Annotated in this window: 58 protein-coding genes (1 of these 58 cut by a window edge); 18 read left to right on the top strand and 40 right to left on the bottom strand. The window is 67.3% G+C overall.

The features are described 5' to 3' along the window. Positions 1-693, top strand: the final stretch of a protein-coding gene (locus DDE23_RS10815) for a methyl-accepting chemotaxis protein (RefSeq protein ID WP_107753609.1). 1,377 nt of this gene lie to the left of the window's left edge; 693 of the gene's 2,070 nt are visible here — the last part of the coding sequence; the start codon falls outside the window, past its left edge; it ends in the stop codon at positions 691-693. Positions 694-829: 136 nt separating this feature from the next. On the opposite strand, the gene DDE23_RS10810 is transcribed toward DDE23_RS10815, so the two are convergent. Continuing rightward, positions 830-1,156: a hypothetical protein gene (locus DDE23_RS10810; protein WP_107753607.1), complete on the bottom strand. Its 327-nt coding sequence runs from the start codon at positions 1,154-1,156 to the stop codon at positions 830-832. Between the two features lie 66 nt (positions 1,157-1,222). After that, positions 1,223-1,921, bottom strand: a complete 699-nt coding sequence (locus tag DDE23_RS10805) for an SGNH/GDSL hydrolase family protein (RefSeq protein WP_107753605.1) — start codon at positions 1,919-1,921, stop codon at positions 1,223-1,225. A 137-nt stretch (positions 1,922-2,058) separates the two neighbouring features. On the opposite strand from DDE23_RS10805, the gene DDE23_RS10800 reads away from it, so the two are divergent. Further along, on the top strand, positions 2,059-2,451 hold the full coding sequence (locus DDE23_RS10800) for a rhodanese-like domain-containing protein (protein ID WP_107753603.1): 393 nt from the start codon (positions 2,059-2,061) through the stop codon (positions 2,449-2,451). Here the strand turns inward: DDE23_RS10800 and DDE23_RS10795 are convergent, their stop codons facing one another. From DDE23_RS10795 to DDE23_RS10770, 6 genes are all read right to left on the bottom strand, one after another. After that, positions 2,452-2,868, bottom strand: a complete 417-nt coding sequence (locus DDE23_RS10795) for a glyoxalase superfamily protein (RefSeq protein ID WP_107753602.1) — start codon at positions 2,866-2,868, stop codon at positions 2,452-2,454. It lies immediately after the preceding gene. Further along, positions 2,865-4,220 carry an MATE family efflux transporter gene (locus DDE23_RS10790; protein ID WP_107753600.1) on the bottom strand — a complete coding sequence of 452 codons (1,356 nt, stop codon included), beginning with the start codon at positions 4,218-4,220 and terminating at the stop codon, positions 2,865-2,867. Before DDE23_RS10790 ends, DDE23_RS10795 begins: the two co-directional genes overlap by 4 nt. 268 nt (positions 4,221-4,488) lie before the next feature. After that, positions 4,489-4,743, bottom strand: a complete 255-nt coding sequence (locus DDE23_RS10785; RefSeq protein ID WP_107753598.1) for a GlsB/YeaQ/YmgE family stress response membrane protein — start codon at positions 4,741-4,743, stop codon at positions 4,489-4,491. Between the two features lie 126 nt (positions 4,744-4,869). Next, a complete protein-coding gene (gene dapD / locus DDE23_RS10780; RefSeq protein WP_107753596.1) occupies positions 4,870-5,697 on the bottom strand; it encodes a 2,3,4,5-tetrahydropyridine-2,6-dicarboxylate N-succinyltransferase in 828 nt (275 codons plus the stop codon). A 275-nt stretch (positions 5,698-5,972) separates the two neighbouring features. Further along, the gene (locus DDE23_RS10775; protein WP_107753594.1) at positions 5,973-6,398 is read right to left on the bottom strand and encodes a hypothetical protein; all 426 of its coding nucleotides are present in this window, start codon (positions 6,396-6,398) and stop codon (positions 5,973-5,975) included. Beyond that, on the bottom strand, positions 6,395-7,324 hold the full coding sequence (locus DDE23_RS10770; RefSeq protein WP_107753592.1) for a serine/threonine dehydratase: 930 nt from the start codon (positions 7,322-7,324) through the stop codon (positions 6,395-6,397). Before DDE23_RS10770 ends, DDE23_RS10775 begins: the two co-directional genes overlap by 4 nt. 73 nt (positions 7,325-7,397) lie before the next feature. Here DDE23_RS10770 and DDE23_RS10765 point away from each other — a divergent pair, with 73 nt between their 5' ends. Then, positions 7,398-8,216 carry an LOG family protein gene (locus tag DDE23_RS10765; RefSeq protein WP_107753590.1) on the top strand — a complete coding sequence of 273 codons (819 nt, stop codon included), beginning with the start codon at positions 7,398-7,400 and terminating at the stop codon, positions 8,214-8,216. Here the strand turns inward: DDE23_RS10765 and dapE are convergent. Then, complete coding sequence (dapE, locus tag DDE23_RS10760; RefSeq protein WP_107753588.1) at positions 8,204-9,352, bottom strand: succinyl-diaminopimelate desuccinylase; 1,149 nt, start codon at positions 9,350-9,352, stop codon at positions 8,204-8,206. The genes DDE23_RS10765 and dapE overlap by 13 nt on opposite strands. Before the next feature lie 236 nt (positions 9,353-9,588). On the opposite strand from dapE, the gene DDE23_RS10755 reads away from it, so the two are divergent. Further along, on the top strand, positions 9,589-11,793 hold the full coding sequence (locus tag DDE23_RS10755; protein WP_107753586.1) for an ATP-binding protein: 2,205 nt from the start codon (positions 9,589-9,591) through the stop codon (positions 11,791-11,793). Between the two features lie 276 nt (positions 11,794-12,069). Here DDE23_RS10755 and DDE23_RS10750 read toward each other — a convergent pair whose 3' ends face one another. From DDE23_RS10750 to DDE23_RS10725, 6 genes are read right to left on the bottom strand one after another with little or no spacing between them, the layout of a single operon-like run. Further along, positions 12,070-12,342, bottom strand: coding sequence for an HPr family phosphocarrier protein (locus tag DDE23_RS10750; protein ID WP_107753585.1), 273 nt, complete (start codon positions 12,340-12,342; stop codon positions 12,070-12,072). After that, on the bottom strand, positions 12,339-12,740 hold the full coding sequence (locus DDE23_RS10745) for a PTS sugar transporter subunit IIA (protein WP_107753583.1): 402 nt from the start codon (positions 12,738-12,740) through the stop codon (positions 12,339-12,341). The genes DDE23_RS10750 and DDE23_RS10745 overlap by 4 nt, the downstream gene beginning before the upstream one ends. A 4-nt stretch (positions 12,741-12,744) precedes the next feature. Next, on the bottom strand, positions 12,745-13,644 hold the full coding sequence (gene rapZ, locus DDE23_RS10740; protein ID WP_107753581.1) for an RNase adapter RapZ: 900 nt from the start codon (positions 13,642-13,644) through the stop codon (positions 12,745-12,747). Positions 13,645-13,656: 12 nt separating this feature from the next. Continuing rightward, entirely contained in the window at positions 13,657-14,016 is a 360-nt protein-coding gene (locus DDE23_RS10735; RefSeq protein ID WP_238149960.1) for an HPr kinase/phosphorylase, read from the bottom strand. 56 nt (positions 14,017-14,072) lie between these two features. Next, a complete protein-coding gene (locus tag DDE23_RS10730) occupies positions 14,073-15,794 on the bottom strand; it encodes a sensor histidine kinase (protein ID WP_107753579.1) in 1,722 nt (573 codons plus the stop codon). A gap of 51 nt (positions 15,795-15,845) precedes the next feature. Continuing rightward, the gene (locus tag DDE23_RS10725) at positions 15,846-16,547 is read right to left on the bottom strand and encodes a response regulator transcription factor (RefSeq protein WP_107753577.1); all 702 of its coding nucleotides are present in this window, start codon (positions 16,545-16,547) and stop codon (positions 15,846-15,848) included. A gap of 355 nt (positions 16,548-16,902) precedes the next feature. Between DDE23_RS10725 and DDE23_RS10720 the strand changes: the two genes are divergently transcribed. Both DDE23_RS10720 and DDE23_RS10715 read left to right on the top strand, forming a co-directional pair. After that, positions 16,903-18,498 carry a phosphoenolpyruvate carboxykinase gene (locus DDE23_RS10720; protein WP_107753575.1) on the top strand — a complete coding sequence of 532 codons (1,596 nt, stop codon included), beginning with the start codon at positions 16,903-16,905 and terminating at the stop codon, positions 18,496-18,498. A gap of 145 nt (positions 18,499-18,643) precedes the next feature. Next, positions 18,644-19,213: a DUF3859 domain-containing protein gene (locus DDE23_RS10715; protein WP_157958008.1), complete on the top strand. Its 570-nt coding sequence runs from the start codon at positions 18,644-18,646 to the stop codon at positions 19,211-19,213. On the opposite strand, the gene DDE23_RS10710 is transcribed toward DDE23_RS10715, so the two are convergent. Then, entirely contained in the window at positions 19,182-19,952 is a 771-nt protein-coding gene (locus DDE23_RS10710; RefSeq protein WP_107753571.1) for a sulfite exporter TauE/SafE family protein, read from the bottom strand. The genes DDE23_RS10715 and DDE23_RS10710 overlap by 32 nt on opposite strands. A 175-nt stretch (positions 19,953-20,127) precedes the next feature. Between DDE23_RS10710 and DDE23_RS10705 the strand changes: the two genes are divergently transcribed. Then, the gene (locus tag DDE23_RS10705; RefSeq protein ID WP_107753569.1) at positions 20,128-21,801 is read left to right on the top strand and encodes an acyl-CoA dehydrogenase family protein; all 1,674 of its coding nucleotides are present in this window, start codon (positions 20,128-20,130) and stop codon (positions 21,799-21,801) included. Between the two features lie 146 nt (positions 21,802-21,947). Here DDE23_RS10705 and DDE23_RS10700 read toward each other — a convergent pair whose 3' ends face one another. Next, complete coding sequence (locus DDE23_RS10700) at positions 21,948-23,180, bottom strand: MFS transporter (protein ID WP_107753567.1); 1,233 nt, start codon at positions 23,178-23,180, stop codon at positions 21,948-21,950. 131 nt (positions 23,181-23,311) lie between these two features. Further along, positions 23,312-24,049 carry an SDR family oxidoreductase gene (locus DDE23_RS10695; RefSeq protein ID WP_107753565.1) on the bottom strand — a complete coding sequence of 246 codons (738 nt, stop codon included), beginning with the start codon at positions 24,047-24,049 and terminating at the stop codon, positions 23,312-23,314. Positions 24,050-24,146: 97 nt separating this feature from the next. On the opposite strand from DDE23_RS10695, the gene DDE23_RS10690 reads away from it, so the two are divergent. Beyond that, positions 24,147-24,638 (top strand): 2-thiouracil desulfurase family protein, encoded by a 492-nt coding sequence (locus DDE23_RS10690; protein ID WP_107753563.1) that lies wholly within the window; start codon positions 24,147-24,149, stop codon positions 24,636-24,638. A gap of 110 nt (positions 24,639-24,748) precedes the next feature. Next, entirely contained in the window at positions 24,749-25,006 is a 258-nt protein-coding gene (gene yidD / locus DDE23_RS10685) for a membrane protein insertion efficiency factor YidD (protein ID WP_192883726.1), read from the top strand. 3 nt (positions 25,007-25,009) lie between these two features. Here yidD and DDE23_RS10680 read toward each other — a convergent pair whose 3' ends face one another. Further along, a complete protein-coding gene (locus DDE23_RS10680) occupies positions 25,010-25,477 on the bottom strand; it encodes a hypothetical protein (RefSeq protein WP_107753558.1) in 468 nt (155 codons plus the stop codon). 125 nt (positions 25,478-25,602) lie between these two features. Between DDE23_RS10680 and ttcA the strand changes: the two genes are divergently transcribed. The 8 genes from ttcA (at position 25,603) to DDE23_RS10640 (ending at position 33,683) form a co-directional block, all read left to right on the top strand. Further along, positions 25,603-26,499: a tRNA 2-thiocytidine(32) synthetase TtcA gene (ttcA, locus tag DDE23_RS10675; RefSeq protein ID WP_107753556.1), complete on the top strand. Its 897-nt coding sequence runs from the start codon at positions 25,603-25,605 to the stop codon at positions 26,497-26,499. Between the two features lie 83 nt (positions 26,500-26,582). Continuing rightward, positions 26,583-28,133 (top strand): GGDEF domain-containing phosphodiesterase, encoded by a 1,551-nt coding sequence (locus DDE23_RS10670; protein WP_133239546.1) that lies wholly within the window; start codon positions 26,583-26,585, stop codon positions 28,131-28,133. A 280-nt stretch (positions 28,134-28,413) separates the two neighbouring features. Next, entirely contained in the window at positions 28,414-30,234 is a 1,821-nt protein-coding gene (yidC, locus tag DDE23_RS10665; RefSeq protein ID WP_107753551.1) for a membrane protein insertase YidC, read from the top strand. Further along, positions 30,231-30,992, top strand: coding sequence for an MOSC domain-containing protein (locus DDE23_RS10660; protein ID WP_238149959.1), 762 nt, complete (start codon positions 30,231-30,233; stop codon positions 30,990-30,992). The genes yidC and DDE23_RS10660 overlap by 4 nt, the downstream gene beginning before the upstream one ends. Next, positions 30,989-31,642 carry a ribosome biogenesis GTP-binding protein YihA/YsxC gene (yihA, locus tag DDE23_RS10655; protein WP_107753549.1) on the top strand — a complete coding sequence of 218 codons (654 nt, stop codon included), beginning with the start codon at positions 30,989-30,991 and terminating at the stop codon, positions 31,640-31,642. The genes DDE23_RS10660 and yihA overlap by 4 nt, the downstream gene beginning before the upstream one ends. A gap of 4 nt (positions 31,643-31,646) precedes the next feature. After that, complete coding sequence (argB, locus tag DDE23_RS10650; RefSeq protein WP_107753547.1) at positions 31,647-32,546, top strand: acetylglutamate kinase; 900 nt, start codon at positions 31,647-31,649, stop codon at positions 32,544-32,546. Beyond that, a complete protein-coding gene (locus DDE23_RS10645; RefSeq protein WP_133239545.1) occupies positions 32,530-33,180 on the top strand; it encodes a 4Fe-4S dicluster domain-containing protein in 651 nt (216 codons plus the stop codon). The genes argB and DDE23_RS10645 overlap by 17 nt, the downstream gene beginning before the upstream one ends. Beyond that, complete coding sequence (locus DDE23_RS10640) at positions 33,177-33,683, top strand: SixA phosphatase family protein (protein WP_107753543.1); 507 nt, start codon at positions 33,177-33,179, stop codon at positions 33,681-33,683. Before DDE23_RS10645 ends, DDE23_RS10640 begins: the two co-directional genes overlap by 4 nt. Before the next feature lie 181 nt (positions 33,684-33,864). On the opposite strand, the gene DDE23_RS10635 is transcribed toward DDE23_RS10640, so the two are convergent. From DDE23_RS10635 to rplO, 19 genes are all read right to left on the bottom strand, one after another. Next, on the bottom strand, positions 33,865-34,653 hold the full coding sequence (locus DDE23_RS10635; RefSeq protein ID WP_107753541.1) for an amino acid ABC transporter ATP-binding protein: 789 nt from the start codon (positions 34,651-34,653) through the stop codon (positions 33,865-33,867). Positions 34,654-34,665: 12 nt separating this feature from the next. Further along, the gene (locus DDE23_RS10630) at positions 34,666-36,006 is read right to left on the bottom strand and encodes an amino acid ABC transporter permease (RefSeq protein WP_107753539.1); all 1,341 of its coding nucleotides are present in this window, start codon (positions 36,004-36,006) and stop codon (positions 34,666-34,668) included. Position 36,007: 1 nt separating this feature from the next. Continuing rightward, positions 36,008-37,264: an amino acid ABC transporter permease gene (locus DDE23_RS10625; RefSeq protein WP_107753537.1), complete on the bottom strand. Its 1,257-nt coding sequence runs from the start codon at positions 37,262-37,264 to the stop codon at positions 36,008-36,010. Positions 37,265-37,390: 126 nt separating this feature from the next. After that, a complete protein-coding gene (locus DDE23_RS10620) occupies positions 37,391-38,407 on the bottom strand; it encodes an amino acid ABC transporter substrate-binding protein (RefSeq protein ID WP_107753535.1) in 1,017 nt (338 codons plus the stop codon). 270 nt (positions 38,408-38,677) lie between these two features. Continuing rightward, the gene (locus tag DDE23_RS10615; RefSeq protein ID WP_107753533.1) at positions 38,678-39,388 is read right to left on the bottom strand and encodes an ATP12 family chaperone protein; all 711 of its coding nucleotides are present in this window, start codon (positions 39,386-39,388) and stop codon (positions 38,678-38,680) included. Further along, the gene (locus tag DDE23_RS10610) at positions 39,385-40,050 is read right to left on the bottom strand and encodes an HAD-IA family hydrolase (RefSeq protein ID WP_107753531.1); all 666 of its coding nucleotides are present in this window, start codon (positions 40,048-40,050) and stop codon (positions 39,385-39,387) included. The genes DDE23_RS10615 and DDE23_RS10610 overlap by 4 nt, the downstream gene beginning before the upstream one ends. Then, positions 40,047-41,081 (bottom strand): RluA family pseudouridine synthase, encoded by a 1,035-nt coding sequence (locus tag DDE23_RS10605; RefSeq protein ID WP_107753529.1) that lies wholly within the window; start codon positions 41,079-41,081, stop codon positions 40,047-40,049. Before DDE23_RS10605 ends, DDE23_RS10610 begins: the two co-directional genes overlap by 4 nt. After that, positions 41,078-41,455 (bottom strand): fluoride efflux transporter CrcB, encoded by a 378-nt coding sequence (gene crcB / locus DDE23_RS10600; protein WP_107753527.1) that lies wholly within the window; start codon positions 41,453-41,455, stop codon positions 41,078-41,080. Before crcB ends, DDE23_RS10605 begins: the two co-directional genes overlap by 4 nt. Before the next feature lie 31 nt (positions 41,456-41,486). Next, positions 41,487-42,809, bottom strand: a complete 1,323-nt coding sequence (locus tag DDE23_RS10595) for a replication-associated recombination protein A (protein ID WP_107753525.1) — start codon at positions 42,807-42,809, stop codon at positions 41,487-41,489. A 225-nt stretch (positions 42,810-43,034) separates the two neighbouring features. Continuing rightward, positions 43,035-44,369 (bottom strand): Do family serine endopeptidase, encoded by a 1,335-nt coding sequence (locus DDE23_RS10590; RefSeq protein ID WP_107753798.1) that lies wholly within the window; start codon positions 44,367-44,369, stop codon positions 43,035-43,037. Between the two features lie 252 nt (positions 44,370-44,621). Beyond that, the gene (locus tag DDE23_RS10585) at positions 44,622-44,984 is read right to left on the bottom strand and encodes a DUF1304 domain-containing protein (RefSeq protein WP_107753523.1); all 363 of its coding nucleotides are present in this window, start codon (positions 44,982-44,984) and stop codon (positions 44,622-44,624) included. A 134-nt stretch (positions 44,985-45,118) separates the two neighbouring features. Further along, complete coding sequence (gene rplQ, locus DDE23_RS10580) at positions 45,119-45,538, bottom strand: 50S ribosomal protein L17 (protein ID WP_107753521.1); 420 nt, start codon at positions 45,536-45,538, stop codon at positions 45,119-45,121. Positions 45,539-45,721: 183 nt separating this feature from the next. Continuing rightward, the gene (locus DDE23_RS10575) at positions 45,722-46,738 is read right to left on the bottom strand and encodes a DNA-directed RNA polymerase subunit alpha (RefSeq protein ID WP_107753519.1); all 1,017 of its coding nucleotides are present in this window, start codon (positions 46,736-46,738) and stop codon (positions 45,722-45,724) included. A 115-nt stretch (positions 46,739-46,853) separates the two neighbouring features. Then, the gene (rpsK, locus tag DDE23_RS10570) at positions 46,854-47,252 is read right to left on the bottom strand and encodes a 30S ribosomal protein S11 (RefSeq protein ID WP_107753517.1); all 399 of its coding nucleotides are present in this window, start codon (positions 47,250-47,252) and stop codon (positions 46,854-46,856) included. A 15-nt stretch (positions 47,253-47,267) separates the two neighbouring features. Next, positions 47,268-47,636: a 30S ribosomal protein S13 gene (gene rpsM / locus DDE23_RS10565; protein WP_107753515.1), complete on the bottom strand. Its 369-nt coding sequence runs from the start codon at positions 47,634-47,636 to the stop codon at positions 47,268-47,270. A 226-nt stretch (positions 47,637-47,862) separates the two neighbouring features. Beyond that, complete coding sequence (locus tag DDE23_RS10560) at positions 47,863-48,246, bottom strand: hypothetical protein (protein WP_107753513.1); 384 nt, start codon at positions 48,244-48,246, stop codon at positions 47,863-47,865. A 59-nt stretch (positions 48,247-48,305) separates the two neighbouring features. Next, positions 48,306-48,950, bottom strand: coding sequence for an adenylate kinase (locus DDE23_RS10555; RefSeq protein ID WP_107753511.1), 645 nt, complete (start codon positions 48,948-48,950; stop codon positions 48,306-48,308). Beyond that, complete coding sequence (gene secY / locus DDE23_RS10550; protein ID WP_107753509.1) at positions 48,947-50,323, bottom strand: preprotein translocase subunit SecY; 1,377 nt, start codon at positions 50,321-50,323, stop codon at positions 48,947-48,949. Before secY ends, DDE23_RS10555 begins: the two co-directional genes overlap by 4 nt. Positions 50,324-50,427: 104 nt before the next feature. Continuing rightward, entirely contained in the window at positions 50,428-50,907 is a 480-nt protein-coding gene (gene rplO / locus DDE23_RS10545) for a 50S ribosomal protein L15 (protein ID WP_107753507.1), read from the bottom strand. Between the two features lie 247 nt (positions 50,908-51,154). Between rplO and DDE23_RS24860 the strand changes: the two genes are divergently transcribed. Continuing rightward, positions 51,155-52,063 carry a hypothetical protein gene (locus tag DDE23_RS24860; RefSeq protein WP_133239544.1) on the top strand — a complete coding sequence of 303 codons (909 nt, stop codon included), beginning with the start codon at positions 51,155-51,157 and terminating at the stop codon, positions 52,061-52,063. A 315-nt stretch (positions 52,064-52,378) separates the two neighbouring features. Here DDE23_RS24860 and DDE23_RS10540 read toward each other — a convergent pair whose 3' ends face one another. After that, entirely contained in the window at positions 52,379-53,584 is a 1,206-nt protein-coding gene (locus DDE23_RS10540) for a cytochrome P450 (protein WP_107753505.1), read from the bottom strand. Positions 53,585-53,650: 66 nt separating this feature from the next. After that, positions 53,651-54,274: a hypothetical protein gene (locus tag DDE23_RS10535; protein ID WP_107753503.1), complete on the bottom strand. Its 624-nt coding sequence runs from the start codon at positions 54,272-54,274 to the stop codon at positions 53,651-53,653. Positions 54,275-54,808 lie beyond the last annotated feature (534 nt).

Here is a 54,808-nt window from a genome sequence, read left to right as displayed (position 1 = left end):
CAGACCACCGCTGCCCTGTCGCAGCTGTCGGATCTGGTGGCGGGAACCGCGCGCGCCTCGAAAAGCGCGGGCGAGGCCGCGATCGGCCTGCGCAACAACGCGGCCGAGGGCCAGGGCCGTGTCGACGAGGCGATCGCCGTCATGCAGCGCATCGCCAAATCCTCGGAAGAGATGACGCGCATGGTGGCGCTGATCGACGACATCGCCTTCCAGACCAATCTGCTGGCGCTCAACGCCGGGGTCGAGGCAGCGCGGGCGGGCGAATCCGGGCGTGGTTTTGCCGTCGTGGCCAGCGAGGTGCGCGCGCTGGCCGTGCGCTCGGCCGATACCACCAACGAGATCCGCAACCAGATCAAGCGCTCGACCGAGATCGTGCAGCAGGGCGTCTCTCTGGTCGAGGTCGCGGCGCATTCCTTCCGGCAGATCGGCGACGGGATCGCCGGCGCGAGTTCCGCCATGGAACAGATCGCCGACGAAGCGGTGTCGCAGGCCTCGAGCATCGCCGAAATCAAGGCGGCGATGCTGTCGCTTGACCAGGTAACCCAGCAGAACGCGGCCATGGTGCAGGAGAATTCGGACCTGATCGGGACGCTGAACGGTCAATCCGCCGACGTCAGCAGCCTGCTCGCCGCCTTCCGGACCGAAACCGCGCCCTCCAGACCGGCGGCCCCCCTGCGTTCCCGCGCCGCCTGAGGCCGCTCATGCCCGCGCACCCGGCCAGCCGTCGCGGCCAATGGCAGGAGAGCCGCCGACAGGACCGGGCCAGCCCTGGCTGCCACGCCCGCCCCCCGGCGCCATGGAAGCCACGGCGTGCAGCGGCGGCAGGGGGTCAGGCGCCGAAGGGCGTCATCTGCGCGACGATCACGGCGTTCTCATCGAGCGCGCGTTGCATCAGGGCGCGTTCCTCGGGGTCGATCTCGTCGCCCTGCTCCAGCCGCTCTTCCAGCGTGCCGTAGCCGGTCACGTCGAGCGGCGCGAGGTCGGCCTGTTTCAGGATCGCCACCGTCTCGCGCACTGCTTCGGCTTCGTCCACGCCCGAGGCATAGCACAGAAGCCCCGCCCCGCTGCTGCCCGGCGGCAGGCCGTCGTCCTTGCTGCGGCCGACCTCGACCAAGAGGGTGTAAACCTTCTGCGGGCGTTTCGATTTCTCGGCCATGATCCCTCGCACCTTTGCCTGCCGCCTCATAGCGCGAAGCGGCGCCCGGCGGAAGCGTCGGACCACTCAGGCCCGCAGCCGGATCTCCCGCGCGAGCTTGCGGGCCCATTCCGCATAGATCGCGGGCCCCGGGTGGAAGCCGTCGCGGGCCAGAAGGGCCGGGTCCAGATGCGCGGGATCGAAGGGCAGACGGTGCAGGGGAACGATCGACTCCGCCTCGAGCACGCGGTCGAGCTTGCGGGCCTGCGCGCCCAGCACGTTGCGCAGGGGGCGGGGCAGCAGCGGGAACCGCTCCATCGGCGGCAGGCCGGTACGCCAGACCTGCTGCGCACCGTGGCGCAGCAGATAGGCGGCGATGGCGCGCTGCTGGTCGCGGAACCGCGCGGGCGAGACCTGATGCGTCACGTCATTCACGCCCAGCGCCGTCACCGCCACGTCGATACGGCCGAGGTCGAGCTGCAAAAGCCGCTCCAGCGACTGGGCCGAGGTGGCGCCGGTGCGCGCCTCCAGCCGCCAATGCACGGTGAAATCCCGGGCGAGATCGGCGACCAGCCGCCCTGCCAGCGCCTCGTCCTGCGCGCCGACCCCGACCCCGGCGGCCGAGGAATCGCCCAGCACCAGCAGCCGCAGCACCGGCCCCTGTCCCGTCACCCCCTGTCGCGGCCCCGAGGGTTCCGGCAGCGCGAGGGCACGCAGCCGCACCGCGACGGCCTGCGGCAGCAGGACGGGCGAGAGGGCAAGGCGAACGGGAAACGAGGTCAGCATGACAAAACACCACCATGACCGGATATGTCGCCCCAGCATAAGCGCCAGAAAGGCTAACAGCCGGTTTACGGCGATAGCAGACGGGTTGCCTCGCCGCATCCCGCGTGATTGGCTGCGCCGAACTGAGGAGGAATGCCATGAAACGCGTCAAGGACATGGTGGCCGAGGCCAATGCGGTGATCGACCACGCCCCGGCGGCCGACCTGCTGGCGCTGCACGGGACCGAGGGTGTCACCTTCGTCGATCTGCGCGACCCGCGCGAACTGGAACGCGAGGGGATGATCCCCGGGGCCTTTCACTGCCCGCGCGGCATGCTGGAATTCTGGATCGACCCGGAAAGCCCCTATGCCAAGCCGCAGTTCCAGACCGGCAACCGGATCGTGTTCTATTGTGCCTCGGGCTGGCGCTCGGCGCTCTCGGCCAAGGTCGCGCAGGAGATGGGGCTGGCCCATGTCATGCACATCACCGACGGCTTCGGCGGCTGGAAGGCGGCGGGCGGCCCGGTGGGCCAGAAACCCGCCAAGGGCTGATCAGCCCGGCCGCAGGACCAACTGCGGCGCCCCGTCCGAGGTGCGCCGGGGCGAAAGCCCCTGCCCGTCGATCACCCCGTGCAGGACCCGGCGCAGGTTCGAGAAACTCTCGAACCGCACGGTGTCGATGGGATGGTCCAGCCGGATTGTCACGGCATGGCCCCTGCCTCGCCGGGCCATGGCCGTCAGCTGGCCGGTGAAGCGCTGGCCCAGATAGCGGCCGCTGACCCGCTGGCCGAGGGACCAGGGCGGCGGCGCGGCCCCGGCCAGCCGGGCGTGCAGCGTGTTCCAGTCGCGGGCCCCCTCCTGGCGGGCGACCAGCTCCAGCGCCTGGGCGTGGCTGATCGCCCGGCCCTGGTCGGCCAGCGCCCGACGCAGGGCCCTGGCCTGCGCCTTGGCTTCGGCGAGCGCGGTCATGCCGGGGCCTCCACCCGGGCCCGCCACCAGAGCATCAGCGCCAGCGTGCCAAGGCAGAGGTCGGCGAGCGGGAAGGCGTACCAGATCGCCCCCGCCCCCAGCGTCAGGCCCAGCCCGGGGATCAGCACCGGCATCAGCAGATAGGGCCGCGCCAGAGTCAGCAGCGCCGTGCGACCGGCCAGCCCCAGCGCCTGGAAATACATCGCCAGCACCAGAACCGGCCCCTGCACGATGTAAAGCGCCATGGTCGGCCGCAGGATGCCCGCGACACGGCCGGTGACCGCGGGATCGGTGACGAAAAGCCCGCCCGGCACCGCGCCGCCGCCGATCATCAGCGCCGCGACCGCGCCGCAATAGAGGGCCGAGGCCGCCAGCGCCAGCCGCAGCGCCGCGCCCGCCCGGTCCATCCGCCCGGCGCCTGCGTTGTTGCCGGCGATGCTCTGGGTGGCGAGGCCCAGCGCCATGATCGGCAGGAAGGTGAAGCCCAGCAGCCGGGTGACGATGCCATAGGCGGCAACCAGCGCCGGGTAATCCGCGCCCGAGGTGGCGCGCAGCGTGCTGATGACCAGCGCCGAGACCAGCGCGATCCCGGTGAAGCCAAGGCTCATCGGCGCGCCCAGCGTCAGGATGCCTCCCCAACCGCCCCACCACGGGAAGCGCCTCAGCGCCGCGAGCGGCAGCAGCGCGCCGCGCAGGCGCACCGCGACCAGCGCCGCCAGTCCCAGCGCCTGCGCGCCGATCGTGCCCCAGGCCGAACCCGCGACGCCACCTTCCAGTTCCACGATCAGCAGATAGTTCAGCGCGATATTGGCCAGCGTCACGCCTACCGACAGCAGCGCCATCAACCCGGCCCGCCCCTCGTTGCGCATCGCATCGCCGTGCAGGCCCAGCCAGAATTGCACCGGCGTCCCGCCCAGGGTGATCGCCAGATAGGTCCAGGCCATCCCGGCAATCGCCGGATCGCCCCCGGCCAGCCGCGCCGTGACCCAGCCGCCCGCCAGCGCGAAAGCGGCGATGAGGCCCAGCGCCAGCAGCAGCGCCAGCCCATGGGCGCGGGCAAAGACCGCGCCTGCGGCCCGGGCCTCGGCCGCGCCCAGATCGCGGGCCAGCAGGCTGGACATCCCGCCGCTGACCAGCGTGGCAAAGGCGATGGTCAGCATGGTGACCGGAAAGACGACGCTGACCGCGGTCAGCGCCCCGGTGCCGACGAAGCGGCCGAGGAACAGCGCATCGACCAGCGACAACAGGCCGCTCATCATCATGATGAGGATCATCGGCAGGGCATTGGCCCAGAACAGCCGAGTGATCGGCTGCGACAGAAACCGGTTCTCGGGTGCAAGACGGGACGGCATCGGCCCTTCCTCCGCTGAGGCCTGTCAACCGTGATGGGCGCCTGCATTGCCCACCGTCGACAGGCATCGAGGGTGAGGATCATCCGTCTTTCGGGCTTCACCGTGACTTGCGTCCGCAGGCGGCCGGTGCCCGACACCGTGCCGCCCCGCTACGCCCGCCGGGCGCCGCCGTCAAGTATTTTATCCGGGTAAAAAGAAACCCCCCGGACGCACGAGGTCAGCGTCCGGGGGGATATCCGGCCCTGGGGCCGAAATTCTCAGGCGCGGATCAGGCCGCGCGGCGCAGCATCCGGGCCAGCGCGATCAGCAGGCAGGCGCCGATGAAACCGACGATCAGCTGTCCGATCCAGCCACCCAGCGTGCTGCCCATGACCGCCATCAGGATGGCGTTCAGGATCAGCGCGCCGCCGATGCCCAGAATGATGTTCATCAGGATGCCCATATTCGAGCGCATGAATTGTTCGGCAAGCCAACCAGCGATGGCACCGATGACGATCGCTGCGATCCATCCAAGTCCGGTCATGATAGTCCCCCAGTTGGTAACGGGGCGTCGGGACAGCCCCGGCGCTTGCGGTGTTAACCACCAGCGCCGGAAAAAGTTCCCGTCCGGCCGAAATCCGCTCAGCGGGTTTCGGCCCTGCGTCGCGGATCAGTCGCGCAGCAGTTCGTTGATCGAGGTTTTCGAGCGGGTCTGCGCGTCCACCCGTTTCACGATCACCGCGCAATAGAGGCTCACGTTGTTCTTGGACGGCATCGAGCCCGCCACCACGACCGAGCCCGCCGGAACCTCACCATACATGACTTCGCCGGTTTCGCGGTCGACGATCTTGGTCGACTTGCCGATGAAGACGCCCATGCCCAGCACCGAACCCTCGCGCACGATGCAGCCCTCGACTACCTCCGAGCGCGCGCCGATGAAGCAATTGTCCTCGATGATCGTCGGGCCCGCCTGCATCGGTTCCAGCACGCCGCCGATGCCGACGCCGCCCGAGAGGTGGACGTTCTTGCCGATCTGGGCGCAGGAACCGACGGTGGCCCAGGTATCGACCATGGTGCCGCTGTCGACATAGGCGCCGAGGTTCACGAAGGACGGCATCAACACCACGCCCGGGGCGATATAAGCCGATTTGCGGACGATGCAGTTGGGGACGGCGCGGAAGCCCGCGGTCTTCCACTGGGCCGCGTCCCAGCCCTTGAACTTGCTGTCGACCTTGTCCCACCAGCTGCCGCCCTGCGGGCCGCCGGTCTGCACATCCATGTCCTGCAGGCGGAAGCCCAGCAGCACCGCCTTTTTGGCCCATTGGTTGACGTGCCAGCTGCCATCCGCGCCGCGTTCCGCCACCCTGAGCGAGCCCGAATCCAGCGCCGCCAGCGTCGCCTCGATGGCGTCGCGGGTCTCGCCCTTCGTGGCCGGGGTGATGCCGTCCCGGGCCTCCCAGGCGGCTTCGATGGCGGTTTCGAGTGCGGCGTTCGACATGGGGCTCTCTCCGGGTGCGTTTTCCCGGTTGCCTATACAATGAGCGACGGGGACAAACAACGTTCCCGGCTGCGCCTTCTTGACGCCGCCCGGCCCCGCAGACCCCCCGGCAGGACACCCGATGCACAGCGATTTCCCCTGCCATTGCGATGCTTTGCACCGTCGGCCCGCTGAGCGCGGTTCCGGAACGGCTGATCCCGGCGTGCGCCGATATCACTGGGGTCGAGAGCAGGTGCCTTGCGCCGGTTGAACACCGACCGCCCGAGGGCAGCGTGTCAGAACGCGTCGACAACCGTGACGTTCCGGATGCCCGGCGCCCGGCCCAGGATCGCCAGGGCCGCCTCTGGCGCCTCGGCGTCCGCCACCGGGTCGGCCCGATTGCGTCCCCGGATCCAATCAAAGAGGCTGAAGCGCGTTTCCCGACCCATCGAGATCATAGCGGCGCACCACAGCTCCGCCTGATCCTCCGAGGGCTGCCCCAGTTGACCGGCCAATCTGAAGGGCGCGCCCTTGCTGTCGAACGCGCAGGTCCACACCTCCTCGACCAGTTGTTCAACCGGCTCCGTGGCATGCCAACCCGCCGCCACCAGGAGGGATTGCACATAGGCAACCATCGCGCCAGAGGTCAGCGGTCCGCTGACCGCCCCAGCCGCGGCCTTGTTCACGTCGAACCGGACGAGTGTTTGCTGTGGCATGCTCATGCGGCCCTGTCCCGGGAAACGGGCTCGGGCGCGGGGTTCGCCCCGCAGAGCAGCACCGCGACTTTCTCGCCCGGCGTGGGCACATAGGCGCCGGAGAGGAGCGCCGCCAAAGCCGTGGCGCCCGCCGGTTCGACCAGCAGCCGCGCCTCGCGCCACAGCAGCTTCTGCGCCTCGATAATCGCGGCGTCGCTGACCAGCACCGACGGGATCCCCTGCCCCGCCGCCAGCCCGTAGCACAGCCCGCCGATCCGCCGGGCGCCCAGCGCGTTGGCGGCGACGCCCGAGACCTCCACATCGACCGGCCCGCCCGCCGCCAGCGCCGCGTTCAGCGCGCAGGAGGTCTCGGGCTCGACCGCCACGACCTTGCGCGCGCCCTGCCACCAGGCCAGCGATCCGCCGATGAGGCCCCCGCCGCCCACGGCGATCAGCACCGTGTCGGCCGATAGGCCCTGTTCGTCCCATTCCCGGGCCAGCGTCCCCTGCCCGGCCAGCGTGCCCGGCGCGTCATAGGCATGGACCTGCATGGCGCCGGTCTTCGCCTCATGGGCCAGCGCCGCCTCCAGCGCGTCGGCGTATTGGCCGGGCACCACGGTCAGCCCCGCCCCGGTCCGTTCGATCAGCGCGATCTTGGCCGGGCCCGCCATCTCGGGCACGAAGATCTGCGCCGGGATGCCCAGGCTCGCCGCCGCATGGCCCACCGCCGCGCCGTGGTTCCCGCCCGAGGCTGCAACCACGCCCCCGGCGGGCACCGGCCCCCGGATCAGCGAGTTGAAGGCGCCGCGGGCCTTGAAGGTGCCGGTGTGTTGCAGATGCTCCAGCTTGATTTCCATGGGGAATCCGCCCAGCGTGATCTCCATCACCGGGGTCCGCCTGACATGGCCCGCAATGCGCCCGGCCGCTGCCTCGATCTCTGCCCGCCAGTCCATTGCCGTCTCCGTTACTGGTCATCCGCGTGGCGGAACGATAGTCAGAGTGTCCCACGGAGGAAAGGGCCAGACCATGAATGACGACCGCCGCCACGCATTCCGTCACAGCCGCGAGGATCGCGTCGCCGCCGAGCAGGTGCCCGACACGCCGCAGACGCTGTCGCCGACCTATCGCCTGGCCTTCGCCGACGAGGAATTCCTCTGCCGCGATGAATTGCGCCCGGTGCGGCTGCAACTGGAGCTGCTGAAGCCCGAGATGGCGATGAACGAGGCCGGGGTCACCTCGACCGTGGTGCTGTTCGGCGGCGCCCGCATTCCCGCGCCCGAGCACAAGGACCGGGCCCGCACCCCGCAACTGGCGGCGCTGTCGCATTACTACGAGGAAGCGCGGATCTTCGCCCGCAAGATGACCGAAATTTCGCTGGCCGCGGGCGGCAACGACTGGATCATCGCCACCGGCGGCGGCCCGGGTGTGATGGAGGCCGGCAACCGCGGGGCGGAAGAGGCGGGCGGCAAGTCCATCGGTCTGAACATCGTGCTGCCGCATGAGCAGGCGCCGAACCGCTATGTCACGCCGGAATTGTGCTTCAACTTCCACTATTTCGCTTTGCGGAAGATGCATTTTCTGATGCGCGCCAAGGCGGTCGTCGTGTTCCCCGGCGGCTTCGGCACTTTGGACGAGATGTTCGAGTCGCTGACCCTGATCCAGACCCGGCGGATGAAGCCGATCCCCTATCTGCTGTTCGGCCGCGACTGGTGGGAAAAGGTCGTGAACTGGGACATGCTGGCCGAGGCCGGCACCATCGCGCATGAGGACCTGTCGCTGTTTCGCATGGTGGAAACCGCGGACGAGGCCATCGAGGCGATCATGGGCTGGGATCAGGCGAAATAGGCGTCCAGCATCCGGCGGTAGACGGCTTTCAGCTGCTGCACATGCGCGACCTCGACATGTTCGTCGGTCTTGTGCATCGACTGGCCCACCAGGCCGAATTCCACCACCGGGCAATGGTCCTTGACGAACCGCGCGTCCGAGGTCCCGCCCGAGGTGGACAGCGCCGGGCGCCGCTCGCAGACCGCCTCGACCGCGTCGGCCACGAGGTCGGTGAACCAGCCCGGTTCGGTGACGAAGCTCTCGCCCGAGACCTTGACCACCAGCGAGAAATCGACGCCGGTCTCCTCGGTCACGCGGGCGATCTCGCCCTCCAGCCAGCTGGTCAGGCTGGCGCCGCTGTGCAGGTCGTTGAAGCGGATGTTCAGCACCGCGCGGGCCTTGGCCGGGATCACGTTTGTGGCCGGGTTGCCCGTGTCGATGGTGGTCAGCGCCAGCGTCGAGGGGTCGAAGAGCGCGTTGCCCCGGTCCAGCTCATGGCTCGCCAGCCGGTCCAGAAGCCGCACCAGCGCCGGCAGCGGGTTCTTCGCCCGATGCGGATAGGCGGCGTGACCCTGACTGCCCCGCGCCTCGATCCGCGCGGTCATCGAGCCGCGGCGGCCGTTCTTCATCATCTCGCCCATCACCTCGGGGCAGGTCGGCTCGCCAACGATGCAATGGCTCATCCGCTCGCCCTGGGCCGCCATCCAGTCCAGCAGCGCCACGGTGCCGTCGGTCGCGTCCCCCTCCTCGTCGCCGGTGATGGCGAGGATCACGGCGCCGTCGGGCGGCGTCTCGCGCACGAAATCGACCGCCGCCGCGACGAAGGCCGCGACGCCCGATTTCATGTCGCAGGCGCCCCGGCCGTAAAGCCGCCCCTCGGCCAGCGTCGCCGAGAAGGGATCGAAGCGCCAGTCCGCCGGATTGCCGGGTGGCACGACATCGGTATGGCCGTTGAAGCCGAACGCCCGGTTCGCCCCCTTGGCCCCCCAGCGCGCGAACAGGTTCGCCGTCTCGCCCCGGTCGACCCGGGTGCAGACGAAGCCGGCCGCCGACAGCTCGGCCTCCAGCAGGCGCAGCGCCCCGCCCTCCTCGGGCGTGACCGAGGGGCAGCGGATCAGGCGGGCGGTCAGATCGACCGGATCGAGGGGCGCGGGCATGGCAGCCTCCGGAGAAAGCGATGCTGACCTGCTAGCCCAAGCTTTACGTCGCATCAAGAACCGGCCCAAACGCTCGCCATCATTGACGTATCGCACAGGAAAGGTCACACTTCACCTGTGGGTTGCATCGCAAATTGCATAGCCCCTAGTGCAGAACACAGATCATTAACTAATTTTGGGCAAACCGATCAGGCGATCAGCCGGGCATAACGTCGGACGGGCCGGGACCAACAGTCATGAGTGATGACATCATCAGCAACGAGACGCGGCTTACCCGAATCCAGGCGTTGGTGGTGGATATCCTCAACGACCTGCTGCGGGCGCCCATCGACCAGACTGACGCGGTGGTGCAGGAAGCCATCTCGCGCATCGGCGATTATTGCGTCCGCGACCGCGCCTATGTCTTCGTGAACCGCGGCGAGGTGTCGGACAACACCCATGAATGGTGCGCCGAGGGTATCGATCCGATGATCGAGCACCTGCAATCCCTGCCGATGGAGATGCTGGGCCCCAGCCTTGAACCCCTGCACCACGGCGAGCAGTTCAACGTCCCCGACGTGGCCCAGCTCGAACCCGGCTCGCCCTCGCGCGAGTTGCTGGAATCGCAGGCGATCCGCTCGATCCTGCTGGTGCCGATGATGTCCGAGGGCAAGATGTACGGCTTCGTCGGCTTCGACGGGGTCCGCAACACCCACGGCTTCCTGGCGGGCGAGGTCTATCTGCTGCAATCGGTGGCGGATGTGATCTGCTCGGTGCTGCTCAGGCGGGAAAAGGAACTGGCGGTCCGCGCCGCGCAGGCGGAACTGGCGGGCGAACGGGCCTTCCTGTCCTCGATCCTGGCAACCACGGCGATGGGGATCATCGTTTTCGACGAAGAGGGCGTGATCCAGTTCGCCAATGACGCGGCCGTCACGGTGATGGGCGTCTCTCTGGAACAGATGATCGGCAAAAGCCACGACGACGACGGCTGGCGCTACACGCGCGAGGACGGCACGCCCTATGTCAAGGGCGACACCCCGTTTGACCACACCATCGCCACCGGCCAGCCCTGGCCCGCCGAACGCTTCGCGCTGCATTGCCCGGACGGGCTGCGCTATTGCTCGGTCCATGCCGCGCCGGTGGTGGGCGGCGAGACCTCGACCGCGAGGGTGGTCTATGCCGTGCTCGACGTCACCGATCAGGTCCATGCCGACCGCCAACGGCAGGAGGCGCTGGAGGAAGCCAACCGCGCCAATGCCGCCAAGTCGAATTTCCTCGCCAAGATGAGCCACGAGATGCGCACGCCCCTGAACGGCGTTCTCGGCGTGGCCGAGGTGCTGGAGCGGCTGGTCAGCGACGCCGACCAGCGCCGCATGGTCAAGGTGATGCACGATTCGGGCGCGCTGCTGCTGAGCATCATCAACGACCTGCTGGACATGTCGAAGATCGAGGCCGACCTCCTGGAAATCGAGACGGTGCCCTTCATCCCGACCGATCTGGCCCAGCGCATCGAATCGGTGCACACGCTGAAAGCCTCGGAGAAGAAGATCTCGTTCGGCGTCACCCTGACCGGCGACGGCCAGGGCGCACGGCTGGGCGATCCCCACCGGATCCTGCAGATCCTGCACAATGTCATCTCGAATGCCGTCAAGTTCACCGAGACGGGCTCGGTCGGGGTGGATATCGACTGCACCTCGCCCCGGGGCATCACCCTGCGGATCCATGACACCGGCATCGGCATGACCGAGGCGCAGATGGCGCAGGTGTTCGAGGAATTCAGCCAGGCCGACAGCTCCATCGCCCGCCGCTTCGGCGGCACCGGGCTGGGCATGCCCATCGTCCGCCGCCTGGTCGAGATGATGCAGGGCATGATCGAGCTGAAATCGACCATCGGCAAGGGCACCGAGGTGCATATCTTCCTGCCGGTGCCGCGCACCGACATGCCCGAAATCCGCTACGCCGCGCCCGACCCGGCCGTGGTCACCGGATCGTCCGACCTGCAGGGGCTGCGGGTGCTGGCGGCCGACGACAACCGCACCAACCGGATGATCCTGGGGGCGATGATGGGGCAGCTGGGCATCGCCGCGGTGCTGGTGCCCGACGGGACCGAGGCGCTCAGGGCCTATGAGCGCGAGGATTTCGATCTGGTGATCCTCGACATCTCGATGCCGGATCTGGACGGCGTCTCGGTGCTGCGCCAGATCCGCGCCCGGGAAGCCGAGCGGGCGACCGCGCCGGGAGCCCGGCCCCCCGCGACGCTGCTGCCGATCGTCGCCTTCACCGCCAATGCGATGTCGCATCAGGTCGAGGGCTATCTGCAGGCGGGCTTCGACGATTGCATGACCAAGCCCCTGCAACTGGACCGGCTGCGCAGCGTCCTTGGCTCGCTGATCGCCGAACGCGGCCGCCGCCGCCCCTCGCCGCGCGGCGGGGTGATCCCGCTCAGGGCGACCTCGGGCTAGGAGCGGTTTCGCCCTCGTGCCTCGGGCGACCGGAAGCGGGGGGCTGCTCGCCCCCCGCGCCCCCTCGCCAAAGGGGGGCACGCCCCCTTTGGAAACCCCGTGGATATTTGACGAACAAAGATGAAGGGATGCGGGGTCGGGGCGGGTTGGCCGGTGCCCTGGCGAGAGGGATGGCCCGTGCCGCAGAGCCGGCAGCTTTCCCGGGGGCTGGTGCGGCCGGGCCTGCCGGTCGCCGCAGGGTCAGGATCACAGGGCGGTGCCGGTGTTGGCGGGGCCTCAGAAGGGCTCGCCGAAGCGGTTGGCCACCAGATTGTCCAGCGCCTCGATCAGCGGCTCGGCCTGCTCGCCTTTCGTGCGCACGCGGATCTCGGTGCCGCGCGAGGCGGCGAGCATCAGCAGACCCATGATCGAATCGCCCGAGACGCTCATCCCGTCCTTCTCGACCTCAGCCTGGGCGTCATGGGCTTCGACCACCTCGACGAACTTGGCCGAGGCGCGGGCGTGCAGGCCCTTTTCGTTGACGATCTTCAGCACGCGCTCGGCACTCATACGCCGCCCCCTCCGGTCTGCTCGTAACAATTGATGTACCGCCGACCGGCGTCGAGCGCCAGCGCCGCAGCCTCGGGCACCGGCAGGCGGCGCGACTTGGCCAGCTTGATGAGCATCGGCAGATTGGCACCATAGAGGATGCGCCGGTCGGGCGAGGAACAGGCCGGCATCGACAGGTTCGACGGCGAGCCGCCGAACATATCGGTCACCACGACCACCCCGTCGCCCATGTCCACCTCGTCGGCGGCCGCACAGATTTCGGCCTGCTTGCGCGCACGGTCATGGTCGTATTCGATGGCGATCGCGCGGATCCCCAGTTGCTTGCCCACGACGTGTTCCACGGCGGCGAGATATTCCCGCGCCAGACCACCATGTGCGACGATCACGATTCCGATCACGTCCTTACCCTTGCTTACCCGGCGCTGCCAAAGATTTGCGCCGATCCAGCTCCCTGTGCCTCTTTGACACCCGCCAGCCCTGTTCCGCAAGCGTCCGGGCCATTTTTTCTGCAAGTGCAACGCTGCGGTGCTTTCCGCCGGTACAGCCGAAAGCGATGGTGAGCGACGACTTGCCTTCATCGACGAAAGCATCGAGCAGCGAGGTCACCAGCCCCTCGACCCGTTCGAAGAAATCGGCAAAGCGCGGGTCGGCCTCGACATGGGCGGTGACCTCGGCCTCGCGGCCGTCGTGCTCGCGCAATTCGGGGATCCAGTGCGGATTGGCCAGGAAGCGGCAGTCGAACACCATGTCGACGCCCCGCGGCAGACCGCGCTTGTAGGAGAAGCTCTGCACCGACACCGACATCGGCCCGCCCTCGCGCGGGGCGAACCAGCGCCCGATCTCGGCCTTGAACTGATGCGGCGTCAGCGTCGTGGTGTCGATCAGCACATCGGCGCGTTCGCGAACCGATTCAAGCAGTTCCTGCTCGTGCTCGATGCCCGCGAGCGGGGCGCCATCCGGGCTCAGCGGGTGCCGGCGCCGGGTTTCGGAGAAGCGGCGCACCAGCACATCGGTGCTGCAATCGACATAGAGCAGGTCCGAGGCCACGCCCGGCGCACGGTGCAGCCGGTCGACCAGCTCGATCAGGTTCTCGGACGAGAAGTCGCGGTTGCGCACGTCGAGGCCCAACGCCAGCGGCCGGGGCAGCGGCGGGCCGTCCAGCAGGCGCGGGATCAGCGACATCGGCAGGTTGTCGATGGTCTCGAACCCCAGATCCTCGAGCGCGTCGATGGCCGACGACCGGCCGGCACCCGAAGGTCCGGTCACCATCACCACCCGCATCGCCGCGCCGCTATCCTGCATCCCGTCCGTCCATCACTGCAGACCTTGTAGATAATGGGCCAATCCGCGCGCGAAAGACGAGTCCGCCCGGCCGGGAAGACACGGTATCGTGACCCCCGAGATACATCTTTCAGCGGGATCGGGCAGGCGGCGCGGCGCCATCGCCATGTCGACGGCCAGCACCATGCGCGCCAGCCGTCGCGGGGCCAGCCTCAGGGGACCCAGCCCGCGCGCCTCGATCAGCCCGGCGATCGGGCGCGGCGCCCGGACATAGAGCGCGCCCCGGTCGGGGCAGAGCATCACCTGATCGTCGGCCACCAGTTGCGCCCCCTCGCCGATCAGCGCCAGCGCCAGCGTGGATTTGCCGCTGCCCGAGGGGCCGAGGATCAGCACCCCGCGCCCCGGACCGAAGGCGACGGCAGAGGCATGCAGGTTCGGCCCGTCGGGGATCAAAGCGGCAGGCCGACGACGAACCGCGCGCCCAGCGGCGGCGAATTCCGGTCGGCGTTGGTGGGGCGGATATTCTCGGCCCAGATGACGCCGCCATGCGCCTCGACGATCTGTTTGGAGATCGCCAGACCCAGCCCCGAATGGTTGCCGAAATCCTGCGGGCGTTCGGAATAGAAGCGTTTGAAGACCTTGGTCAGCGCGGCTTCGGGGATGCCGGGGCCGGTATCCTCGACCACCACCAGCACCCGGTTCTCGCGCTTGCGGGCCCAGATGCGGACCGCGTCGCCCTCGCCGCAGAAGCTGATGGCATTGGTGATGAGGTTGACGAAGACCTGCGCCAGCCGCGCCTCCAGCCCCTGGATCATGATCGCATCGCGCGGCAGTTCGGTGATGAATTCGACGCCCTTGGCCTCGGCCTCCTGCGCCAGATGCTGGGACAGGTTGTCCAGCGTCTTGCACAGGTTGAAGGTCTCTTCCTCTTCCTTGACCAGTTCCGAATCCAGCCGCGAGGCGTTCGAGGTGTCGGAAATCAGCCGGTCGAGGCGGCGCACGTCATGCTCGATCACATCCAGCAGGCGGGTCACCTGATCCTCGCGCTTGGCGACCCTGAGCGTGCCCACGGCCGAGCGCAGGGATGCCAGCGGGTTCTTGATCTCATGCGCCACGTCGGCGGCGAATTGTTCGTTGGCGTCGATCCGGTCGTAAAGCGCCGTGACCATGCCGCGCATGGCCGACGACAGGCGCCCGATCTCGTCGGGGCGGCCGGTCAGGTCGGGGATGCGGACCCGGCCCGGCGACATGCGCCGCGCGTTCTTGTCGCGGCCGAGTTCGGCGGCGGTGGCGAGGTCGGCCAGCGGGTTGGCGATGGTCGAGGCCAGCACCAGCGACAGCCCGACCGACACCAGCAGGGCCACGATGAACATCTGCAGCACCTGCTCGCGTTCCGAGCGCAGCATATGCTCGATCGTCTCGGGGATCTGCTGCATGACCACGCTGCCGACCGGCTGGCCATCGACCAGCACCGGCGCGGCGGCCAGCATGCGGAACCCGTCATCAAGGCGCAGCACGCGGCTGGACGAATGGCCCTGCATGGCTTCGGCGTGCAGTTCGGCCAGCAGGGTCGCGGGATCGGGCTGGGGCGACCGGTCGCCCGGCACCACCGCGGCAAGGCCCGACCAGATCGCGTCCAGAATGTCCGAGATCACCGTCAGGTGCTGATCGACCTCCAGCGCGTCAAGCGGCGTCGAACTGCGCGCGCCCGACCCCCGGCGCGCCGTCTCGATGCGGCCGTCCGCATCGAGGAGCAGCACCTCGGTCTCGGCGTTCAGGGTCAGCGCGTCGAGCGTCCCGGCCCTGAGGCGGCGGGCATCGGCGGTCGGATACGCGCCCGCATCGGGCACCAGCGCAGGCAGGACGCCCATGACATCGGCCAGCCCCTCGGCCTGGGTGACCAGCGCCACCTCATGCTGCCGGGCCAGGGAATCGCGGAACGGGTTGGTGAACAGCACGCCCGCGACCAGCAGGACCAGCGCCAGCATGTTGAACAGGATGATCTTGCGCGCCAGCGGCGACTGGAAGATCGAGAACAGGCCACGCCGGGCGCGGTGGATGCGCACCTCGGTGTCGACCGCGCTTTGCGGCCGAACCCAGTCGTCCCCAAGGACGACGTCGCTTCCGGGTGTCCCGGATTGCGTAGTCACCTGTGCCCCCACCGCCGTCATGTTCTGTTTCGGGACGATCCCTGCGGGATCGCCCCCTCAGGGCCATTTGTATCAGGCTTCGTTATACTTGTAACCGATGCCGTAGAGGGTCTCGATGGACGAGAATTCGTCGTCAACCGTCCGCATCTTCTTGCGCAGGCGCTTGATGTGGCTGTCGATGGTCCGGTCGTCGACATAGACCTGATCGTCATAGGCCACGTCCATCAGCTGGTCGCGCGACTTGACGAAGCCGGGACGCTGGGCCAGCGCCTGCAGCAGCAGGAATTCGGTCACGGTCAGCGTGACCTCGCGGCCCTTCCAGGTCACCGCGTGGCGCAGCGGATCCATGCTGAGCGAGCCGCGAACCATGACCTTGGTGTCCTCGGTCGTGCCGACCTCGTTCGTCTCGACCGCCTGCTGGCGGCGCAGGAGCGAGCGGATCCGTTCGATCAGCAGGCGCTGCGAGAAGGGCTTCTTGACGTAATCGTCCGCCCCCATCCGCAGGCCCAGAACCTCGTCGATCTCATCGTCCTTGGAGGTGAGGAAGATGACCGGCATCTGCGTCTTCTGACGCAGGCGCTGCAACAGCTCCATGCCGTCCATGCGCGGCATCTTGATGTCGAGGACCGCCATATCCGGCAGCTTTCGATTGAAAGCGTCCAGTGCCGATTGTCCGTCGTTATAGGTTTCGACCTCGAAACCTTCGGCCTCGAGCGAGATCGAGACCGACGTCAGGATGTTCCTGTCGTCATCGACAAGTGCGATCTTTGACATGTGCCTGTCCTTGTAAGCTGCTCACTTGGTCTTTTTTTGGCCTCATTCTGTGGATTTCCCCACCGAGAATCAACCGAATAGTCAACAAGACCCCGGGGACTGAGTCCAAAATAGCGCGGTCACGGTGAAGATTTCGCTTATCGGAACGCCGCTCCACCTTCGCATGCGACAGTTTGCGATAACAGCGGCATGTTGGCGCTAAAGGCGGAAATGCGTCCTGTTCCTCCGCGAAATCGCCATGATATAGGCCAAGTGTCGGTCGAGGAGACCGTTCACCGGACCGCCCGAGGCAGGGGGCTGATCCGGATTTTCCAATTTCGAGGCCACACGGCGGCCCGACGAAGGAGCGAGCACTATGACTGGACGCGTCAACCCCAAACAGCGGCTCGAGGATCAGGGCATCACCGGGCTGGGCTCGGTCGCCTATAACCTCATCGAGCCTGCGCTGGTGGAAGCCGCCCTGAAACGCGGCGAGGGCACCCTGGGCAAGGGCGGCTCGTTCCTGGTGACGACGGGTCAGTTCACCGGCCGCTCGCCCAAGGACAAGCACGTCGTTCGCACGCCCTCGGTCGAGGACACGATCTGGTGGGAAAACAACAAGCCGATGGCGCCCGAGGCTTTCGACCGTCTCTATGAAGACATGCTCGCCCATATGAAGGGCCGCGATTACTTCGTGCAGGATCTGTTCGGCGGCGCGGATGCCGAACATCGCCTCGATGTACGCGTTGTGTCCGAACTCGCCTGGCACAGCCTCTTCATCCGCCACCTGCTGCGCCGCCCCTCGCGCGAAGAGCTCGAAACCTTCGTCCCCGAATGGACGATCATCAACTGCCCCTCGTTCAAGGCCGACCCCGAGCGTCACGGCTGCCGCACCGATACCGTCATCACGCTGAACTTCGACAAGCGGGTGATCCTGATCGCCAACACCGAATACGCGGGCGAGAACAAGAAATCGGTCTTCACGCTGCTCAACTACATCCTGCCCGGCAAGGGCGTGATGGCGATGCATTGCTCGGCCAACCACGCCATCGGCAACCCCGACGATTCGGCGGTGTTCTTCGGCCTCTCGGGCACCGGCAAGACCACGCTCTCGGCCGATCCCTCGCGCACGCTGATCGGCGATGACGAGCATGGCTGGTCGGAAAACGGGATCTTCAACTTCGAAGGCGGCTGCTACGCCAAGACCATCAACCTCTCGGCCGAGGCCGAGCCCGAGATCTACGCCACGACCGAGAAGTTCGCGACAGTGATCGAGAACATGGTGTTCGATCCGGAAACGCTGGACCTCGACTTCCAGGACAGCAGCCTGACCGAGAACATGCGCTGCGCCTATCCGCTGGAGTATATCTCGAACGCCTCGGACTCGGGCCTGGGCGGCACGCCGCGCCACGTCATCCTGCTGACCTGCGACGCCTACGGCGTCTTGCCGCCCATCGCCAAGCTGAGCCCGGCGCAGGCGATGTACCACTTCCTGTCGGGCTTCACCTCGAAGACCCCGGGCACCGAGCGCGGCGTGGTCGAGCCCGTGCCGACCTTCTCGACCTGCTTCGGCGCCCCCTTCATGCCGCGTCGGCCGGAAGTCTACGGCAAGCTGCTGCAGGAAAAGATCGCGGCCTCGGGCGCGCAATGCTGGCTGGTCAACACCGGCTGGACCGGCGGCGCCTTCGGCACCGGCAAGCGGATGCCGATCAAGGCGACCCGCACGCTGCTGACCGACGCGCTGAGCGGCTCGCTTGAGAAAGCCGCCTTCCGCAAGGACCCGAACTTCGGCTTCGAGGTTCCGCTGGCCTGCACCGGCGTCGATCCCTCGCTGCTGGACCCGCGCACGACCTGGGCCGACCCGGCCGCCTATGACGCGCAGGCCAAGAAGCTGGTGCACATGTTCTCCGAGAACTTCGCGCAATACGTCCCCTATATCGACGAGGACGTGAAGGCCGCCGCCATCGGCTGAGCCACCCTCACCGCGATCAGACAAGGCCCGGGTTCCGCCCGGGCCTTTGTCATCGGTGCAGGCTCCCGAGGTTTTGACCGCCTCCTCGCCCGCGCCGCGCCACGGCGCCGGTGACTTGCCATGGGCCATGGGCTACAGCTGTGCCATGACCCGCTTCCCTCTGCTCATCGCTGCCCTGTGCCTGACCGCCGCGTCCGCTGCCGCCGAGGTCCGCGGCCCGGTGGCGCCCTCGGTCGTCACTCTGGTCGGCGGCCTGTTCTGCGCGCCCGAGACCGCCGGGCGCCGCCCCGCCCCCGGCACCATGGACGGCTGGGTGCATGTCCCGGCCGAACCCATCGTGCTGGTGGCGGAAAGCGATCAGGCGCCGATGGTCCTGGGCATGGGGTTTGGCGTGCGCTACACGCTGGCCGCCGGCGCCCCGGCGACCGTGACCTATACCGTCACCCATCCGCCGATCCCGCCCAGCAACATGAGCGTCGAAAGCTGGGACAGCGAGGCGCCGCTCGACGGCGGCGATTCCTTCTTCTTCCAGTTCGACCGGCCGGAAGAGATGGTGCCGGGCGAATGGACCTTCTCCGCGTCGATGGCGGGCGAGGTGCTGTTCACCGTCGCCTTCCAGGTGCGCCCGGCGTCCGACCTGCCGGCGCTGGCCCATCTGTGCCGCGCGCCGCAGATGCTGTCCCTCAGCCGAAGAAGCCCTTCCGCAAGAGGTTGAGCGCGCTCAGCGCCAAGAGCAGCAGCGTCCAGCGCTTGAAGCGCACCGGGTCCATGCTGTCATGCGCCTTGTAGCCCAGCCACATGCCGATCCCCGCGGGCACCAGCATGGCGGCGGACAGCTTCGCCGTCTCGGCGTTCAGCACGCCCGAGCGGATATGCGCGACCGTCAGCACCACCGCACCGATGGCGAAAAGCACCGACATCACGCGCACCATCTCGGTCTTCTCGACCTTGGCGGCCAGCAGGTAGACGATGGTCGGCGGCCCCCAGACCCCCGAGATCCCGCCATAGAGCCCGCCGACGAAGCCGGTCAGCGCCTCGATCGGGTGGCGCCAGCGGCGGGGAATGTCGGGGGCCCAGCCGCTCAGCTGGAGACCGGCGAAGAACAGCACCGCCGCGCCCAGCAGCAGGAACATCACCTGTTGCGGCAGGACCAGCACGAAGGGCGCGGTAATCAGGATCCCCGCCACCGTCGCCGCGATCAGCCGCCAGAAGGTCCTGCCCGCCGCCAGGGCCGGGGCCCAGCCGTGGCGCAGGGCCTGATGCGCGTTGGTGGCCAGCACCGGCAGGATCAGCGTGGCCAAAGCCACCGGCGCGGGCATGAAGGACGGCAGCACCGCGATCAGGATCAGCGGCATGGCAAAGCCGATGGCGCCCTTGACGAAACCCGCGCCCAGCGTCACCGCCGCGGCCAGAAGGAAGGCCCAAAGCGGCAGACCCGCAACCAAGGTATCCATATATCAATCTCCCTGACTCGGCCCCTGTCTATCGCGCGCGGAAAGCCACCGCACGTCCAAAGTTATCGCGACATATTCATGCGATTGGCGATGCTCCGACGAATTAATGTTGCGCTGCAATTGCGAAGGGGCTATCGCTGCACCAGCATCTACAGGTTCGCCACAGGAGTCCCTCATGCCCCATGACGGCCAGGACATGACCGCCCCCGCCCCGCTGCTCGCCGATCTTTCGGCCCGCGTCGCCGCGCTGCAGGCGCCGCTCGACACGCTGCTCGCCACGGCCACGACGCAGCTGCGGGCGATGGTCTCGGACGGCGGCAAGGTGCAGGCGGCGCTGATCGACCGCCACCAGCGTGCGGCGCATGGTCTGGCGTGGCTCGCGACCTATGTGGAATCGATCCGGCAGATGGGTGCCTGGGCCGACCGCCTGTCGCATTCGGGCAGCTTCGGCGAAATGGAGGCGCTGATCCTGCAGATCGGCACCGGCGAATATCTGGCGCAGATCCTGGGCGGCATCCCGATGAACCAGGGCGAGATCCTGCGCCCCTCGGACATCGGCTTGACCGCGGCCGACCTTGCCCCCTTTGCCGACAGCCCGATCCTGGCCGGCAATTCGCCCGAAGCCCGGGCCCGGCTGGTCGCCCTGATGCGCGAGAACCACGGCCGCGCCACCTTTGGCGCGACGGGACTGGACGAGGAACTGGAGATGATCCGCGACCAGTTCCGCCGCTTCTCGGACGAGAAGGTCGCGCCCTTCGCCCATGAATGGCACCTGAAGGATGACTTCATCCCGATGGCGATCATCGAGGAACTGGCCGAGATGGGCGTCTTCGGCCTGACCATCCCCGAGAATCTGGGCGGGTTCGGTCTGTCGAAAGCCTCGATGGTCGTGGTGTCCGAGGAGTTGAGCCGCGGCTATATCGGCGTGGGCTCGCTGGGCACCCGGTCCGAGATCGCCGCCGAGCTGATCCTCGCCGGTGGCACCGATGCGCAGAAATCGGAATGGCTGCCCAAGATCGCCTCGGCCGAGATCCTGCCGACCGCGGTCTTCACCGAACCGAACACCGGCTCGGATCTGGGCTCGCTGCGCACCCGGGCGGTGAAGAACGCCGACGGCGATTATGAGGTGACCGGCAACAAGACCTGGATCACCCATGCCGCGCGCACCCATGTGATGACCCTGCTCGCCCGGACCGACCCGAACACCAGCGATTACCGCGGCCTCAGCATGTTCCTGGCCGAAAAGACCCCGGGCGATGACGCCAACCCCTTCCCGACCCCCGGCATGACCGGCGGCGAGATCGAGGTGCTGGGCTACCGCGGCATGAAGGAATACGAGCTCGGCTTCGACGGGTTCAAGGTGAAGGGCGAGAACCTGCTGGGCGGTGAGGAAGGCAAGGGCTTCAAGCAGCTGATGCAGACCTTTGAATCGGCCCGCATCCAGACCGCCGCCCGCGCCATCGGCGTGGCGCAGAACGCGCTGGAAGTCGGCATGCAATACGCCGAGGACCGCAAGCAGTTCGGCCGCGCCCTCATCAACTTCCCCCGCGTCGCCGACAAGCTGGCGATGATGGCGGTCGAGATCATGATCGCCCGCCAGTTGACCTATTTCAGCGCCTGGCAGAAGGACCACGACAAGCGCTGCGATCTGGAGGCGGGGATGGCGAAACTGCTGGGCGCCCGCGTCGCCTGGGCCGCCGCCGACAACGCGCTGCAGATCCATGGCGGCAACGGGTTCGCGCTGGAATACCAGATCAGCCGCATCCTGTGTGACGCGCGGATCCTCAACATCTTCGAAGGCGCGGGCGAGATCCAGGCCCAGGTCATCGCCCGGCGCCTGCTGGACTGACCCACCCCATCTTTGTTCCCCAAGTATCCACGGGGTTTCCAAAGGGGGGCACGCCCCCCTTTGGCGAGGGGGCGCGGGGGGCGAGCAGCCCCCCGCCCTTGCCTCTCTGGGGGCGAGCAGCCCCCCGCCCTTTTGGGGTCACCCCCTCATACCGCGCGCCGCCCCCGTTCGGCAGGGGTCACGCCCAGCATCGGGTGCAGGCGGCCCGACAGCACGAACATCGCCCCCAGCGCCAGACCCACGGCGCCGAAGATGCCCTGGATCGGCGCCACCAGCAGGATCAGCGCGCCGATGCCCGGGGTCATGATCCCCGACACGTCGCGGAAGCTGGAATAGACCGCCGCCATCTCGGTCCGCTCCGAGGGTTTCACCGCCATCAGGAAGGGCAGCCCCCCGGCGATGTCCAGCAGCACCAGGAAGGCCGAGGCGAGGAACAGCGAGGCCACCGCCAGTTCCGCCACCGGCAGCACCGCTGCCACCAGGAACCCGAAGGAGGCGCAGAAGAACCCGGTCCGCACCGCCACCCGCACCGTCCGGCGCTGCACCCAGCGCAGCATCAGCGGCGTGATGAACAGGAAAGCGTTGGTGACCGAGACCAGCACGCCGCCCAATTCCTCCCACAACCCGTGTTCGATGGCATAGATCGGCAGATAGACGATATAGCCCCACCAGCCGCAGGAGCGGATCACCGCGAAGAGCCAGCCGGCGATCAGCCGCGGCTGGGCGAAGAACCGGCCGAGGAAGGCCAGCGGATTGGGGGCCGCGCCCTTGGCCTTCTGGATCAGCTTGCCGTTGCCGAGCCGCAGCCACCAGAAGACCGCGATCTGCACCAGGGCGAACGAGGCCGCCAGGATGAACGGCAGGGGCGCCCAGAGCTTCATCAGCGCGACCCCGGTGACCGGCCCCGCGCTCCAGCTCAGGGCGGAATAGAACATACGCAGGGTCTCGGTCTTTCCGAGGTCGTTTTTCGCTACATAGTCAAGGACATAGGCGTTCAGGCAGATGAAGCAGGTGACCGTGGCCAGGGTGCAGGCAGCCAGGGCCGCGACGATCATCATGCCGCCCATTGCCCCCAGCGTGCCGCCGACCAGATACATCATCGCGCCGAAGGTATAGAGCCAGCGCCGCGGCACCGCCCGGTTGACCCAGGGCAGCAGCAGCCCCAGCGTCAGCGAGGCGAGGCCGATCACGAAATAGACCCGGCTGACCGCGCCCGCATCGCCCAGCGCCTGATACATGGCCAGCGGGAAGACCGACAGCAGCGTGCCGCGGATCATCGCCTCGATGCCCGAGAGCGTGGCGAAGGCCTTGGCACCGGGCTTGCGGGCGGCGGCCTCGGGCGGGTGGCGCAGCCACTCGGGGATGGAACGTTCGAACATCGGGGACCTCTCTCGCCCCCGACCGGACCCCAAGCCGCCGCCGCTGTCGCTTCCAAAGGCGACGGCGTTGTGTCGGATTTCTTCTCAGGTGAAAGAATGATCGCGCCGGGGCCCTGCCCGGCCCCGGCGCCTCAGCGCCCTCCCGTAACCTCCATCACCGCGCCGGTGACATACGAGGCCGCCGGGCTGCACAGCCAGAGGATCATCTCGGCCACTTCCTCGGCCCGGCCCGGGCGCCCCATCGGGACCAGAGGCGCCAGATCGAAGGCCCGCGTCGGCCTCCCGCCCGAGGCGTGGATCTCGGTGTCGATCAGCCCCGGCCGGACCGCGTTGACCCTGACCCGCCCCGGCGCCAGTTCCCGGGCCAGCCCGATGGCCAGCGTGTCCACCGCCGCTTTCGAGGCCGCGTAATCCACGTATTCCCCGGCCGAGCCCAGCCGCGCCGCGATCGACGACAGCAGCACGATGGCGGCGTCCCCTTCAGGTCGGGGCAGACGCCGCGCCGCCTCGCGCGCGCTGAACAGGGCGCCCAGAACGTTGGTCTCCACCACCGCGCGCAGCCGCTCGGGCGTCGTCTCGGCCAGCGGCATCGAGGGCGCGACGATCCCGGCGTTGATGACCACCGCGTCCAGCCTGCCCAGCGCCGCCTCGGCCCCGTCGAAAACGCGCGCCACCGCCGCGGGGTCGCTCACGTCGCCCGCCAGCGCCACCGCCCGGCGGCCCTGCGCCTCGACCCCGCGCACCACCTCGGCCGCGGCCCCGGCGTCCTGCCGGTAGGTCACCGCCACGTCCCAGCCGCGCGCCGCGGCCATCAGCGCCGTGGCCCGGCCGATCCCCCGCGAGGCGCCCGTGATGAGCATGCTGGTCATGCGCCGATCCTCCCTTGCCTGCTGCAAGGCTAGCCCGCCCGCGCGCCCCGCGAAAGCCCGGGCTTTACGCCGCCCGCGACCACGCTAAGCTGGCGGCATGAAACGCATTCTTGTCAGTTCCTGCCTGCTGGGCGCCCCGGTTCGCTACGATGGCCGGGCCAAGACCCTGGCCGGTCCGCTTCTGGACCTCTGGCGGCGCGAGGGGCGGATCGTGCCGCTCTGCCCCGAGATGGCGGCGGGCCTGCCCGTGCCGCGCGCTCCGGCCGAGATCGCGCCGGGCGTGACCGCGCTGCAGGTGCTGTCCGGGCAGGGCCAGGTCCTGACCGACGGCGGCGAGGATGTGACCGCCCCCTTCGTCCGCGCCGCCGAACTGGCGTTGCAGGCGGCCCGCGCCCATGATTGCGCCTTCGCGCTGCTGACCGACGGCAGCCCGTCCTGCGGCAGCCTCTTCGTCCATACCGGCGAGCATGACGGCACCCGCCGCCCCGGCCGCGGTCTCGCCGCCGAGATGCTGGAACGCCACGGCATCCGTGTCTTCGCCCCCTCGCGGATCACCGAGCTGGCGGCAGCGCTGCGGGCGGCACCCTAGGGCGGGGTGCCGCAGGGGACTTGCGCCCGCGCGCGGCGCGTCCCACATCAGGCCAAAGCCGAAAGGTCAGCTCCGTGTGCCCTCGTCCGCCCCCGCCGCGCCCCCGTCCCCTGACCTCGCCCGCCGCCTGGGCGGTGTCGCTGCCGGTCCGCGCCTATCGGTTGCTGCTCAGCCCCTGGGTCGGTCATGGCTGCCGCTATCAGCCGACCTGCTCGGCCTATGCGCTCGAGGCCCTGGCGCTGCACGGGGCGGTCAAGGGCTCGTGGCTGACGGCCAGGCGGATCGCCTCGTGCCATCCCTGGGGCGGGCAGGGCTATGACCCGGTGCCCGGCGCCGACCCGGACTGGGACCGCGACCACCGCCCCTGAGGGTCAGTAGGTGCCGGTGCCCAGAAGCGCCATCAGGATCAGCACCGCAGCCAGCCCCGACCCGGCGATCCAGGCGTTGGTCCGTGCCAGCGCGGGCGCGCGTTGCGCATAGGCCGCGGGATCCGCCATCAGCCGCCGCAAGCGGCTGCGAAAGCTTCCGTCCGCCCCCTGGATGACGAAAACCAGCACAAAGGCGGCGATGACGATCAGCCCGTAGGGCGTGGTCAGGTCGCCCCAGCCCTGTACCCCGCCGCCCAGCCACGCCCGCCACGGTCCCGACAGCAACACCAGCACCCCGGCCGCCCCCATCAGCGCCGCCGACCGCCGCGCCATGCCCGCCAGCATCGCCGCCGCCTGCCCGGCCGGGGCGCGGGCCAGCGCGGGATAGAGGACCAGCGCGGTATAGGCCACGCCCCCCGCCCAGATCACCCCGGCGCAGAGGTGCAGCACATATCCCAGAGCATAGGCCATTTCCGTCCCCTTATGTGAATGTGATTAACATACGCAAGCCCGCCCCCCTGTCAATCGCCCCCGGCCCTCAGCTTGACGCCGCCCGGCGAAACCCCCTATGGCAGGGCTTCAGGAGGGCCCGGCCCATGCTCGACGACAGCGACGATCTTCCCGGCGACGACATCCACCCGCTGTTCCACGGGGCGCCGAAATCCACCGAATTCCGCAAGCTGCGCAAGCGGCTCGTGCAGCAGGTGCGCGAGGCGACCGAGGCTTTCGGCATGATCCGCCCCGGCGACAAATGGCTGGTGTGCCTCTCGGGCGGCAAGGACAGCTACACGCTGCTGGCCGTGCTGCACGAGTTGAAATGGCGCGGCCTCCTGCCGGTGGAGCTGCTGGCCTGCAACCTCGACCAGGGTCAGCCGGGATTTCCGGCGACGGTGCTGCCGGAATTCCTGACCAGAATGGGCGTGCCGCACCGGATCGAGTATCAGGACACCTATTCCATCGTCGTCGACAAGGTGCCGCAGGGGCGCACCTATTGCTCGCTCTGTTCGCGGCTGCGGCGCGGCAACCTCTACCGCATCGCGCGCGAGGAGGGCTGCACCTCGGTCGTGCTGGGCCATCACCGCGACGACATGCTGGAGACGTTCTTCATGAATCTCTTTCACGGCGGGCGGCTGGCGACCATGCCGCCGAAGCTGGTGAACGAGGACGGCGACCTGACCGTGCTGCGGCCGCTGGCCTTCGTGGCCGAGGCCGATTGCGAGAAATTCGCCCGGGCGATGGATTACCCGGTCATCCCCTGCGACCTCTGCGGCTCGCAGGACGGGCTTCAGCGCATGCAGGTCAAGGCCTTGCTGGACGAATGGGAGAAGCGGACGCCCGGGCGGCGGAACGTCATGTTCAAGGCGCTGATGAACGTGCGGCCCTCGCATCTGGTCGACCCCAGGCTTTTCGACTTCATCGGCCTCTGGCCCGAGGCGCCGGGCGCCTCGGCGGCAGATGCTGAAAATTCGAATGAAATTCCTCGTCTGCGTTAAGGCTTCGCTCACTACCTTAACCAAGGCTGCTTGTACCGGGGGCTGCGGGCGCCCTGCAAGAACGACGGATAGAGGCATTGACGATGACTTGGGCACGGCGGGCGATGGCAATCGCCAGACAGCGGCGCTTCTGGACCCTGGCCCTGATTCCCGCGCTGACGCTGGCCACACTCGCCGCCGGCCTGCCGTCCTGGGCGTTGGGCGCCTTGGTCGCGGTGCAGGCGGCGCTTCTGTGGTCGGCGCTGCGCGACGCGCTGGCCCTGGGCGCCCGGTCGGAACCCCGGGGCCATGCCCTGATGCGGGACCGCAAGGGCGTGCTGGATCTGCTGAACGCGCAGGGGCTGGGCACCGCCCAGGGCGCCGCCGCCGCGCTGGCAGTGCGCCTTGACGATGCGCCGCGGCTGGCACGGCAGCTTGGCGCCACCTCCTTTGCCGCGCTGCGCGACACGCTGGCCGAACGGCTGGCGCTGTCGCTGCGCGATCAGGACCTGTTCTGCGCGCTGGAGACGGACGGTTTCGGCGTGGCGCTGCAGGCCCAGCGCGGGCTGGACCTGGGCGGCATCCTGGCCGTGGCGCAGCGCATCCAGTCGCGGCTTTCGGCGCCCCTGCCGATCAACGGCGTGACCCTCTGGCCCAGCGTCTCGATCGGCTTTTGCCTCTCGCCCCGCGCCGCCATGCTGAACGGCCTCGACATGTTGCAGGCGGCCGAGGCCGCGGCCGAACGCGCCCTCCGCTCGGGCCCCGGCGCGCTCAATTCCTATTCCGTCGTGGATTTCCCCTCGACCATGACCGGCGACCGGGTCGCCAGCCTGCGCCGCGCGCTGGAGAATGGCGAGATCCGCGCCTATTTCCAGCCGCAGATCGAGGCCAGCACCGGCGCCGTCAGCGGGCTTGAGGCGCTGGCACGCTGGCAACACCCCCAGAACGGGCTGATCTCGCCCGGTGAATTCCTGCCGCAGATCGAGGCTGCGGGCCTCTCGCCCCGGCTGGCCGAACGCATGCTGCGCGAGGCGCTGACCGCGCTGAAGGAGTTGGACGCGCAGGGACTGCAGGTGCCCCAGGTCTCGGTCAACCTCTCGGCCGAGGAATTGCGCAACCCGCGCCTGGCCGACGAGATCGGCTGGGAACTGGACCGCCACGACCTCGCGCCCGAACGGTTGACGGTCGAGATCCTGGAAACCGTCGTCGCCCGGGGCGAGGACGACATCGCCGTGCGCACCATCGCCCGGCTCTCGGCCATGGGCTGCGGCATCGACCTCGATGATTTCGGCACCGGGCATGCCTCGATCGCCAATATCCGCCGCTTCGCCGTCGGCCGGATCAAGATCGACCGCAGCTTCGTCACCAACATGCATGCCGATCCCGACCAGCAGCGCATGGTGGCGGCGATCCTGTCGATGGCGGCGCAGCTGGACCTCGGCACGCTGGCCGAAGGGGTCGAGCACCCCGAGGAACAGGTCAAGCTGGCGCAAATGGGCTGCGGCCATCTGCAGGGCTTCGCCATCGCCCGCCCGATGCCCGCCAGCGACCTGCCGGGCTGGCTGCGCGCGCATCTGGCGGCGCTGGAACAGGGCGAGCCCTGGGTCGAGAACGCCGAGGACGCGCGCCAGGCCGCCGGGCCGCACAAACCCTGAGACCGCCCCGGACCCGCCCGGGCAGCGCCCGTCGGGCGCCGCCCCCCGGCAGCGCCGGTCGTGACCTGCCCCCGGCGCCGGACAACCGCGCCGGACCCGGGCGCAGCGCCGCCCCGCGGCGGCACAGGCGTCGCGCACCGGCGCGACAGCGCGCGCGGCCGCCCGCCGGGCACGGCAAAAACCCCCGACCCGCCGACCGATCCGGGGGAATCCGCTTGACCTTTGGGGGCAACGCCTGTTGAACCGGCGCTGCATAGAAATCGCGCCCGGAACGCCCTCGATGGACGATCAAACCAAGAACCTGATCCTCGCCTTCGCCCTGAGCCTCGCGGTCATCATGGGCTGGTTCGCGCTGTTCCCGCCCCCGGAACCGCAACCCGGCGACACCATTTCGCAAAGCGAACTGGTCCCGCCGCCGCCCGGCGAAAGCGCCCCTGCCTCGACCGATGCGACGATGGCCGAGCCGCTTCAGGAAACCGCCCGCATCGCCATCGACACGCCGCGCCTGACCGGCTCGATCGCCCTGACCGGCGGCCGCTTCGACGACATGCAGCTGCGCGACTATACCGAGACGGTCGAGCCCGACAGCGACCTCGTCCACCTGCTGAACCCCAATGGCGGCAGCCGCCATCCGTTCTACGCCCTGTTCGGCTGGACCCCGCGCGGCGCGCTGGATTACGCCAATGTCCCCGGCCCCGCGACCCCCTGGGAACAGGTGGGCGGCGGCACGCTGACCGTCGACACGCCGGTCACGCTGCGCTGGGACAACGGCGCGGGCCTGATCTTCACCCGCGTGATCCATATCGACGACAATTACATGTTCACGGTCGATCAATCGGTCGAGAACACCACCGACGCCGCCGTCTCGCTGGATCCCTATTCGATCCTGGCGCAACATGGTGTGCCCGCCGACTTCCAATCCTATTTCATCTCGCATGAGGGCCTCGTGCAGATGACCGATGGCGCGCTTCTGGAAGGCGATTACTCGGGCATGGTCGATTATCCGGTGTCCGAGCGCGAGCGGATCCCGACCCAGACCACCACCGCGACCGAGAACGCCTGGATCGGCTTCACCTCGAAGTATTTCATGGCCACGCTGGTCGGCATCCCCGGCCAGCCCGCCACGGTCGTCTCGCAATACGTCCCGGGCGGCGACATCTATCAGGCGAGCCTGCGCCAGCCGACCGTCACGGTCGAGCCCGGCCAGACCGCCAGCGCCTCGTCCATGCTGTTCACCGGCGCCAAGGTGTTCGACATCCTCGAAAGCTATGAGGAAAACCAGAACGTCCAGCGCCTGACCGACGCCATCGACTGGGGCTGGTTCTTCTTCCTGACGCGGCCCATCTTCCGCGTGCTGAACTTCTATCACAGCGTGATCGGCAACATGGGCTGGGCCATCCTGGCGCTGACCCTGACGCTGAAGGCGATCCTGCTGCCGCTGGCCTGGAAATCCTACGTCTCGATGGCGCGGATGAAGGAACTCCAGCCCGAGATGCAGAAGCTGAAAGAGCGCGCCGGCGACGACCGCCAGAAGCTTCAGCAGGAAATGATGGCGCTTTACCGCGACAAGAAGGTCAACCCGGCCGCCGGCTGTCTGCCGATCCTGTTGCAGATCCCGATCTTCTTCTCGCTCTACAAGGTGATCTTCAACACCATCGAACTGCGGCATGCCGACTGGTTCTGGGTGTTCAACGACCTCTCGGCGCCCGATCCGACCTCGATCTTCAACGTCTTCGGCCTGCTGCCCTGGGCGGCGCCGGAAACCGGCTCGCTGATGGCGACCGTGTTCCTGGGCCTGCTGCCGCTCCTCTTCGGCATCTCGATGTGGTTCCAGATGCGTCTGAACCCGGCGCCTGCCGATCCGATGCAGCAGACCATCTTCAACTGGATGCCCTGGATCTTCATGTTCGTGATGGGCGGCTTCGCCTCGGGGCTGCTGATGTACTGGATCGGCAACAACATCATCACCTTCATCCAGCAATACCTGATCATGTCGGCGCATGGCTCGCGGCCGGATCTGTTCGGCAACATCAGGTCGTCGTTCAAGAAGCCGAAGGCGGCGAATGCCGACAAGGCCCCCAAGACCGGCAAGGCAAAGTGAAGACAGCGCATCTGGCGCATATCGTCCGGCATCCGGTGAAATCCGCCGGATACCAGGAACTCGACCGGGCGGCCCTGATCCAGGGCCGCCCGATGCCCTTTGACCGGGTCTGGGCCGTGGCGACCGAGGCCGCCAAATTCCCCGCGGCGCCCGAAGGCTGGGCGGCCAAGATGAATTTCCTGCGCGGCGCCGCCGAGGGCCGGTTGCAGGCGATCCGCGCCCGGTTCGACGAGGCCACCGGCAGCCTGACCCTGACCCATCCCGACCGCCCTGCCTTCACCGGAACCCTGCCCGCCGACGGCCCGGCGCTGGTCGCGTGGCTGCGCCCGCTCTGGCCCGCCAACCGTCCGGCCCCCCGCGCGCTGGTCCAGCGCCAGGACGGCGGCGCGCTGACCGACGTGCCCGATCCCTTCGTGGCGATCCTCTCGCTCGGCTCGCTGCGCGCGCTGGGTCAAAGCATGGGCCGCGCCCTGTCGATCCACCGCTTCCGCGGCAATCTCTGGATCGAGGGTTGGGCGCCCTGGGCCGAAGTCGAGCTGATCGGCCGCGAGATCACCCTCGGCGAGACCCGCCTCAGGATCGAAGAACCCATCACCCGCTGCGTCGCCACCACCTTTGACCCCGAGACCGGCGCGGCGGCGGGCGACACCCTCGCCGCGCTGCAAACCGGCTGGGGACACCAGGACTTCGGCGTCTACGCCCGGGTCCTCAGCAGCGGCACCGTCGCGACCGGCGACCGCGTGGAGATCACCCCATGACCAATCTTCCCTTCCCCGAAGCCGCCCATCCCACGCCCGAGGATCTGGAGGCCGGCCGCAAGCTCTTTGCCGGGCCCGTCGACTTCGTCAAAGGCGTGGTGGCGATGCCCGGCCTGCCCCCGGCCGACCGGCTGGAGATCTGCTTCGCCGGGCGCTCGAATGTCGGAAAATCGAGCCTTATCAACGCCTTGACCGGCCGCAAGTCGCTGGCGCGCACCTCGAACACGCCGGGCCGCACGCAGGAGATCAATTTCTTCGACGTGGGCGGGCAGCTCTATCTGGTCGACCTTCCCGGCTATGGCTTTGCCGAGGCGCCGGTCGCCGTGGTCCGCCAGTGGCAGGCGCTCCTGAAAAGCTACCTCTCGGGCCGCGCCACCCTGCGCCGGGCCTTCGTGCTGATCGACATGCGCCACGGCATCAAGAAGGTGGACGAGGAGATCCTCGATCTGCTGAACAAATCCGCCGTGACCTTCCAGGTGGTGCTGACCAAGGCCGACAAGATCGGCGCGGCCGAGCGCGAGCGGACCCTCGCCCAGGTCCGTACGGCGCTGGCCAAACACCCCGCCGCCTATCCCGAGCTGCTTGTCACCTCCTCGGAAAAGGGCGAGGGTGTGCCAACGCTCCGCGCGATCCTCGCCACCATGCAGTAAGCCCATGAGACAGCAGAACATGAACCGTGACTGGAAAGCCACCGCCCGCACCCTGTCGGAAGCCCTGCCCTATCTGCAGCGCTTCGCCGGGGCCGTCGTCGTCGTCAAGTTCGGCGGCAATGCGATGGGCGATGACGAGGCCATGGCCGAATTCGCCCGCGACGTGGTGCTGATGCGCCTTGTCGGCATCAATGTCGTCGTCGTTCATGGTGGCGGGCCGATGATCAACGATTTGCTCAACCGTCTGGGCATCAAGTCGGAATTCGTCCGCGGCAAGCGCGTCACCGACAAGGCCACGGTCGAGGTGGTCGAGATGGTGCTGACGGGTCTGGTGAACAAGCGGATCGTGCAGGCGATCATGGACGAGGGCGGCCGCGCCGTGGGCCTCTCGGGCAAGGACGACGACCTGATGGTCTGCGTGGCCGATGACCCGGAACTGGGCTTCGTCGGCAAACCCGTGGAGATGAACGTGCAGGTGCTGCGCGACCTCTTCAAGGCGGGCATCATTCCGGTCGTGGCCCCGGTCGCCACCGGCATGAGCGCGCTGGAGACGTTCAACGTGAACGGCGACACCGCCGCGGGCGCCATCGCCGGCGCCCTGCAGGCCGACCGGCTGCTGCTGCTGACCGATGTGTCGGGCGTCAAGGACAAGGACGGCAATGTCCTGACCGAGATCCACCCCGACCAGATCCGCGCCATGACCGCCGACGGCACCATCGCCGGCGGCATGATCCCCAAGACCGAGACGGCGCTTCTGGCCATCGAACAGGGCGTGCGCGCGGTGGTGATCCTGGACGGGCGGGTGGCCAATGCCTGCCTCTTGGAGCTTTTCACCGAACACGGCGCGGGCTCGATGATCCGCGCCACCCCGCCCCGCGTCTCGCCCCGTGGCACGGGCGTCTGAGGCGCTTTCGGCGCTGACAGAAAAAGGGCTGGTGGCGCTGGCCGTCACCGCCCCAGACCCCGATTTCTGCCCCCCGGACGCCCGCGCGCTGGTCCTGATCGGCCCGGCGGGCGGCCATCTGTGGTGGGACCGCATCAGGGCCGCCCCCGAATGGCAGGACGGCGCTCCTGATCCGATGGACCGCTGGTCGAAGCGGGTGCTGGGCGCGCTGGCCAAGCGATTCGGCGGCGCGGCCCTCTTTCCCTCGGACGGCCCGCCCTGGCCCCCCTTCTTCCGCTGGGCGCAGGCCTCCGGTCGCATCTGGCAAAGCCCGGTCGGCATGCTGGTCCATGCCGACCAAGGGCTCTGGGTCTCATTCCGGGGCGCGCTGGCGCTGCCCTTTGACCTGGCCCTGCCAGCGGCCCGGAACCCCTGTGAAACCTGCCCCGCCCAGCCCTGCCGGACCGCCTGCCCGGTCGGCGCGCTCTCGGCCACGGCCTATGACACGGCGGCCTGCCACGCCCATCTCGACACGCCCCGGGGCCGCGATTGCCTGACCGAAGGCTGCCGCGCGCGCCGCGCTTGCCCGGCAGGCATCCCGCATGCAAGACTGGCAGATCAATCCGCCTATCACATGAGCCGGTTCCACCGATGATGAAGCGCCTGATCCTCACCCGCCACGCGAAATCGAGCTGGGACGACCCCACGATGTCGGACCACGACCGCCCCCTGAACGAGCGCGGCAAGGCCGCGGCGGCGGATCTGGGGGAATGGCTCGCCTCCCGCGGCTATGTCCCGGGCGAGGTCCTGTGCTCGGACGCGCTCAGGACCCGCAAGACTTGGTCGGGCATCGCCCCCGCCCTGCCCGGCTCGCCCGAGCTGATCCTGAAACCCGCGCTCTATCACGCGGGGCCGGATGTGATGCTGGCGGTGCTGAAACACGCCTCGGCGGATACGGTGATGATGATCGGCCACAACCCCGGCATCGCCGAATTCGCCAGCCGGATCGTGGCCCAGGCGCCCCTCAACCCCGAGTTCCAGCGCTACCCGACCGGCGCCACCCTGGTCGTGAGCTTCGAGGCGCCGAGCTGGCAGGGCCTGGACTGGCATTCGGGCTCGGTCCGCGATTTCATCGTACCGAAGGAAATCGCCGCCTGACTGTCCCACGCGTGGGACAGCCGCCCCGCGACAAGACAATCAACGTCTTGGCCCCGGGGGATTCAGGGTTTCTTAACGCGTCCCCCGCGCTTTCATTCTGCCGGAAATACGCTCGGGGGGTGAATTTGCGCAGCAAAGAGGGGGGCTGAAAGCCCCCCTCCTTTTGTCCGGTCTGAACGGCTCAATGCCCGAGGATCTGGCTCAGGAACAGCTTGGTCCGCTCGCTTTGCGGGTTGTTGAAGAACTCGTAGGGCTCGTTCTGCTCCACGATCTGGCCCTGATCCATGAAGATGACCCGGTTCGCCACCGCCTGCGCGAAACCCATCTCATGCGTCACGCAGAGCATGGTCATCCCCTCTTCGGCGAGCTGGATCATGGTGTCCAGCACCTCCTTGATCATCTCGGGGTCAAGGGCCGAGGTCGGCTCGTCGAACAGCATGATCCGCGGCCGCATGCAGAGCGAGCGGGCGATGGCCACGCGCTGCTGCTGACCGCCCGACAGCTGGCCCGGGTATTTATGGGCCTGCTCGGGGATCTTCACCTTTTCCAGGAAGTGCATCGCCGTCTCTTCGGCTTCCTTCTTGGGGATCTTGCGGACCCAGATCGGCGCCAGCGTGCAATTCTCCAGGATGGTCAGATGCGGGAAGAGGTTGAAGTGCTGGAACACCATCCCGACCTCGGAGCGCACCTTGTCGATGTTCTTGAGGTCCGACGACAATTCCGTGCCATCGACGATGATCGTGCCCTTCTGGTGTTCCTCCAGCCGGTTGATGCAGCGGATCATCGTCGACTTGCCAGAGCCCGAGGGCCCGGCGATGACGATCCGCTCGCCCCGGTTCACGGTCAGGTTGATGTCGCGCAGCACGTGGAAGGTGCCGTACCACTTGTTCATGTTGGTGATCTGGATGGCGACCTCGTCCGAGACCTTCATCTGGCTGCGATTGACGGCGGCAGTTTCCATGGTTTCCATGGCGTTGTCTCCTTAACGATGGTCGGTCTTGAGGCGGCGCTCGAGGTACATCGAGTAGCGCGACATGGAGAAGCAGAAGACGAAGAACACCGCACCGATGAAGATGAAGAGTTCCCAGTAGATCCCCTGCCAGTCCGAGGTCGCGCGGATCGCGCTCGCCCGGCCGATCGGATCGAGAATGCCGATGAACACGACCAGGGTGGTGTCCTTGAAGAGGCCGATGAAGGTGTTCACGATCCCCGGGATCGAGATCTTCAGGGCCTGCGGCATGATGATGAGGCGCTGCGCCTTCCAGTAATCAAGGCCCAGCGCATCCGCCGCCTCGTACTGGCCGCGCGGCAGCGCCGCGAGGCCGCCCCGGATCACCTCGGCCATATAGGCCGTGGCGAACAGGGTGACCATGATGATGACGCGCAGGATCAGGTCGAAGTTGGTCCCGGGCGGCAGGAAGTAGTTCAGAAGCAGCGAGGCCGTGAACAGCAGCGTGATGAGCGGCACGCCGCGGATGAACTCGATGAAGGTGACCGAGATCCACTTGATAAGCGGCATGTTGGACTGCCGGCCGAGGGCGAAGAGGATGCCCAGCGGCAGCGACAGGGCGATGCCGGCGACGCCGATCACGATCGAGATCATGAAGCCGCCGAATTCACGGGACGGCACCGGGCGCAGCTCGATCGGGATGATCCCGCCCAGCAGATCGGCGATGTTCTGGACGATCGGGAAGATGCCCAGATCGAGGTTGAACCAGCCCGGCGGGTTGAAGAACAGGGCCAGGAACAGGACCACCGCCATGGCGCTGGTCGGCACGGTGCCCAGGGGCTCGGCCGCGCGCATGATGAAGAGGCCCAGCACCGCCAGTCCCAGCAGCACCATGACCGGCCCCCAGACCGACCCGCCCCACAGGAGCCAGACGGCGATGAACGGGTAGACGACCGAGAACCACATCAGCTTGCGCGGCACCGAGGGAAACAGCACCGGCGCCACGGCCACGATCAGCAGCACGAAGGCCAGGATCGGCCGCCAATAAAGGTCCGACGGATAGAAGCCGAACATCAGCTGCAGCCAGTTGACGCGGATCACCGCCCAGCAGGCACCGGAGGCGCCGTCCAGGATGGCCCGGCATTCGGTCAGCGAATTGGCGTTCCAGACGGAATTGAGCAGCCAGGGCGCCAGTTCATAGACGATGCCGATGACGGCCAGCAGCGACAGCACGGTCAGGATGGCGCTCAGCCAGCCCGAGAACAGGTTCTCGCGCATCCATTTGACGGCACCGGCCTGAGTGGTCGGCGGGGCCTCGGGCGGGAGCATCGTGTCGCGGACGAAGGCGACGGTTTGCGCATGGGTATCGCTCATGTCACCGTTCCTTCAGCTTGATGCGGTTGTTGTAGTAGTTCATCACCGTCGAGATGATCAGGCTGATGACCAGATAGATCAGCATCAGCAGCAGCATCCCCTCCAGCTCGCGCCCGGTCTGGTTGATGGTGATCCCCCCCAGCGTCGAGCGCAGGTCCATGTAGCCCACGGCCAGGCCCAGCGAGGTGTTCTTGGTGATGTTGAGGTATTGCGAGATCAGCGGCGGGACGATGACGCGCATCGCCTGCGGCAGGATCACCAGCCGCATGGTCTTGCCCGGCTGCATGCCCAGCGCATAGGCGGCCTCGGTCTGGCCCTTGGCGATGGCGAGGATGCCGGCGCGGACGTTCTCGGCGATGAAGGCGGCGGTATAGATGCTCAGGCCGATCCACATGGCGATCAGCGAGTTGCGCATCTGGATGCCGCCGGTGAAGTTGAAGCCCCTGAGTTCGGGATATTCGGCGTGGAAGCCGAAGATCACCAGCAGCACCGCCAGCGGCGCCAGGAAGATCAGCAGCGATTTCCACCAGGTCTTGGGCCGGACGCCGGTGGCGTTCTGCACCGCCGTGGCATGGGCCAGGAGCCGCTTGTTCAGCCAGAAGCTGGCGATCAGCACGGCGATGATGACCAGCCAGTTCAGCCCGGTCCCGAGGTTGGGCATGCCGAACATGGCGCCCAGGTCGAGCGAGAAGAGCGGCGCGGGCACATAGACGCCGCGGTTGGTGATGGCGACCGAATCGAAGAGCAGCATGCTCGAGGTCGCGTTCTCGCCCCGGAAGGCCGAGGGCGCGGGCATCGATTCCGACATCACCGCCGAGACGACGATGATCCAGATCAGCACCGGCACGTTGCGGAAGGTCTCGATATAGACCGTCATCAGGCGGGCGACGATCCAGTTCTTGGACAGTCTGAGAACCCCGGCCGCGACGCCCAGCACCGTGGCCATGATACAGGCCATGACGGCCAGGATCAGCGTGTTCAGCAGGCCGACGACTGTGGCGCGCAGATGCGTCGATTGCGAGGAATACTCGATCGGTCGCTGCGCGATGTCATAGCCCGCGGTGTTGAAGAGGAAGTCGAAACCGAAGGGCTTGCCCAGGGCCTCGAGGTTGGTCTTGGTGTTGTAGACCAGCCATGCGGCGCCGAGCATGAGCACGAAAAGCGCGAAGACCTGGATCGTCATCGACCGGTAGCGCGAATCGTAAAGCAACATGCTCAGGCGAAACGCGGGCTGCTGAGCGCCGCTGTCCATTGCCATGAAATGTCTCCCTGCATCCGTGTGGTTTTTTTTGCTGCCCGCACCTTTGGCGCCGGGCGACACGGTTATGCTTGTTCTGGATAGGAAAACGGCGCGCGACGGGGTCGCGCGCCGGATCCGGGGCCGTTAGCGGAACGGCGGTGCGTAGAGCAGACCACCCTGGGTCCACTGGGCGTTCAGACCACGGGCCAGGCCGATCGGAGTGGCCTCGCCGATGGTGGCGGCGAAGATCTCGCCATAGTTGCCGCCGGCGGCAATGGCGCGCATCGCCCATTGCGCGTCGAGGCCGATCATCGCGCCGAGGTCGCCTTCGGCGCCCAAGAGACGGTTGATCTCGGGGTTGTTGGTGCCGGCAGCCATCTGCTCGAGGTTGGACGAGGTGACGCCCAGCTCTTCGGCGGCGACCAGCGCGTTCAGGGTCCAGCGGGCGATGTCGGCCCATTGGTCGTCACCCTGGCGCACCAGCGGGCCCAGCGGCTCTTTCGAGATGATTTCCGGCAGGATCACGTGATCGCCGGGGGTCTCGAACGAGGCGCGGGTCGCGGCCAGACCCGAGGCGTCGGTGGTGTAGACGTCGCAGGCACCGGCCAGGTACTGCTGCTGGGCCTCGGCGTTGGTCTCGATCGGGACCGGCTCGTAGGTCATGTTGTTGATGCGGAAGTAATCCGCGAGGTTGAGCTCGGTCGTGGTGCCGGTCTGGATGCAGACGGTGGCGCCATCGAGTTCGGTGGCCGACGAGACGCCGAGCGCCCGGTTCACCATGAAGCCCTGGCCGTCGTAATAATTGACGCCGATGAAGGTGAAGCCGAGGTCGGTATCGCGCGAGAAGGTCCAGGTGGTGTTCCGGGCCAGGATGTCGATCTCGCCCGAGGCCAGCGCGGTAAAGCGGGTCTGGCCGGTGGTCGGCACGAAGTTCACGGCCATCGGGTCGCCCAGCACGGCAGCGGCGACGGCGCGGCAGACGGCGACGTCAAAGCCCTGCCAGACGCCGTTCGCGTCGGGGGCCGAGAAGCCGTTCACGCCGGTCGACACGCCGCAGTTCAGCGAGCCACGGGCCTTCACGTCGTCGAGCGTTGCCGCCGACGCATAGCCAGCCACCAAGGCCGCCGTTGCGAGCGTCCCCAAAAATACCGATTTTTTCATAGTTACCTCTTCCTGTTGCAACCGCCCTTGCGGGCGATCTTCCAGCCCCTCGCGGAGCCAATGGTTGCCGGTTCAGATCCGGCTGGGCATCGCCACGGCAACGGGGCCGGGGCGACGAGGCGCATCTTTAGGATGCTGCGTAGGCGAATTTGTGCCGATTATTATTGGCCGTCAAGTCAATCATTCCTGACGCTGATGCTTACGCAAGCGGCAAGTCGGGCGGCCCGGACCCGTGGAGATTGCGTATTTTCGCGGCAAACCTGTTGGGCGCTAACAGCGACAGGCGGCGAAAAAACGGGCGGCGTCGAGAAAGGCGGTGCGGCGGTGCAACGTCAAGCGGATGGCCTCGTCGTCGGGGCCCCATTGCTCGGTCTGCCAGTCCTCGTCGATTCGCGAAACGTCCCACAAGGTTTCGACCGGGGCGATTCCCTCGGTCACCGCCAGACCGACCACCAGCGAACCCGACATGGCCACCAGATCGTGAAAGGCGGTCAGCTCGAAAGGCGTGAACCGCAGGATATGCCCGGCCAGCCGGCCCAGCGTCTCGGGCTCCTGCTGGGTCGGCATGACGCCCGAGGTGACGGCCCAGCGGACCCCGAAGCGCTCGGCCGACCAGGCCAGCAGCGGGTCCCAGGCCAGCGCCTGCCGCTCGACCAGTTCGACCGGGCTATCGGCGCGGTAGCACAGCAGATCCGTCTCGCCGTAGGCGGCGATGATCTCGGCCACTTCGGCGAACTGGGCGCTCACCTTGTCCAGCGCGGCATTGGCGGCGCGGGTGGCGGGCATGGCCTCGGGGCGGACCTCGCCCTCCTGCGCGGCCCATTCGGCGGCCACCAGATCGGCCAGCGCCCGGGTCGGCAGCAGCAGCGGCGCCTTGGCCGGGGTCTTGATCGGCCGCCCGTCCAGCGCGATGCCGAAGCCCTCGGGCGCCTCGGTCACGGTGACGGTCTTCCAGAAGACCTTGCGTCCCCAGCCGCTCATGCCCAAAGCCCCCCCAGCGCCGCCTCCAGCTGGTCGAAAGCGTCGATCCTGAGGTCGGCGCGCCGCAGCCGGGCCAGCGGATGATAGCCCCAGGTCACACCGATGGCCCGGATCCCGGCGGCATGGCCCATCTCTATGTCGAATTCGGTATCGCCGACGATCACCGCGTTTTCTGCCGCGATCCCGGTTTCGCGCAGGCAGGCGTGGATCATCGACGGATGCGGCTTCGACGGGTGGTCATCGGCGACCTGCGTGCTGGCGAAGAACCCGGCCAGATCATGCGAGGTCATCAGCGCCTCGAGCCCGCGCCGCGACTTGCCGGTGGCGATGGCGAGCGTGACGGCGGGGTTGGCGGCCAGCCTCTCCAGCGCCGCGCGGGCGCCGGGGAAGAGCGGGCTGCCCTTGGCGCCGTTTTGCAGCCTGAGCGCCTGATAGGTCGACTTGTAGGCGGCAACCAGCGCGTCGCGCCGGGCCTCGCTCACGCGCGGTGCCAGATGGGTCACCGCGACCGGCAGCGACAGGCCGACGATGCCCTTGATCGCCTCATGCGAGGGGACCGTCATCCCCTGCCCGGCGAAAGCGGCGGTCATCGAGTCGATGATATCGGTCTGGCTGTCGACCAGCGTGCCGTCGACATCGAAAATCACCAGGCGAGAGGTCATTCCTGCTCCTCGAACGGGTCGGCGGGGACGTCGGTTTCCTTCCAGCCCATCGTGGCCCAGCTTTTCGCCATATGGGCGGGCAAGGGCGCCTCGATGGTCACGGGCTTGCCGGTGACCGGGTGCTCGAAGGTGATGCGCCGGGCATGCAGATGCAGCTTGCGCGAGATGTCGCCGCCCAGCTGCGCGCCCCAGCCGTCGCCCAGATTCTCCTGCCCCGAACCGCCGTATTTGCCGTCACCGATGATCGGATGCCCCATCTCGGCCATATGCGCGCGCAACTGGTGGGTGCGCCCGGTGATCGGCACCAGCGCCACCCAGGCGGCGCGGCTGGCCAGCCGGTCGAGCACCGCGTAATCGGTGGTGGCGCGCTTGGCGCCCTCGGTCTTGTCGACCTCGTTGGGGTGGACGCAGCGCATCTTCTCCGCATCCCGGCCGCCTGATTTCACCAGCCCGTAGCGGATCGTGCCCATCAAGGGCTGCGGCACGCCGGCGACGATGGCCCAATAGATCTTGCGCGTGTTGCGGTGGCGGAAGGCCTCGGACAGACGCCGGGCCACGCGCGGCGTCCGGGCCAGCAGCAGGACGCCCGAGGTGTCCTTGTCCAGCCGGTGCACCAGCACCGGACGCTCCTTGTAGCCGAATTTCAGCGCCTCGGTCAGGCCGTCCACATGCCGGTTGCCCTGCCCCGAGCCCCCCTGCGACGGCAGGCCCGGCGGCTTGTTCAGGGCGATGACATGTTCGTCCTTCCACAGCACGCAATCGCGGATCATCTCGGCATCGGCGTCGGGGATCCCCTCGACCCGCGCGGGGGGCGGCGGCGCGGCATCGGGCAGCGGCGGGATGCGCACCTGCTGCCCCGCCTCGATCCGGTCGCCCGATTTCACCCGCTTGCCGTCGACGCGCAGCTCGCCCTTGCGGCAGAACTTCTCGACCATGCCCTGGGTGACCTGGGGAAACTTGCGCTTCAGCCAGCGGTCCAGCCGCTGCTCGCCTTCATCGGTGCCGACGGTCAGGGTCTGTACGCCGCTCATGCGGTGATGCTCCTTGCAATCCAGAGGCCCGCCACGATCGCCAGCAGCGACAGCGTGACCGAGGCCGCGACATAGGTAACGGCGAGCGCCTGCTGGCCCCGCTCCCACAGCGTCAGGGTATCGAGGGAGAAGGCCGAAAAGGTGGTGAACCCGCCCAGCACGCCGGTCATCAACAGGGGCGCGAAACGGTTGGCGCTGAGATGGCCCAGCGTGACCACGACCAGCCCCATGACGAACGAGCCCAGCACGTTCACGGCCAGCGTGCCCCAGGGGAAACCCGGCCCCATGAGCCGGATCGCCGCCACCCCTGTCAGGTAGCGGCCCGAGGCGCCGATCGCGCCGCCGAGGGCGACTTGGAGAAGCGTGGACAACATGCCGCTGCCTTGGCGCGCATGGGGCCCAGAGTCAAGCCGGGCCACCCTGGCGGCGGCTTCTGAGCTTGGCGAAATACTCGACCCGCTTCTTCAGCTCGCGCTCGAAACCCCGTTCGGGCGGCGCATAGAGGACCGGCCGCTTGACCCCATCGGGGAAATAGTTCTGGCCACTGAACCCGTCCTCGGCGTCATGGTCGTATTGATAGCCCGCGCCGTAGCCCTGAGCCTCCATCAGCTTGGTCGGCGCGTTCAGGATATGCGCCGGCGGCATGGCGCTGCCGGTCTTGGTCGCCAGCTGCCGCGCCGCCTTGTAGGCGACATAGACCGCGTTCGATTTCGGCGCGAGGGCGAGGTACACGAGGGCCTGCGCCAGCGCCAGTTCGCCCTCGGGACTGCCGAGGCGCTCATAGGTCTGCCAGGCCTCGAGGCACACGGATTGCGCCTGCGGATCGGCCAGGCCGATATCCTCGACCGCCATGCGGGTGATGCGCCGGGCGAGGAAGCGCGGGTCCTCGCCCCCCTCCAGCATCCGCGCGAACCAGTAGAGCGCGGCGTCGGGGTCGGACCCCCGGACCGATTTGTGCAGGGCCGAGATCAGGTTGTAATGCTCGTCGCCCGACTTGTCGTATTTCGCCGCCCGCCGCATCAGCCGCTTGGTCAGCGCCTCGGTATCGAGCGGGGCACCGGTGACGCGCCAGGCCATGACCTGCTCGATCAGGTTGAGCAACGCCCGCCCGTCGCCGTCCGCCATCTCCAGAAGCGCGTCGCGGGCCTGCACGGTCAGAGGCAGCTGGCGCTTCAGCTCATGCTCGGCCCGCTCGGCCAGACGCTCCAGATCGGCCAGCGACAGCCGGGTCAGGACCATGACCTGCGCCCGGCTCAGAAGCGCGGCGTTCAGCTCGAACGAGGGGTTCTCGGTGGTGGCGCCGACCAGCAGGATCGTGCCGTCCTCCATATGCGGCAGGAAACCGTCCTGCTGCGCCTTGTTGAAACGGTGGATCTCGTCGACGAAAAGGAGCGTCCCCTGCCCGTTCCGCCGCCTCAGCTTGGCCGCCTCGAAAACCTTGCGCAGCTCGGGCACGCCCGAGAAGATGGCGCTGATCTGCACGAAATGCAGATCCGTCTCGGCCGCCAGCAGCCGGGCGATGGTGGTCTTGCCCACGCCGGGCGGCCCCCAGAGGATCAGCGACCCCAGCGTCCCCGCCGCCAGCATGGCGCCCAGCGGCCCGTCGGGGCCCAGCACCGCCTCCTGCCCGATGACCTGCCCCAGCGATTGCGGGCGCAGCCGGTCGGCCAGCGGGCGCGGGGCGTCCGGGACTGGGGTGTCGGAGGGGGAATCGAAGAGATCGGCCATGGGGGGAATCTATGCGCTGCCCGGGGCGGGGGGAAGGCGCCTTCGCCCCCGCGGTGCGCCCGCGGCACGCGCCGGGGGTTTCACACCCCCGGACCCCCGTGGGATATTTATAGCGCAAAGATGCGGGTTAACGGATCCTTAAGCCCCATCTTTGCGCTGCAAATATCCTCGGGGGGTCAAGGGGGGCAGACGGCCCCCCTTGTCGCGGCCGCCCCGGGCGCCCGGTCAGAGGCGGAAGCGCAGAAGGCTGCGGCGGCCGTCGCGGAGGAGTTCGACCTCCCAATAGCGCGAGGGATCGCGCAGCGCACGGTCCAGCGCCGCGGTGTCGGGCACCGGCTGGCGGTTGACCGAGAGCAGGATGTCCCCGGGCGCGAGGCCGGCGCGGGCGGCGATGTCATCGGCCTCGACCACCACCACGCCCGAGGCCTGCGGATCGAGGCCGCGTTCGGCGGCGACGGCGGGGTTGATCGTCTCGGCCACCAGCCCGCGCAGCGCCACGCCGCGCACGGTCAGGCGGTTGCGTTCGGGGCTCTCGGGCGGCGCGATCAGGGCCACGTCGCTCTCCTGCCGCTCGCCCGCGCGCACCCAGCTGAGCCGCGCCGTGCCGCCGATGCCGCGGGCGGCGAGGCGGAACATCATCTCCTGCGGCGCGTTCACCGGGTCGCCGTCCACCGCCAGCACCACATCCCCGGCGCGGAGCCCGGCCTCAGCCAGCGGGCTGTCCGGGTGCAGCGCGGTGATGGCCACGCCCTGCGGCAGGCCCAGCCCCAGCGCCTCGGCCAGCGCCGCGTCGACCGCCTGGCCGGTCACACCCATCCAGGGGCGTTGGAAATGCGTCTCGCCGCTCTCGGCCTGGGCCACGACCTGGCTGACCAGATTGGCGGGGATGGCGAAGCCGATGCCGTTCGAGCCGCCCGAGCGGGTCAGGATCGCCGAATTGATGCCGACCAGATGGCCCTGCATGTCGACCAGCGCGCCGCCGGAATTCCCCGGGTTGATCGCCGCATCGGTCTGGATGAAATAGCCGCGCCCCGAGCCCACGGCGATCCCCGACCGGGCGAGCGCCGAGACGATGCCCGAGCTGACCGTCTGACCGACGCCGAACGGGTTGCCGATGGCCAGCACCAGATCGCCGACCTCGATCCGGTCGCTGTCGGCGATCTGGATCGCGGGCAGGTCCGAGGCGCCGCGCAGCCGCAGGATGGCGAGGTCGCTTTCCTCATCGGCCAGGATCACGTCGGCGGCGAATTCGCGGCGGTCGTTCAGCACGACGCGGATGTCGTCGGCCTCGCCCACTACGTGGTAGTTCGACACGACGATCCCGTCCGATTGCAGGATCACCCCCGACCCCAGCGCGTTCTGCACCCGGGGCGTCGCTTGCCCGCGATTGCCGAACAGCTGGTTGAAGAACGGGTCGTTGAAGAAGGGGCTCTGCTGTTCGGCCACCACCCGCCGGGCGTAGATCGAGACCACGGCGGGCGCGGTCTGGCGCACCACGGGGGCGAAGCTGAGCTGGATCTGCGCCTGCCCTTCGGGCACCTGGGTGACAGTGACGGGCATCAGCCGCTCGGGCGGCAGGGGCGAGGCGGCGGGAGGCGGCGTGTTGGCCAGCGACTGGGCGGTGACCGGCGTGAAATTCTGCATCGCGCCCAGGGTAATTCCGACCCCGGCGAGAGCCCCGACGAGAACCAGCCCGACGATACGCATGGATGCCTCCGTTCTGCGGTATCCCGGAACTATGGGTCCGCGCCGCGGGACATGCAACGCGGGCTCACGGAATTGGGATGGGCTGCGGCGCGGGGCGGCCGGGGATCAGATCAGCCAGACGGCGGCGAGGCCCAGCAACGCGGGCACGCCCTGCACCAGGAAGATCCGCGGGCTGGCGGTAGCCGCGCCATAGGCACCGGCGACCAGAACGAAGAGCAGGAAGCAGGTGGCGACATTCTTCGCCCAGGCCGGATCGCCGATGAACAGCGACCAGATCAGCCCGGCGGCGAGAAAGCCGTTGTAGAGCCCCTGATTGGCGGCAAGCGTCTTGGTCTGCGGAAAGAGCTCACGCGGGAGCGAGCGGAAGGCGGCGGGGCCGCGGGTCTCCCAGGCGAACATCTCGAGCCAGAGGATGTAGAGATGCAAAAGCGCGACCAGCGCGACGAGGATCAGGGCGATCACGGACATGGGCGGCGTTCCTTTGCTGCGGCCGGGTCAAGCTTACGCCGACCGCCCGCCCGGTCAAGCCCCGGCACCGCAAGGAAAAACCCCCGCAGCAGGGCTGCGGGGGTCCAGTCCGGGCCGGATGGCGGCCGCAGGACTTACTCTTCCGAGGCGTCCTCGGCCTCAAGACGGGCCTTGTCGGCGGCGCCTTTGGCCGAAACGTCGCGCTCGACGAATTCGATGATCGCCATCGGCGCCATGTCGCCATAGCGGAAGCCGGCTTTCAGGACGCGGATGTAACCACCGGCGCGGTCCTTGTAGCGGGGGCCGAGCACGTCGAACAGTTTCGCGACGTCCTTGTCTTCCTTCAGCACCGCGCCGGCCTGACGGCGGGCGTGCAGATCACCGCGCTTGGCCAGCGTGATCAGCTTCTCGACGATCGGACGCAGTTCCTTCGCCTTGGGAAGGGTGGTCTTGATCTGCTCGTGCTCGATCAGCGAGCCGGCCATGTTGGCGAACAGGGCCTTGCGGTGTTCGTGGGTGCGGTTCAGGCGGCGGTAGCCACGGGCGTGACGCATGATGGTCTCCTTACGTCTTTTGCTTTGTGTTGCACCCCGTGCGTTGCGGAGCGCGTCGTTGGGGCGGCATGCCCAGGCTGTTCCCCGGCTGGACCGGGCATTTGGTGCAAGGTGCGTGCAAGCACGCACCCTACAAGTTCATCGTGCGAGGCGCCCGTAGGGTGCGTGCTCGCACGCACCGCCTCAGAACTGGTCTTCGAAGCGCTTGGCCAGCTCTTCGATGTTCTCCGGCGGCCAGTCCTCGACTTCCATCCCGAGATGCAGGCCCATGCCCGAGAGCACTTCCTTGATCTCGTTCAGCGACTTGCGGCCGAAGTTCGGGGTGCGGAGCATCTCGGCTTCGGTCTTCTGGATCAGGTCGCCGATATAGACGATGTTGTCGTTCTTCAGGCAGTTGGCCGAACGGACGCTGAGTTCCAGCTCGTCCACCTTCTTCAGCAGCAGCGGGTTGAACTCGAGCCCGTCGTCCTCGCCACCGCGGCCCGCCGCTTCCGGCTCGTCGAAGTTGACGAACACTTGCAGCTGGTCCTGCAGGATGCGCGCGGCGAAGGCCACGGCGTCCTCGGGGGTGACCGAGCCGTCGGTCTCGATCTTCATGGTCAGCTTGTCGTAGTCCAGCACCTGGCCCTCGCGGGTCGGCGTGACTTCGTAGGCGACCTTCTTGACCGGCGAATAGATGGCGTCGATCGGGATCAGGCCGATGGGCGCATCCTCGGGGCGGTTCTTGTCCGCGCCGACATAGCCCTTGCCGGTGTTGACCGTCAGCTCCATGAACAGCTCGGCGCCGTCATCGAGGTGGCAGATCACGTGGTCCTTGTTCAGGACTTCGATCCCGTTGGTCACCGCGATGTCGCCGGCTTTCACCACCGACGGCCCGCGGGCCGAGATCGTCACGCGCTTCGGCCCGTCCACGTCCATCTTGAGCGCGACGCCCTTGAGGTTCAGGACGATGTCGGTCACGTCTTCACGCACACCGGCGACCGAGGAAAACTCGTGCAGCACGTTGTCGATCTGCACCGAGGTGATGGCCGCGCCCTGCAGCGACGACATCAGGATGCGGCGCAGCGCATTGCCCAGCGTCAGGCCGAAGCCACGCTCGAGCGGTTCGGCGACGACGGTCGCCTTGCGCGAGGGATCGGCACCGGGGCGAACGTCGAGTTGCGCCGGCTTGATCAATTCCTGCCAGTTCTTGTGGATCATGGATCTGCCTCCATTCCTGTATCCGGGTCATGACCGAAGCCGGATACGCCCGAGGGACTTCATGACAGAATCGGACCGCACGCTCAGGTGCGGTCCGATCCCTGTTGGTTCTGCGTCAGACGCGGCGACGCTTCGGCGGACGGCAGCCGTTGTGGGCCAGCGGCGTCACGTCGCGGATCGAGGTGATCTGAAGCCCGGCAGCGGCCAGCGCGCGCAGCGCCGATTCGCGGCCCGAGCCGGGGCCCTGCACCTCGACCTCGAGGGTGCGAAGGCCGTGTTCCTGCGCCTTCTTGGCGGCGTCCTCGGCGGCGAGCTGGGCGGCGTAGGGCGTCGATTTGCGCGAGCCCTTGAAGCCCATGGTGCCGGCCGACGACCACGAGATGGCGTTGCCCTGCACGTCCGAGATCAGGATCTTGGTGTTGTTGAACGTCGAGTTCACATGCGCCACGCCAGCGGCGATGTTCTTGCGTTCCTTGCGCTTGACGCGCGCGGTGGATTTGGTGTCGCGAGCCATTGGTCCTGCCCTCCCTTACTTCTTCTTGCCGGCGATCGGCTTCGCCGGGCCCTTGCGGGTGCGGGCGTTGGTATGGGTGCGCTGGCCGCGCACGGGCAGGTTGCGGCGGTGACGCAGCCCACGATACGACCCCATGTCCATCATGCGCTTGACGTTCATGGTGACTTCGCGGCGCAGGTCGCCTTCGACGGTCAGGTTGGCGTCGATGTATTCGCGGATCGCGAGCACTTCGTCGTCAGTGAGTTGGTTGACCCGGCGAGCGGGTTCGATGTTCAGGGCCGCGACGATCTGGTCGGCGATGGCCGGACCGATGCCGTGGATGTACTGGAGAGCGATCGGGACGCGCTTTCCGGTGGGGATGTTGACGCCAGCAATACGTGCCACGCGGTTTCTTCCTTTTGTTGCGGTTCCGTAGTCCCAGAACCTTTTTTCACAACACGAGCCTGCGCGGCGCCGTGCCAGACGAACAACCCCGGCCCATGGGCCAAACGAACAATCCGAGTCGGCGGGCGACTCGGATCGCGGGATCAGGCGCATCGGGTAGGCGGTTTTCAGCCTGAGGTCAAGGGCGCGCCCTTCCTGTCAAGTGTTTTTTCGCACCTCCCCGGCGTCAGGGGCAGGCAAAGAACACCGTGGCCGTCTCGGTCCCGTCATAAAGGCTGACGCGGGGCGTTTCCTGCCGCTCCATCCGGAAGGTGAAAAGCTGGGGCGTAATCAGCCCCGGCTCCTCGCAGTAGCCGGTGTGGGTACTGGTGGAAAGGTCCGCCGCATCGAGGTCGAGCGCGGGCTCGAAGACGCAGCGATACTCCATCCCGATGAGGCCCGTGGGCTCCAGCAGCAGGGCATCGCTGTCGCCCAGCACATCCTCGGCCGCGGCCCCGGCGCGCAGATCCGGGCAGATGGCGGTGTTCGAGACCCAGGCGAGCCCCTGGGCCGAGGCCATCGCGGGAAGCACTGCTACGAGCGCGGCCAGTGGCAACAGGTGATGGCGCATGAAAAACCCTCCGTGACACAGGGTCAGGAGGGTAGTTCGTTTTGCCTGTGCTGCAAGGCTCAGCCGTCGAGCGCCGCCGCCACATCGGCCGTGACCTTGGCCATGTCCTGCAGCCCGTCCACGACCTTGAGCTTGCCCTTGGCGTGGTAATAGCCGATCAGCGGCGAGGTCTTCTTGTAATATTCCAGCAGGCGCTGGCGCAGGCTGTCCTCGTTGTCATCGGCGCGGCGCTTCAGGTCGTGGCTGCCGCAGACGTCGCAGGTGCCGGCCACTTTCGTGGGCTTCGTGCGGTCGTGATAGACCTCGCCGCAATTGCCGCAGGTGAAGCGGCCGGTGATGCGGTCCACGAGGGCCTCGTCATCGACGCGCAGTTCCACCACCGCATCCAGGCTCTCGCCCTTGGCCGCCAGCAGATCGCCCAAGGCGTCGGCCTGGGCCAGCGTCCGGGGGAAGCCGTCGAAGATGAAGCCGCCGGTGGCGCCCTTCTCCAGCTGCTCGGCGATCAGGCCGATGACGATCTCGTCCGTGACCAGCTGGCCCGCATCCATGACGGCGGCGACCTTCTGGCCCATCTCGGTCCCCGAGGTGCGGGCGGCGCGCAGCATGTCGCCGGTCGAGAGCTGGACCATGCCGCGGCCCTCGACCAGGATCCGTGCCTGGGTCCCCTTGCCGGCGCCCGGGGCGCCCAGAAGTATGATGTTCATCGCAGGGCGGGCCCTTTCTTGCGGGCAGGTTTGCTGCCGTCGGTACGTTTACGGCCACGCAGCTGCGAACGCTCCAGCAGGCCCTCGTATTGATGCGCCACCAGATGCGACTGGACCTGGCTCATCGTGTCCAGCGTCACCGCCACGACGATCAGCACCGAGGTGCCGCCGAAGTAGAAGGGGATCGCCAGCTCGGCGCGCAGGATTTCCGGCATCAGCGCCACGGCAGCCAGATAGAGCGCGCCGACGGTACAGATGCGGGTGACGATGTAGTGAAGATATTCCTCGGTCCGCTTGCCCGGGCGGATGCCGGGAATGAACCCGTTCTGGTTCTTCAGGTTGTCGGCGATGTCATCGACCTTGAACGACACGTTGAGCGTGTAGAAGAAGGTGAAGAAGATGATAAGCCCGGCGAAGAACACCAGATAGAGCGGCTGCCCCGGCCCGAAATAGGCGAGGATCGTCGCCATGATCGGGTTGGTGGACTGACCCGAGAAGGTGCTGAGCGTCGTCGGCAGCAAGAGGAGCGACGAGGCGAAGATCGCCGGGATCACGTTGGCGGGGTTCACCTTGATCGGCAGGTGCGAGGAGCCGCCGTCATAGACCTTCATCCCGACCTGACGCCGCGGGTACTGGATATGCACCTTCCTCAGCGCGCGTTCCATGAACACGACGAAGGCCACCAGCGCGATCATCATCCCCAGAATGCCGACGACCAGCATCCAGTTGGTGTTTTCCGCCCGGCTCTGGGTCAGGAATTGCGCCAGCTGCGCCGGCAATTCGGCGATGATGCCGACGAAGATGATGAGCGAGGTGCCGTTGCCGATCCCGCGCGAGGTGATCTGCTCGCCCAGCCACATCAGGAACAGCGTGCCGCCGACCAGGGTGATGACGGTCGAGATGCGGAAGAACCAGCCCGGATCGGTGGCGAGATCCCCGGCCTCAAGCGAGATCGCGAGGCCATAGGATTGCACCAGCGCCAGGAACACGGTGCCGTAGCGGGTGTATTGGTTCAGCTTGCGGCGGCCCAGCTCGCCTTCCTTGCGGAGGTTCTGCCAGGGGCCGTACATCGAAGCCACCAGCTGCACGATGATCGAGGCCGAAATGTAGGGCATGATGCCCAGGGCGAAGATCCCCATGCGGGCAATGGCGCCGCCGGTGAACATGTTGAGCATGCCGCCCAGACCCGCCGCCGCGCCCGACATGAACTCGCGCAGCTGTCCGCCGTCGATCCCGGGCACCGGGATATAGGTGCCGATCCGGTAGACGATCAGCAGGCCGATGGCGAAGAAAATGCGCTGGCGCAGGTCCTTGGCCTTGGCGAGCGTGGCCCACGAGGTGTTGGCCGCCATTTGCTCTGCAGAAGAAGCCATGTTCCGTTTCTTTCATGACAGCGCCGCCGATCCGGGCTCCGGTTCGGCGGCGCAGGAAAACCCATGCGGATGATGTAAGGGGCGACGGCGCCGCCCACAACACCTTATTCGGCCGCTTCAGCCGCCGCGACGGTGGTTTTCAGCGAGCCGCCAGCTTTCGCCACGGCCTCGACAGCCGCTTTCGAGGCGCCGGTGACGGCGAGGGTCACGGCCTGGCCGATCTCGCCTTTCGCCAGAACGCGGATGCCGTCCAGCTTGCGGCGCACCAGGCCCGAGGCGACCAGCACGTCTTCGGTGATCTCGACTTTCGCGTCGATCTTGCCGTCTTCGATGAACTTGGCGATGGCGCCCAGGTTCGTGACAGCCCATTCCTTGCGGTTCGGCTTGTTGAAGCCGCGCTTCGGCAGGCGGCGGTAGAGGGGCATCTGGCCGCCTTCATAGCCATTCAGCGCCACGCCCGAGCGGGATTTCTGGCCCTTGATACCGCGGCCGGCGGTCTTGCCCTTGCCCGAACCCGGACCACGCGCAACGCGCTTCTTGGTCTTGGTGGCGCCGGGATTGTCGTGAAGTTCGTTCAGTTTCATGGTCGCATCTCCTTGGCCGGAATACCCCGTCTGCGACGAAAGGGGGCAACGCGGCATGGTGGTGGGTCGAGTCGGACCCTCGGCCCGACCGGGGGGCGTATAGACGGGATAGGGGCGCGGTTCAAGCGCCCTCTGGGGCACACGAAGACTGTTCGAGTAGGCAAGAGCGTATCAAACGTGGATTGATCAACCGGGCTTGATAGCTGTAGGCTGCTACAACCTTTCTATTGCGTCGAAAGTTTTCTTCATGAGTGAAACCAGCGTACAAGTCGAAAGTGCCGTCAGATTTGCCGAGAAGGAATGGGAGAAGACAAGAGAGCAGATCCATCTAATTCTCTCCTTTATCTGGCGCTTTGAAGGGGCAACGCTCGTCGGCTACGGAGCATTTTTCATCTGGATCATTTCCCAAGCGAGGGACCCCGAACCAATCGTCAACCCGTTATGGTACGTCGGCGCAGGGATCGTGTTCCAGCTTGTCCTGATCCTGCGGCTCAAGGTTGAATACGCGATACTCATGTGTCTGTCGGTATACAGCAAGATCTTGGAAGAAGTCATAATAACGTCGGGAAATGTTCTTTATTTCGATGCCAAGGGTATCCCTCATTGCGAGAAGCCACCCGAGTACGTTGACCTGATCGAGAGAGTGAGTCGCTTACCGTTGCTGGGTCCGTCTTTGGGTCGGTTTCTGCTCTACACACGAAAAGACGGCAGACTTGCTCGATCAAATACAAATTCACATTCATCCAGAAATAATGACGGAAGCCAACATACGCAAAGTGGCGTGCATGTCGATGATTTTGATATATCAAGAAGCGTTGAACTCGCAAGCAATCGCAGCTTCCAGTCCAGTTCAGATCACCGCACCGAGCAAGAGAAGAGCAACTCCAATCTTGTTGCCCTTGGTTGGGAGCGATTTCTTTGGAACGCCAAACCTGACCAATTCTCATTCCGAGTTATGGCCAGTCGTTACACTAACACCGCTTTAGGCCTCTTTTTGATTTTTTGCGCTCAACTCTTCTTAGGCTTGATGATCTTTTTCTCGACTCCGGAGCACTCCAATCACCTAGCTGACGCACCGGCTGCATTCAGATTGATTGAGGCGTTCATCGATTCTCTTGCTAGCGTACTGGACCCGTTGATGCTCGTGCATCACTGACAAGGCAACTCCATCTCGTCGAGTCTATATCCGCGTTCCGCTAATTTTCATGCGATCCTCATTGCCTACTACTATGCACTCCGAAAGAGCTTTCCAAAAGACGTGCTTCCAGGAAGCTGCACGATCACATGTCGCGCCTAATGTGCCGCACCCGACTCCCGACCCGTTCGTCGCGCATCCTACAATAGCGGACTGGAGCCCGCTTGTGCGCACTTCTGACGTGATCCGCCTCTAATGGGCCCGGCTTGGCGTGAGATGAGGTAAGGTCATACGTGGCTAGCACAGTTTGGCATGTCCGCCCTGCTGCCCTTGGCGTCAGCGCACCCGGACCGGCAGGCTGGCGTAGCCGCGAAAGCGCGCCAGAGGGACCATGGTGGCCGGACCGTTCGCAGCCAGTTTCGGGAAGCGCTTGACCAGCCCGCCGACGGCGATCCGCCCCTCGACCCGGGCCAGGGTGGCGCCGAGGCAGACATGGATGCCGGTGGCGAAGGCCAGGTGCTTGTTGGGGCTGCGCGACAGGTCCACGCGGTCGGGATCGGCAAAGACCGCAGGATCCCGGTTGGCCCCGGCAATCGAGGTGTGGATATAGGTGCCCTTCGGCAGCACCGTGTCGCCCAGGTCGATCGCCTCACCGGCCAGCCGGTTGCCCTGCTGCAAGGGGCTTTCGACGCGCAGGAATTCCTCGACCGCTGAGGTGATGAGACCGGGATCGGCGATCAGGCGGCGGTGTTCGTCGGGGTTCTTGAGCAGGATCCCCACCGAATTGCCGACCAGGCTGGTGGTCGTCTCGTGGCCGGCGTTCAGCAGGAAGATGCAGTTCTGCATCAGTTCCTCATCGTTCAGCCGCTTGCCGTCCACCTCGCCGAAGATCAGGCTCTCCAGCACCTCGCCCTCCATCGCCCCTTCGCGGTTGCGGCGGCGGTGGTCGATGATGTCGGACAGGATCTCGGTGAATTCCACCACCGCTTCATTGCCCGCCTTGATCCGCTCGGGCGGGACTACCGGGTCCAGCGCGCCGAGGATCGCCAGCGAATAGCCGCGCAGCTTCTGGCGGTATTCGGGCGGGATGCCCAGCATGAAGGAGATGATCTCGGTCGGCAGGACCTTGGCGAAATCCTCGATCAGGTCCAGCTCGCCCTTCTCCTCCACCCGGTCCAGCAGCCGCTCGACGATCCCCTCGATCAGCCCCTCGAAGACCGCGAGCTTGCGGGGCGTGAAGGCCGAAGCCAGCAGCTTGCGCACCACGGTGTGATAGGGCGGGTCGTTGAACACCAGGCTGGTCGTGTGGTGGGTATGCAGCGGGCATTGCCCGAATTTCTTGCCGAATTCCTCGGTCTTGTCGGACAGCATGGCGCGGGACTGATAGACCTTCAGCACATCGGCATGCCGGGTCAGGAACACCGAGCCATCGGCGTTGCGATGCACCGGCGAGCGCTCGCGCAGCGCCCGCAGGGTCGGATAGGGATCCTCGATATAGGCCGGGCCGATGGCGTTGAGGTCGAATTCGGCGATATCGGTCATTGGCAGGCCCCTCCCCTTGCGGCGCGCAGAGTGGCGCAGGATCGCGGCAGATGCAACGAGTTGGGATCACTCCACCGGCCGCGGCAGGAAGATGGTGATGTCGCCGACGATGTCGTTGACGCCCCAGTTGCGGTGCCGGAGCTGGCCGTTGACGATGTAGAGGTCCTTCACCTGATATTCGACCGCGTCGTAGCCGTCGTTGCGGTTCAGCCGCACGAAGGCATCGCGGCGTTCAAGCCCCGGCTCGATCACCGCAAACAGGTCGGGCGGCATGGTCAGGCTCACGGTTTCCAGCACCGACAGCACGTCGTCGTAATCGGTGATGCGTTCATCGCGGAAATAGCACAGCGCCTCGATCCCCGCGCCTGCCACGGCGCCCCCGGCGCTGACCAGCGGCGAATCGCGGGTGACGACGGCGACGGCCGAGCCCAGCACCCGGGCGGTGCGGGTCAGGAAACCGTCGTTCGGGCTGCCGGTGCCGGTGGCGCCGAGGCTGGTCTCGCCGGTGCGGGGATTGACGGTGAAATAGAGGACCGGGCCCGAGTCCTCGGGCGTGGCGGTGGCGGCGCGCTCGGCCTCCATCGCCGGCGAACCCCGCCGCTGGATCAGGCTGGAGAGGCGGTAGTCGCAGATACTGGCCTCGGCGGCGGTGGTGCCGAGGATCAGGGCAAGGGTCAGGACCAGACGCATGACGGGCTCCGCTGGGGGCCGGTCAGGGGTAAGCGAGCAGGGCCGGGAAAGGAAGCGGGGGGCCGTTCACGTTGGAGGGAGGCCTTGTAGGATGGGCAATATTGCCCATCCTACGAACCCGAACGAAAAAAGGCGGGGTTGCCCCCAGCCCTTTGCAGTAAATGGTGCAGAAAATTCGGAAAAATTTTGGTTGGCCAGATTTTGGCCAACCTTTCCCTCGATAGCAACCACATGTGGTATTTTCCGAGGGAGTATTCGTGCTCGCACCCGCGATTATTTCTCCGCCAGCGTCCGAACGCAGGCTGCCTTTCCCTAAGCACGGGATCGACATAAACTTCTGCCGGAATCCGCAATGTGATCTGTTCGCGGAACCTCCTGATCCTTTCAAGAAACAAGGCCGTCCGAAGGGTAAGCATCCGCCGAAGGCCGCAGCCGTGCTATATTGATCAGAGGCTTCTGGGTGCGGCTTTTGGTTTGCGCGGCTTTGGGGCCCATTTTTTGGCGAGGCGCTCGAAGTTGTCGAGGATACGGCCG

Origin of the sequence: Pararhodobacter aggregans, from assembly GCF_003075525.1 — a bacterium.
Classification (GTDB): domain Bacteria; phylum Pseudomonadota; class Alphaproteobacteria; order Rhodobacterales; family Rhodobacteraceae; genus Pararhodobacter; species Pararhodobacter aggregans.
The sequence above is the reverse complement of the archived record's forward strand: the minus strand, read 5'-3'. Positions and strand labels throughout refer to the sequence as shown.

What these genes read in the sequence shown, in the direction of transcription:
- DDE23_RS10810 (WP_107753607.1), bottom strand. Translation starts at nt 1,156, where the DNA reads ATGGCCGAGAAATCGAAACGCCCGCAGAAGGTTTACACCCTCTTGGTC.
- DDE23_RS10805 (WP_107753605.1), bottom strand. Translation starts at nt 1,921, where the DNA reads ATGCTGACCTCGTTTCCCGTTCGCCTTGCCCTCTCGCCCGTCCTGCTG.
- DDE23_RS10800 (WP_107753603.1), top strand. Translation starts at nt 2,059, where the DNA reads ATGAAACGCGTCAAGGACATGGTGGCCGAGGCCAATGCGGTGATCGAC.
- DDE23_RS10795 (WP_107753602.1), bottom strand. Translation starts at nt 2,868, where the DNA reads ATGACCGCGCTCGCCGAAGCCAAGGCGCAGGCCAGGGCCCTGCGTCGG.
- DDE23_RS10790 (WP_107753600.1), bottom strand. Translation starts at nt 4,220, where the DNA reads ATGCCGTCCCGTCTTGCACCCGAGAACCGGTTTCTGTCGCAGCCGATC.
- DDE23_RS10785 (WP_107753598.1), bottom strand. Translation starts at nt 4,743, where the DNA reads ATGACCGGACTTGGATGGATCGCAGCGATCGTCATCGGTGCCATCGCT.
- dapD (WP_107753596.1), bottom strand. Translation starts at nt 5,697, where the DNA reads ATGTCGAACGCCGCACTCGAAACCGCCATCGAAGCCGCCTGGGAGGCC.
- DDE23_RS10775 (WP_107753594.1), bottom strand. Translation starts at nt 6,398, where the DNA reads ATGAGCATGCCACAGCAAACACTCGTCCGGTTCGACGTGAACAAGGCC.
- DDE23_RS10770 (WP_107753592.1), bottom strand. Translation starts at nt 7,324, where the DNA reads ATGGACTGGCGGGCAGAGATCGAGGCAGCGGCCGGGCGCATTGCGGGC.
- DDE23_RS10765 (WP_107753590.1), top strand. Translation starts at nt 7,398, where the DNA reads ATGAATGACGACCGCCGCCACGCATTCCGTCACAGCCGCGAGGATCGC.
- dapE (WP_107753588.1), bottom strand. Translation starts at nt 9,352, where the DNA reads ATGCCCGCGCCCCTCGATCCGGTCGATCTGACCGCCCGCCTGATCCGC.
- DDE23_RS10755 (WP_107753586.1), top strand. Translation starts at nt 9,589, where the DNA reads ATGAGTGATGACATCATCAGCAACGAGACGCGGCTTACCCGAATCCAG.
- DDE23_RS10750 (WP_107753585.1), bottom strand. Translation starts at nt 12,342, where the DNA reads ATGAGTGCCGAGCGCGTGCTGAAGATCGTCAACGAAAAGGGCCTGCAC.
- rapZ (WP_107753581.1), bottom strand. Translation starts at nt 13,644, where the DNA reads ATGCAGGATAGCGGCGCGGCGATGCGGGTGGTGATGGTGACCGGACCT.
- DDE23_RS10730 (WP_107753579.1), bottom strand. Translation starts at nt 15,794, where the DNA reads ATGACGGCGGTGGGGGCACAGGTGACTACGCAATCCGGGACACCCGGA.
- DDE23_RS10725 (WP_107753577.1), bottom strand. Translation starts at nt 16,547, where the DNA reads ATGTCAAAGATCGCACTTGTCGATGACGACAGGAACATCCTGACGTCG.
- DDE23_RS10720 (WP_107753575.1), top strand. Translation starts at nt 16,903, where the DNA reads ATGACTGGACGCGTCAACCCCAAACAGCGGCTCGAGGATCAGGGCATC.
- DDE23_RS10715 (WP_157958008.1), top strand. Translation starts at nt 18,644, where the DNA reads ATGACCCGCTTCCCTCTGCTCATCGCTGCCCTGTGCCTGACCGCCGCG.
- DDE23_RS10710 (WP_107753571.1), bottom strand. Translation starts at nt 19,952, where the DNA reads ATGGATACCTTGGTTGCGGGTCTGCCGCTTTGGGCCTTCCTTCTGGCC.
- DDE23_RS10705 (WP_107753569.1), top strand. Translation starts at nt 20,128, where the DNA reads ATGCCCCATGACGGCCAGGACATGACCGCCCCCGCCCCGCTGCTCGCC.
- DDE23_RS10700 (WP_107753567.1), bottom strand. Translation starts at nt 23,180, where the DNA reads ATGTTCGAACGTTCCATCCCCGAGTGGCTGCGCCACCCGCCCGAGGCC.
- DDE23_RS10695 (WP_107753565.1), bottom strand. Translation starts at nt 24,049, where the DNA reads ATGACCAGCATGCTCATCACGGGCGCCTCGCGGGGGATCGGCCGGGCC.
- DDE23_RS10690 (WP_107753563.1), top strand. Translation starts at nt 24,147, where the DNA reads ATGAAACGCATTCTTGTCAGTTCCTGCCTGCTGGGCGCCCCGGTTCGC.
- DDE23_RS10680 (WP_107753558.1), bottom strand. Translation starts at nt 25,477, where the DNA reads ATGGCCTATGCTCTGGGATATGTGCTGCACCTCTGCGCCGGGGTGATC.
- ttcA (WP_107753556.1), top strand. Translation starts at nt 25,603, where the DNA reads ATGCTCGACGACAGCGACGATCTTCCCGGCGACGACATCCACCCGCTG.
- DDE23_RS10670 (WP_133239546.1), top strand. Translation starts at nt 26,583, where the DNA reads ATGACTTGGGCACGGCGGGCGATGGCAATCGCCAGACAGCGGCGCTTC.
- yidC (WP_107753551.1), top strand. Translation starts at nt 28,414, where the DNA reads ATGGACGATCAAACCAAGAACCTGATCCTCGCCTTCGCCCTGAGCCTC.
- yihA (WP_107753549.1), top strand. Translation starts at nt 30,989, where the DNA reads ATGACCAATCTTCCCTTCCCCGAAGCCGCCCATCCCACGCCCGAGGAT.
- argB (WP_107753547.1), top strand. Translation starts at nt 31,647, where the DNA reads ATGAGACAGCAGAACATGAACCGTGACTGGAAAGCCACCGCCCGCACC.
- DDE23_RS10640 (WP_107753543.1), top strand. Translation starts at nt 33,177, where the DNA reads ATGATGAAGCGCCTGATCCTCACCCGCCACGCGAAATCGAGCTGGGAC.
- DDE23_RS10635 (WP_107753541.1), bottom strand. Translation starts at nt 34,653, where the DNA reads ATGGAAACCATGGAAACTGCCGCCGTCAATCGCAGCCAGATGAAGGTC.
- DDE23_RS10630 (WP_107753539.1), bottom strand. Translation starts at nt 36,006, where the DNA reads ATGAGCGATACCCATGCGCAAACCGTCGCCTTCGTCCGCGACACGATG.
- DDE23_RS10625 (WP_107753537.1), bottom strand. Translation starts at nt 37,264, where the DNA reads ATGGCAATGGACAGCGGCGCTCAGCAGCCCGCGTTTCGCCTGAGCATG.
- DDE23_RS10620 (WP_107753535.1), bottom strand. Translation starts at nt 38,407, where the DNA reads ATGAAAAAATCGGTATTTTTGGGGACGCTCGCAACGGCGGCCTTGGTG.
- DDE23_RS10615 (WP_107753533.1), bottom strand. Translation starts at nt 39,388, where the DNA reads ATGAGCGGCTGGGGACGCAAGGTCTTCTGGAAGACCGTCACCGTGACC.
- DDE23_RS10610 (WP_107753531.1), bottom strand. Translation starts at nt 40,050, where the DNA reads ATGACCTCTCGCCTGGTGATTTTCGATGTCGACGGCACGCTGGTCGAC.
- DDE23_RS10605 (WP_107753529.1), bottom strand. Translation starts at nt 41,081, where the DNA reads ATGAGCGGCGTACAGACCCTGACCGTCGGCACCGATGAAGGCGAGCAG.
- crcB (WP_107753527.1), bottom strand. Translation starts at nt 41,455, where the DNA reads ATGTTGTCCACGCTTCTCCAAGTCGCCCTCGGCGGCGCGATCGGCGCC.
- DDE23_RS10595 (WP_107753525.1), bottom strand. Translation starts at nt 42,809, where the DNA reads ATGGCCGATCTCTTCGATTCCCCCTCCGACACCCCAGTCCCGGACGCC.
- DDE23_RS10590 (WP_107753798.1), bottom strand. Translation starts at nt 44,369, where the DNA reads ATGCCCGTCACTGTCACCCAGGTGCCCGAAGGGCAGGCGCAGATCCAG.
- DDE23_RS10585 (WP_107753523.1), bottom strand. Translation starts at nt 44,984, where the DNA reads ATGTCCGTGATCGCCCTGATCCTCGTCGCGCTGGTCGCGCTTTTGCAT.
- rplQ (WP_107753521.1), bottom strand. Translation starts at nt 45,538, where the DNA reads ATGCGTCACGCCCGTGGCTACCGCCGCCTGAACCGCACCCACGAACAC.
- DDE23_RS10575 (WP_107753519.1), bottom strand. Translation starts at nt 46,738, where the DNA reads ATGATCCACAAGAACTGGCAGGAATTGATCAAGCCGGCGCAACTCGAC.
- rpsK (WP_107753517.1), bottom strand. Translation starts at nt 47,252, where the DNA reads ATGGCTCGCGACACCAAATCCACCGCGCGCGTCAAGCGCAAGGAACGC.
- DDE23_RS10560 (WP_107753513.1), bottom strand. Translation starts at nt 48,246, where the DNA reads ATGCGCCATCACCTGTTGCCACTGGCCGCGCTCGTAGCAGTGCTTCCC.
- DDE23_RS10555 (WP_107753511.1), bottom strand. Translation starts at nt 48,950, where the DNA reads ATGAACATCATACTTCTGGGCGCCCCGGGCGCCGGCAAGGGGACCCAG.
- secY (WP_107753509.1), bottom strand. Translation starts at nt 50,323, where the DNA reads ATGGCTTCTTCTGCAGAGCAAATGGCGGCCAACACCTCGTGGGCCACG.
- rplO (WP_107753507.1), bottom strand. Translation starts at nt 50,907, where the DNA reads ATGAAACTGAACGAACTTCACGACAATCCCGGCGCCACCAAGACCAAG.
- DDE23_RS24860 (WP_133239544.1), top strand. Translation starts at nt 51,155, where the DNA reads ATGAGTGAAACCAGCGTACAAGTCGAAAGTGCCGTCAGATTTGCCGAG.
- DDE23_RS10540 (WP_107753505.1), bottom strand. Translation starts at nt 53,584, where the DNA reads ATGACCGATATCGCCGAATTCGACCTCAACGCCATCGGCCCGGCCTAT.
- DDE23_RS10535 (WP_107753503.1), bottom strand. Translation starts at nt 54,274, where the DNA reads ATGCGTCTGGTCCTGACCCTTGCCCTGATCCTCGGCACCACCGCCGCC.